Origin of the sequence: Pseudomonas gingeri (assembly GCF_013386115.1) — a bacterium.
GTDB lineage: Bacteria > Pseudomonadota > Gammaproteobacteria > Pseudomonadales > Pseudomonadaceae > Aquipseudomonas > Aquipseudomonas gingeri.
Window position 1 is genome coordinate 56,859 of record NZ_JACAOR010000011.1, and the last position, 57,671, is coordinate 114,529.

At 62.2% G+C, this 57,671-nt stretch carries 44 protein-coding genes, 1 other RNA gene and 2 pseudogenes (2 of these 47 cut by a window edge); 29 read left to right on the forward strand and 18 right to left on the reverse strand.

Features of this window, described 5'->3' with window-relative positions; genetic code table 11:
* The 3 genes from HX881_RS21400 to HX881_RS21410 form a co-directional block, all read left to right on the forward strand.
* On the forward strand, nucleotides 1-1,274 hold the 3' portion of the coding sequence (locus HX881_RS21400) for an ABC transporter ATP-binding protein (protein WP_370591027.1). 544 nt of this gene lie to the left of the window's left edge; the window shows 1,274 of its 1,818 coding nt (coding positions 545-1,818); its start codon lies beyond the left edge, outside the window; it ends in the stop codon at nucleotides 1,272-1,274.
* A gap of 211 nt (nucleotides 1,275-1,485) precedes the next feature.
* Nucleotides 1,486-3,945, forward strand: coding sequence for an EAL domain-containing protein (locus HX881_RS21405; protein WP_177086509.1), 2,460 nt, complete (start codon nucleotides 1,486-1,488; stop codon nucleotides 3,943-3,945).
* Nucleotides 3,946-4,024: 79 nt separating this feature from the next.
* Nucleotides 4,025-4,780, forward strand: coding sequence for an iron-containing redox enzyme family protein (locus HX881_RS21410; RefSeq protein WP_218169430.1), 756 nt, complete (start codon nucleotides 4,025-4,027; stop codon nucleotides 4,778-4,780).
* 18 nt (nucleotides 4,781-4,798) lie between these two features.
* Here the strand turns inward: HX881_RS21410 and HX881_RS21415 are convergent, their stop codons facing one another.
* The 5 genes from HX881_RS21415 to HX881_RS21435 form a co-directional block, all read right to left on the reverse strand.
* Nucleotides 4,799-5,725, reverse strand: coding sequence for a GGDEF domain-containing protein (locus HX881_RS21415; protein WP_017129670.1), 927 nt, complete (start codon nucleotides 5,723-5,725; stop codon nucleotides 4,799-4,801).
* Between the two features lie 366 nt (nucleotides 5,726-6,091).
* The gene (locus HX881_RS21420) at nucleotides 6,092-6,832 is read right to left on the reverse strand and encodes a YciK family oxidoreductase (protein WP_177086511.1); all 741 of its coding nucleotides are present in this window, start codon (nucleotides 6,830-6,832) and stop codon (nucleotides 6,092-6,094) included.
* 131 nt (nucleotides 6,833-6,963) lie between these two features.
* The gene (mupP, locus tag HX881_RS21425; protein WP_042937165.1) at nucleotides 6,964-7,635 is read right to left on the reverse strand and encodes an N-acetylmuramic acid 6-phosphate phosphatase MupP; all 672 of its coding nucleotides are present in this window, start codon (nucleotides 7,633-7,635) and stop codon (nucleotides 6,964-6,966) included.
* A gap of 3 nt (nucleotides 7,636-7,638) precedes the next feature.
* Entirely contained in the window at nucleotides 7,639-8,337 is a 699-nt protein-coding gene (ubiG, locus tag HX881_RS21430; protein ID WP_017129667.1) for a bifunctional 2-polyprenyl-6-hydroxyphenol methylase/3-demethylubiquinol 3-O-methyltransferase UbiG, read from the reverse strand.
* A 66-nt stretch (nucleotides 8,338-8,403) separates the two neighbouring features.
* Nucleotides 8,404-9,735: a TRZ/ATZ family hydrolase gene (locus HX881_RS21435; protein WP_177086513.1), complete on the reverse strand. Its 1,332-nt coding sequence runs from the start codon at nucleotides 9,733-9,735 to the stop codon at nucleotides 8,404-8,406.
* 109 nt (nucleotides 9,736-9,844) lie between these two features.
* On the opposite strand from HX881_RS21435, the gene mtnA reads away from it, so the two are divergent.
* The 13 genes and pseudogenes from mtnA (at nucleotide 9,845) to HX881_RS21500 (ending at nucleotide 25,862) form a co-directional block, all read left to right on the forward strand.
* Nucleotides 9,845-10,921 carry an S-methyl-5-thioribose-1-phosphate isomerase gene (gene mtnA, locus HX881_RS21440; RefSeq protein ID WP_177086516.1) on the forward strand — a complete coding sequence of 359 codons (1,077 nt, stop codon included), beginning with the start codon at nucleotides 9,845-9,847 and terminating at the stop codon, nucleotides 10,919-10,921.
* Nucleotides 10,922-11,246: 325 nt separating this feature from the next.
* Nucleotides 11,247-14,045 carry a DNA gyrase subunit A gene (gene gyrA / locus HX881_RS21445; protein WP_177086518.1) on the forward strand — a complete coding sequence of 933 codons (2,799 nt, stop codon included), beginning with the start codon at nucleotides 11,247-11,249 and terminating at the stop codon, nucleotides 14,043-14,045.
* Between the two features lie 209 nt (nucleotides 14,046-14,254).
* On the forward strand, nucleotides 14,255-15,340 hold the full coding sequence (serC, locus tag HX881_RS21450) for a 3-phosphoserine/phosphohydroxythreonine transaminase (RefSeq protein ID WP_042937231.1): 1,086 nt from the start codon (nucleotides 14,255-14,257) through the stop codon (nucleotides 15,338-15,340).
* Nucleotides 15,340-16,434, forward strand: coding sequence for a prephenate dehydratase (pheA, locus tag HX881_RS21455; protein WP_017129662.1), 1,095 nt, complete (start codon nucleotides 15,340-15,342; stop codon nucleotides 16,432-16,434). The genes serC and pheA overlap by 1 nt, the downstream gene beginning before the upstream one ends.
* Nucleotides 16,435-16,445: 11 nt before the next feature.
* On the forward strand, nucleotides 16,446-17,558 hold the full coding sequence (hisC, locus tag HX881_RS21460) for a histidinol-phosphate transaminase (RefSeq protein WP_017129661.1): 1,113 nt from the start codon (nucleotides 16,446-16,448) through the stop codon (nucleotides 17,556-17,558).
* A 28-nt stretch (nucleotides 17,559-17,586) separates the two neighbouring features.
* A pseudogene (locus HX881_RS21465) lies at nucleotides 17,587-18,486 on the forward strand (prephenate dehydrogenase/arogenate dehydrogenase family protein); the annotation flags it as partial.
* Between the two features lie 20 nt (nucleotides 18,487-18,506).
* Nucleotides 18,507-19,196, forward strand: coding sequence for a (d)CMP kinase (gene cmk / locus HX881_RS21470; protein WP_017129660.1), 690 nt, complete (start codon nucleotides 18,507-18,509; stop codon nucleotides 19,194-19,196).
* Between the two features lie 120 nt (nucleotides 19,197-19,316).
* On the forward strand, nucleotides 19,317-21,002 hold the full coding sequence (gene rpsA / locus HX881_RS21475) for a 30S ribosomal protein S1 (protein ID WP_017129659.1): 1,686 nt from the start codon (nucleotides 19,317-19,319) through the stop codon (nucleotides 21,000-21,002).
* 192 nt (nucleotides 21,003-21,194) lie between these two features.
* Nucleotides 21,195-21,476, forward strand: a complete 282-nt coding sequence (locus HX881_RS21480) for a hypothetical protein (RefSeq protein ID WP_017129658.1) — start codon at nucleotides 21,195-21,197, stop codon at nucleotides 21,474-21,476.
* A 133-nt stretch (nucleotides 21,477-21,609) separates the two neighbouring features.
* A complete protein-coding gene (gene ihfB, locus HX881_RS21485) occupies nucleotides 21,610-21,909 on the forward strand; it encodes an integration host factor subunit beta (RefSeq protein ID WP_017129657.1) in 300 nt (99 codons plus the stop codon).
* A 404-nt stretch (nucleotides 21,910-22,313) separates the two neighbouring features.
* A complete protein-coding gene (locus HX881_RS21490; RefSeq protein ID WP_017129656.1) occupies nucleotides 22,314-23,333 on the forward strand; it encodes an MraY family glycosyltransferase in 1,020 nt (339 codons plus the stop codon).
* A 90-nt stretch (nucleotides 23,334-23,423) separates the two neighbouring features.
* Entirely contained in the window at nucleotides 23,424-25,418 is a 1,995-nt protein-coding gene (locus tag HX881_RS21495) for a polysaccharide biosynthesis protein (protein WP_177086520.1), read from the forward strand.
* A gap of 111 nt (nucleotides 25,419-25,529) precedes the next feature.
* Entirely contained in the window at nucleotides 25,530-25,862 is a 333-nt protein-coding gene (locus HX881_RS21500; protein WP_017129654.1) for a ComEA family DNA-binding protein, read from the forward strand.
* A gap of 85 nt (nucleotides 25,863-25,947) precedes the next feature.
* Here HX881_RS21500 and HX881_RS21505 read toward each other — a convergent pair whose 3' ends face one another.
* The 3 genes from HX881_RS21505 to eat all read right to left on the reverse strand — a co-directional run bounded on the left by HX881_RS21505 (nucleotide 25,948) and on the right by eat (nucleotide 28,265).
* Complete coding sequence (locus tag HX881_RS21505) at nucleotides 25,948-26,508, reverse strand: TetR/AcrR family transcriptional regulator (RefSeq protein ID WP_017129653.1); 561 nt, start codon at nucleotides 26,506-26,508, stop codon at nucleotides 25,948-25,950.
* A gap of 103 nt (nucleotides 26,509-26,611) precedes the next feature.
* The gene (locus HX881_RS21510) at nucleotides 26,612-26,779 is read right to left on the reverse strand and encodes a DUF2897 family protein (protein WP_017129652.1); all 168 of its coding nucleotides are present in this window, start codon (nucleotides 26,777-26,779) and stop codon (nucleotides 26,612-26,614) included.
* A 121-nt stretch (nucleotides 26,780-26,900) separates the two neighbouring features.
* A complete protein-coding gene (eat, locus tag HX881_RS21515) occupies nucleotides 26,901-28,265 on the reverse strand; it encodes an ethanolamine permease (protein ID WP_017129651.1) in 1,365 nt (454 codons plus the stop codon).
* A 262-nt stretch (nucleotides 28,266-28,527) separates the two neighbouring features.
* Here eat and pyrF point away from each other — a divergent pair, with 262 nt between their 5' ends.
* Nucleotides 28,528-29,226: an orotidine-5'-phosphate decarboxylase gene (gene pyrF, locus HX881_RS21520; RefSeq protein ID WP_017129650.1), complete on the forward strand. Its 699-nt coding sequence runs from the start codon at nucleotides 28,528-28,530 to the stop codon at nucleotides 29,224-29,226.
* 78 nt (nucleotides 29,227-29,304) lie between these two features.
* Here the strand turns inward: pyrF and HX881_RS21525 are convergent, their stop codons facing one another.
* Nucleotides 29,305-30,309, reverse strand: a complete 1,005-nt coding sequence (locus HX881_RS21525; protein ID WP_017129649.1) for an NADP-dependent oxidoreductase — start codon at nucleotides 30,307-30,309, stop codon at nucleotides 29,305-29,307.
* Nucleotides 30,310-30,558: 249 nt separating this feature from the next.
* On the opposite strand from HX881_RS21525, the gene HX881_RS21530 reads away from it, so the two are divergent.
* The 4 genes and pseudogenes from HX881_RS21530 to HX881_RS33285 all read left to right on the forward strand — a co-directional run bounded on the left by HX881_RS21530 (nucleotide 30,559) and on the right by HX881_RS33285 (nucleotide 35,077).
* Nucleotides 30,559-31,320: an SDR family oxidoreductase gene (locus HX881_RS21530; protein ID WP_017129648.1), complete on the forward strand. Its 762-nt coding sequence runs from the start codon at nucleotides 30,559-30,561 to the stop codon at nucleotides 31,318-31,320.
* Between the two features lie 250 nt (nucleotides 31,321-31,570).
* The gene (locus HX881_RS21535) at nucleotides 31,571-32,995 is read left to right on the forward strand and encodes an aminotransferase-like domain-containing protein (RefSeq protein WP_177086522.1); all 1,425 of its coding nucleotides are present in this window, start codon (nucleotides 31,571-31,573) and stop codon (nucleotides 32,993-32,995) included.
* A 996-nt stretch (nucleotides 32,996-33,991) separates the two neighbouring features.
* A pseudogene (locus HX881_RS33280) lies at nucleotides 33,992-34,168 on the forward strand (HAMP domain-containing protein); the annotation flags it as partial.
* Between the two features lie 204 nt (nucleotides 34,169-34,372).
* A complete protein-coding gene (locus HX881_RS33285; protein ID WP_422765542.1) occupies nucleotides 34,373-35,077 on the forward strand; it encodes a methyl-accepting chemotaxis protein in 705 nt (234 codons plus the stop codon).
* A gap of 117 nt (nucleotides 35,078-35,194) precedes the next feature.
* Here HX881_RS33285 and HX881_RS21545 read toward each other — a convergent pair whose 3' ends face one another.
* Complete coding sequence (locus HX881_RS21545) at nucleotides 35,195-36,385, reverse strand: benzoate/H(+) symporter BenE family transporter (RefSeq protein WP_017129645.1); 1,191 nt, start codon at nucleotides 36,383-36,385, stop codon at nucleotides 35,195-35,197.
* A 232-nt stretch (nucleotides 36,386-36,617) separates the two neighbouring features.
* On the opposite strand from HX881_RS21545, the gene HX881_RS21550 reads away from it, so the two are divergent.
* Nucleotides 36,618-37,382: a GntR family transcriptional regulator gene (locus HX881_RS21550; RefSeq protein WP_017129644.1), complete on the forward strand. Its 765-nt coding sequence runs from the start codon at nucleotides 36,618-36,620 to the stop codon at nucleotides 37,380-37,382.
* A gap of 188 nt (nucleotides 37,383-37,570) precedes the next feature.
* On the opposite strand, the gene guaD is transcribed toward HX881_RS21550, so the two are convergent.
* The 4 genes from guaD to xdhA all read right to left on the reverse strand — a co-directional run bounded on the left by guaD (nucleotide 37,571) and on the right by xdhA (nucleotide 43,749).
* Nucleotides 37,571-38,875, reverse strand: a complete 1,305-nt coding sequence (guaD, locus tag HX881_RS21555; RefSeq protein WP_177086524.1) for a guanine deaminase — start codon at nucleotides 38,873-38,875, stop codon at nucleotides 37,571-37,573.
* A gap of 48 nt (nucleotides 38,876-38,923) precedes the next feature.
* Nucleotides 38,924-39,766, reverse strand: a complete 843-nt coding sequence (xdhC, locus tag HX881_RS21560) for a xanthine dehydrogenase accessory protein XdhC (RefSeq protein ID WP_017129642.1) — start codon at nucleotides 39,764-39,766, stop codon at nucleotides 38,924-38,926.
* Between the two features lie 136 nt (nucleotides 39,767-39,902).
* A complete protein-coding gene (xdhB, locus tag HX881_RS21565) occupies nucleotides 39,903-42,302 on the reverse strand; it encodes a xanthine dehydrogenase molybdopterin binding subunit (RefSeq protein WP_042937160.1) in 2,400 nt (799 codons plus the stop codon).
* Nucleotides 42,295-43,749 (reverse strand): xanthine dehydrogenase small subunit, encoded by a 1,455-nt coding sequence (gene xdhA, locus HX881_RS21570; protein ID WP_177086526.1) that lies wholly within the window; start codon nucleotides 43,747-43,749, stop codon nucleotides 42,295-42,297. Before xdhA ends, xdhB begins: the two co-directional genes overlap by 8 nt.
* Before the next feature lie 301 nt (nucleotides 43,750-44,050).
* Between xdhA and HX881_RS21575 the strand changes: the two genes are divergently transcribed.
* From HX881_RS21575 to ffs, 6 genes are all read left to right on the forward strand, one after another.
* Nucleotides 44,051-44,710 carry a GntR family transcriptional regulator gene (locus HX881_RS21575; protein WP_017129639.1) on the forward strand — a complete coding sequence of 220 codons (660 nt, stop codon included), beginning with the start codon at nucleotides 44,051-44,053 and terminating at the stop codon, nucleotides 44,708-44,710.
* A gap of 2 nt (nucleotides 44,711-44,712) precedes the next feature.
* Nucleotides 44,713-48,201: a chromosome segregation protein SMC gene (gene smc, locus HX881_RS21580; RefSeq protein ID WP_177086528.1), complete on the forward strand. Its 3,489-nt coding sequence runs from the start codon at nucleotides 44,713-44,715 to the stop codon at nucleotides 48,199-48,201.
* A 261-nt stretch (nucleotides 48,202-48,462) separates the two neighbouring features.
* Nucleotides 48,463-49,311 carry a cell division protein ZipA gene (gene zipA / locus HX881_RS21585; protein ID WP_017129637.1) on the forward strand — a complete coding sequence of 283 codons (849 nt, stop codon included), beginning with the start codon at nucleotides 48,463-48,465 and terminating at the stop codon, nucleotides 49,309-49,311.
* Between the two features lie 201 nt (nucleotides 49,312-49,512).
* Entirely contained in the window at nucleotides 49,513-51,870 is a 2,358-nt protein-coding gene (gene ligA, locus HX881_RS21590) for an NAD-dependent DNA ligase LigA (RefSeq protein ID WP_017129636.1), read from the forward strand.
* 186 nt (nucleotides 51,871-52,056) lie between these two features.
* A complete protein-coding gene (locus HX881_RS21595; RefSeq protein ID WP_103032907.1) occupies nucleotides 52,057-53,226 on the forward strand; it encodes a zinc-binding metallopeptidase family protein in 1,170 nt (389 codons plus the stop codon).
* Nucleotides 53,227-53,594: 368 nt separating this feature from the next.
* Nucleotides 53,595-53,691: signal recognition particle sRNA small type (gene ffs / locus HX881_RS21600), an RNA gene on the forward strand.
* A gap of 110 nt (nucleotides 53,692-53,801) precedes the next feature.
* On the opposite strand, the gene HX881_RS21605 is transcribed toward ffs, so the two are convergent.
* Nucleotides 53,802-54,719, reverse strand: a complete 918-nt coding sequence (locus HX881_RS21605; RefSeq protein ID WP_177086530.1) for an AraC family transcriptional regulator — start codon at nucleotides 54,717-54,719, stop codon at nucleotides 53,802-53,804.
* A gap of 95 nt (nucleotides 54,720-54,814) precedes the next feature.
* Here HX881_RS21605 and HX881_RS21610 point away from each other — a divergent pair, with 95 nt between their 5' ends.
* Nucleotides 54,815-55,660 (forward strand): SDR family oxidoreductase, encoded by an 846-nt coding sequence (locus HX881_RS21610; protein WP_177086532.1) that lies wholly within the window; start codon nucleotides 54,815-54,817, stop codon nucleotides 55,658-55,660.
* 15 nt (nucleotides 55,661-55,675) lie between these two features.
* Here HX881_RS21610 and HX881_RS21615 read toward each other — a convergent pair whose 3' ends face one another.
* The 3 genes from HX881_RS21615 to HX881_RS21625 all read right to left on the reverse strand — a co-directional run.
* Nucleotides 55,676-56,497 (reverse strand): helix-turn-helix transcriptional regulator, encoded by an 822-nt coding sequence (locus HX881_RS21615; RefSeq protein WP_177086534.1) that lies wholly within the window; start codon nucleotides 56,495-56,497, stop codon nucleotides 55,676-55,678.
* A 25-nt stretch (nucleotides 56,498-56,522) separates the two neighbouring features.
* Nucleotides 56,523-57,071: a kinase inhibitor gene (locus HX881_RS21620; RefSeq protein ID WP_103032906.1), complete on the reverse strand. Its 549-nt coding sequence runs from the start codon at nucleotides 57,069-57,071 to the stop codon at nucleotides 56,523-56,525.
* A gap of 201 nt (nucleotides 57,072-57,272) precedes the next feature.
* Nucleotides 57,273-57,671, reverse strand: the 3' end of a protein-coding gene (locus HX881_RS21625) for a DUF2167 domain-containing protein (RefSeq protein ID WP_177086535.1). It continues 504 nt past the right edge of the window; the window shows 399 of its 903 coding nt (coding positions 505-903); the start codon falls outside the window, past its right edge — the gene reads right to left on this strand; it ends in the stop codon at nucleotides 57,273-57,275.

The following is a 57,671-nucleotide window of genomic DNA, read 5'->3' on the forward strand; positions in this document are numbered from 1 at the left end:
GCATCCTGGTGTGGATGCACTGGAAGCTGGCGCTGCTGATCCTGCTGTTCAATCCGCTGGTGATCTACTTCACGGTGCAACTGGGCAAGCGCGTCAAGCACCTGAAGAAGCTGGAGAACGACAGCACTTCGCGGTTCACCCAGGCACTGACGGAAACCCTCGATGCCATCCAGGAAGTCCGCGCCGGCAATCGCCAGGGCTTTTTTCTCGGCCGCCTCGGGCAACGGGCCCGGGAAGTGCGCGACTATGCCGTGGCCTCGCAGTGGAAAAGCGACGCGTCGAGTCGGGCCAGTGGCCTGCTGTTCCAGTTCGGCATCGATATCTTCCGCGCGGCGGCCATGCTCACCGTGCTGTTTTCGGACCTGTCGATCGGTCAGATGCTCGCGGTGTTCAGTTACCTGTGGTTCATGATCGGTCCGGTGGAACAACTGCTCAACCTGCAATACGCCTTCTACGCGGCAGGCGGCGCGCTGACGCGGATCAACGAATTGCTGGCGCGTGCCGACGAGCCGCAGTATCCGGGTGGCGTCGACCCGTTTGTCGGGCGGGATACGGTCGGGATCGAAGTGCGCGGGCTGAGCTTTGCCTATGGCGACGAGCCGGTTCTCGATCAACTGGACCTGTCCATCGCGCCGGGTGAAAAGGTCGCGATCGTAGGTGCCAGCGGCGGTGGCAAGAGCACCCTGGTGCAATTGCTGCTCGGTCTCTATACGCCGCAGTCCGGGACCATCAGGTTTGGCGGCTCGTCCCAGGCCGAAATCGGCCTGGAGACCGTGCGCGAGCATGTCGCGGTGGTGCTGCAGCACCCGGCGCTGTTCAACGACACGGTCCGCGCCAATCTCACCATGGGCCGCGAACGCAGTGACGAAGCCTGCTGGCGCGCCCTGGAAATCGCCCAACTCGACAGCACCATCAGGGTCCTGCCCCAGGGCCTGGACAGCATTGTCGGGCGTTCCGGCGTGCGCCTGTCCGGCGGGCAGCGCCAGCGCCTGGCGATTGCCCGGATGGTACTGGCCGAACCCAAGGTGGTGATTCTCGACGAGGCGACCTCGGCACTGGACGCCGCCACCGAATACAACCTGCATCAGGCCTTGAGCCGGTTTCTCAGCGGTCGTACCACCTTGATCATTGCCCATCGCCTGTCGGCGGTAAAACAGGCCGATCGCGTGCTGGTGTTCGATGGCGGCCGGATAGCCGAAGATGGCGACCATCAACAGCTGATCGCCGAAGGTGGCCTGTACGCCAAGCTTTACGGGCACCTGCAGAAAATTTGACGCTCTTGAGTTTTTCGCGGATTTCTGTGCTTAGTGGTTGAATTGACTGGAAGAAATATTTTTCCCTTGCTGTCGGCGCATACCTGGCCAGAAGCGGTGGTTTCGAGTCGATCAACGATCCATTCGAGGTTGCTGAAATTAGCCTAGGCTGTGCTATCAGGGGTGAAATTCTCTCGGCTGTCCATCTGGCTGTGCTGATGCAAGGGAACTCATGAAGCGCAAGCAAACTCTCGGAACGCCACGGCTGTTGGGCATCGTCTGGCCCTTTATCGCGGTCGTGCTGTTTCAGGCATTGCTCGGTTGTCTCAGCCTCTATGTGCTTTCTGCCGTGCGGGGTTATGTGGCTGGCGAGAGTCTCTGGTCAAAGGGGCAGAAGGACGCGATCTATTACCTCAACCTGTATGCCGACAGCCGCGACGAGGCGATTTTCCTCAAGTACCAGCAGGCGATTGCCGTGCCCCAGGGCGGGCATGAGCTGCGCATCGCCCTGGATGCCGCGACACCCGACCTGGAAGCGGCGCGTCGGGGGATCCTGCAGGGCGGCAATCACCCGGATGACGTCTCCAGCCTGATCTGGCTGTACCTCAATTTTCGCCATTTCAGTTACCTCGAACAGGCCATCGAAAAGTGGACGGTGGGCGATGGCTACCTGGTGCAACTGGATGAGGTTGCCCAGCAGATGCACCGGGCGATTTCCGCCAATATGGCAAGCGCTGCCGACATCCAGCACTGGAAAGGCCGGATCTTCGCCATCAACGACGGGGTGACCCCGGCTGCCAGGGCCTTCAGCGATGCCCTGGGCGAAGGCTCGCGGGTGATCCTGCGACTGCTGCTGATCACCAACCTCGCCACGGCCCTCGGGCTGATCGCCCTGGCTTTGCTGCGCACGCACAAGCTGCTGGCCCAGCGCCATGCCTTTGCCGACGCCCTGCAACTGGAAAAGGAGCGGGCGCAGATCACCCTGGAGTCCATCGGCGACGGGGTGATCACCACCGATGTCGAGGGGGCCATTGCCTATATGAACCCCGCCGCGGAGCACCTGACCCATTGGAAAGCTGCCCAGGCCTACGGATTACCTCTGGCGGCACTGTTCAACCTGCTGGACGAAAATGCCCAGGAGGAAGGTTTTACCCTGATCGAACACATTCTCAGCGGGCAGTTGGGCGGCGGCAGCGAGCACTCCAAGCTGATCCAGCGGCTGGACGGCAGTACCGTGTCGGTGACCCTGGTCGGGGCGCCGATCCGCAATGCGGGGAAGGTCAGTGGTGCGGTGCTGGTATTGCACGACATGACCCAGGAGCGGCAATACATCGCCAACCTGTCCTGGCAGGCCACCCACGATGCCTTGACCGGCCTGGCGAACCGGCGCGAATTCGAATACCGCCTGGAGCAGGCGCTGCATAACCTGGGGCGCCAGCCCGGTAGACACGCCTTGATGTTCCTCGACCTGGACCAGTTCAAGCTGGTCAACGACACCTGCGGGCATGCCGCCGGTGACGAACTGCTCCGACATATCTGCGCGCTGTTGCAATCCGGCCTGCGCGAAGGCGATACCCTGGCGCGGCTGGGCGGTGATGAGTTCGGCATTTTGCTGGAGAATTGCCCTTCAGACGTCTCTGAAAAAATCGCGGAAGGATTACGCCAGACTGTGCAGAACCTGCACTTTGTCTGGAAAGGGCGGCCCTTTGTCACCACGGTCAGTATCGGTCTGGTGCATATCCAGCAGACGCCCGCGACGCTGGAATCCTCCCTGCGGGCGGCGGACATGGCGTGCTACATGGCCAAGGAAAAAGGTCGCAACCGGGTTCAGGTGTATCACGCCGACGATTCGGAGTTGTCCCTGCGCTTCGGCGAAATGGCCTGGGTCCAGCGCCTGCACATGGCCCTGGAGGAGGATCGTTTTTGCCTGTACTCGCAGGAAATTTCCTCGCTGGGTCAGACCGATCATGCAGATGGTCATGTAGAAATCCTGCTCAGGTTGCATGATGAAGCAGGGCGGATGATCCTCCCCGACAGCTTTATCCCGGCGGCCGAGCGCTACGGTCTGATGAACCAGCTGGACCGCTGGGTGGTGCAGAACGTGTTCAAGGTGGTGGCGCAGTGCATTGCCCTGGAGCGTGAAGAGCCGATGGCGATGTGTGCGATCAATCTGTCAGGCACGACCATCGGCGACGAGAACTTCCTCGGCTTCCTCCACGAGCAATTTGCCCTGCACGGGATTCCGCCGCGGCTGATCTGTTTTGAAATCACTGAAACCAGCGCTATTTCCAACCTCGGGAGTGCCATTCGTTTTATCAATGAGCTCAAAGGGTTGGGTTGTCACTTCTCTCTGGATGACTTTTGTGCCGGTATGTCTTCATTCGCATATCTTAAACATTTGCCTGTAGACTTCCTGAAGATCGATGGAAGTTTCGTAAAGGATATGCTGGACGACCCGATTAACCGCGCCATGGTCGAAGTGATCAATCACATCGGCCATGTCATGGGGAAGCGAACCATTGCCGAGTTTGTTGAAACGCCGCAGATCGAGCAGGCATTGCTGGAGATCGGTGTCGATTATGCTCAGGGCTATGTGATCGAACGCCCGCAGCTGTTCACGTGCGACAGTCTGCTGTGTCGACCCGCGCGACCTCGACCCTTGTTGTTCAGGGCGCCTGGCACGTTCCGCTGAAACCTTTGCAGGTCTGCACACATCACCACTCAAAAGGAGCTCGACAGTGATCGACACATTCAGCAGAACCGGCCCGCTTATGGAAGCCTCCAGCTACCCCGCATGGGCACAACAGCTTATTCGGGACTGTAGCGAGAGCAAGCGCCGGGTTGTCGAACACGAACTTTACCAGCGGATGCGCGACAACAAGCTGAGCGCGAAAACCATGCGCCAGTACCTGATTGGCGGCTGGCCGGTGGTAGAACAGTTTGCGTTGTACATGGCCCAGAACCTCACCAAGACCCGCTTTGCCCGCCATCCTGGCGAGGACATGGCGCGTCGCTGGCTGATGCGCAATATCCGCGTGGAGTTGAACCATGCCGACTACTGGGTGCACTGGAGTCGCGCCCATGGCGTGACGCTCGAAGACCTGCAGGCGCAACAGGTCGCCCCTGAACTGCATGCCTTGAGCCATTGGTGCTGGCATACCAGCTCGGCGGATTCGCTGGTGGTGGCGATTGCCGCGACCAACTACGCCATCGAAGGGGCTACCGGCGAATGGTCGGCGGTGGTCTGCTCCTCTGGCGTCTACGCGGCGGCATTCCCCGAGGAGGAGCGCAAGCGGGCGATGAAATGGCTGAAGATGCACGCCCAGTATGACGATGCCCATCCGTGGGAAGCGCTGGAGATCGTCTGCACCCTGGCGGGCATGAATCCGAGCAAGGCGTTGCAGGTCGAGCTGCGCCAGGCCGTCTGCAAGAGCTACGACTACATGTACCTGTTCCTGGAGCGTTGCATGCAGCTGGAAAAGGTCCCGGTCGCCCGTGAGCGCCAGGCAGAACTCGCTGCAGGCTGAGTTGACAGGTGGCGGGGGTTACCCCGCCATTGCCAGTCGGTTGCGACCTTCGCGCTTGGCCACATACAAGGCGCTGTCCGCGCGCCGCAGCAGGCTTTCCGTTGACTCCCCCGCCAGCAAGGTGGCGCAGCCCAGGCTCACCGTCAGGGCGATGGTCTGCTCGTTGGCCGGATAATCCTGGCTCTGCGCCGCCTGGCGCAGGCGTTCACCGACCATGGCCGCCGCTTCGCGACTGGTGTTGGACAGGACGATCAGGAACTCTTCCCCGCCATACCGGAACACCATGTCGATATTGCGCAGCTGGCTCTTGATCGAGGCGGCGACGGCCTTGAGTACCTGGTCGCCGGCGCTGTGGCCGTGGCTGTCGTTGATGCGCTTGAAGTGATCGATATCGAGCATCAACAACGAGAGCGGCTGGCTGTGGCGACGGGCCAATTCGATTTCCCGTTGCAGGGTCTGGTCCATGGCAATGCGGTTGCCGGTCTCGGTCAGTGGGTCGCGCAGCGCGCTCTGGGTGGCGGCGCGGTACAGCAAGGCGTTGCGTACCGGATAGAGCAGGCAGGAGAGCAGTGACTCCAGGTTGCCCAGTTCCTGTTCGGTGAAGCGCTGGTTGCGCCGGAACAGCAACTGCCCCAGGTGCTCGCCCTCGTGGCTGAGGCTGTAGCTCACCGAGTGATGACCGCGCTGGCCGAATTCGAGGCGCAGGTCGCTGCTTTGATGCACGTAGATCAGTGAGTGCAGGGGGACCAGGCGCTGAATCTCGCGGAAGAACAGGCCGAGGATGCGTTCCGGCTCAAGGCTGGTCTGCAACTGCAGGCCGAGTTGCTGGCGCAGCTGGGTGAGGGTGGTGGGGCGTTGGAAAAGACTGGGGGCCTGACCGAAACCCAGGCGCTGCAACTTGGCACTGTCGAAGTCAATGGTGTTGGTCTGGATCGGTGTCTTCATGGTGGTCAGCCCCTGGGTACAGCATGCGGTCTTACAGGCTGGTGAGAGCGGCTTGGGGGCTGCGCGTCGTACTGATCCATCAGTCCCGTAGGACAATTGGCAACAGTCTAATCGTTTCGCCCGGGCTTGGTAGCCCGAGCCGATGGAACGCCCGCGGCTTTCACACAACCTGTCTGAGGGAAGTTAGAGCGAAAGTCGTGCCAACCGGTTCAATCAAATAAAACTCGTTGCAATTCATCAGGTTGTTTTTTGCTTGAAGGGCAAAGCCGGGGACGGGCGGCAGTTGTTTGACTTGCCGTACTGGCTTTTTGAAATGCCCGACTTGCCGTGCCGGTATTCCGGCACGGGGGTGTGAGGAGGGATGGATTACTGGGCGTTGAAGGCCTGGCCGTTGATGCCGGTGCTGTCCGGGCCCATCAGGTACAGGTAGACCGGCATGATCTCTTCAGGCGTCGGATTGTTCTGCGGGTCCTCTCCTGGATACGCCTGGGCGCGCATGCTGGTGCGAGTGGCGCCGGGATTGATGCTGTTGGCGCGCACGGGGGCAACGTTGTCGAGTTCGTCGGCCAGGGTCTGCATCAGGCCCTCGGTGGCGAACTTGGAGACCCCGTAGGCGCCCCAGTAGGCACGGCCCTTGCGGCCGACGCTGCTGGAAGTGAAGATCACCGAGGCGTCCTGGGACAGCTTGAGCAATGGCAGCAGAGTGCTGGTCAGCATGAACATGGCGTTGACGTTGACCTGCATGACCCGCATGAAGTTTTCGCCCGAGAGCTGTTCGATCGGCGTGCGCGGGCCAATGATCGAAGCGTTGTGGAGCAGGCCGTCGAGGTGGCCGAACTCGGTCTCGATCATCGCCGCCAGTTCGTCGTACTGGTGCGGCAGGGCGGTTTCCAGGTTGAACGGAATCACCGCCGGTTGTGGATGGCCGGCGGCTTCGATCTCGTCATAGACCTGGGTCAGGTTGGCCTCGGTCTTGCCCAGCAACAGCACGGTGGCGCCGTGGGCGGCATAGGTCCTGGCGGCGGCCGCGCCGATGCCGCGGCCGGCGCCGGTGACCAGGATCACCCGATCCTTGAGCAATTCGGGGCGGGCGGAGTAATCAAACATGGCTGAACCTCAACAAATGTAAGAATGACGCTATCCATGGGAGCCGGCTTGCTGGCGATCCAGGCGGCGTGATCGGACAGATACCCCGCGTCGAAGCTATCGCCGGCAAGCCGGCTCCCGCAGGAATCAGCTCAACAACTGCACAGCGCGTTATCCAGGACCTTGCGCAGGTCCAGTGGATGATCCACCACGACGTCGGCGCCCCAGTGATCGGGGTTGTCGTCCGGGTGGATGTAGCCGTAGCGCACGGCGGCGGTGCGGGTCCCGGCGTCGCGGCCCGACTCGATATCGCGCAGGTCGTCGCCGACAAACAGGACACTGGCCGGGTCCAGGTCGAGCATCTTGCACGCCAGGATCAGCGGTTCCGGGTCCGGTTTGCTGTTCTTCACATGGTCCGGGCAGATCAGCAGGGCCGAGCGTTCGGCCAGGCCGAGCTGCTGCATGATCGGCTCGGCGAAGCGCAACGGTTTGTTGGTGACCACGCCCCAGAGCAGATTGGCTTTCTCGATATCCGCCAGCAACTCGCCCATGCCGTCGAACAGCTTGCTGTGGACGGCGCAGGCCTTCAGGTAGCGCTCGAGGAACTCCTGGCGCAGTTCCTCGAAGCCTGGCGACTCGGGGTCCATCATGAAGGTCACCGCGACCATCGCGCGGGCACCGCCGGAAATCTCGTCGCGGATCAGCCTGTCGGCAATCGCCGGCAGCCCGCGATCAGCCAGCATGGCCTGGCAGATGGCGATAAAGTCCGGCGCGGTATCGAGCAGGGTACCGTCCATGTCGAAGAGAACCGCTCTCAAACGCATCGGTCATTCCTCGCGCAGGGTCTGGATCATGTAGTTCACCGCCACGTCCGGAGCCAGCTTGTAGTGCTTGGTCAGCGGGTTGTAGGTCAGGCCGATGATGTCCTTGACCGACAGGCCGGCGTCGCGGCTCCAGGAGCCCAGCTCGGAAGGACGGATGAATTTCTTGAAGTCGTGGGTGCCGCGCGGCAGCAGGCCCATGATGTATTCGGCGCCGACGATGGCGAACAGATAGGCCTTCGGGTTGCGGTTGATGGTGGAGAAGAACACCTGGCCGCCGGGCTTGACCATGCGAAAGCAGGCGCGAATCACCGACGATGGATCGGGTACGTGCTCCAGCATTTCCAGGCAGGTGACCACGTCGAACTGCTCGGGCATTTCCTCGGCCAGGGCTTCGGCGGTGATCTGCCGGTACTCGACGCTGACACCCGATTCCAGTTGGTGCAGTTGGGCCACGGCCAGGGGCGCCTCGCCCATGTCGATGCCCATGACCGTGGCGCCGCGCTGGGCCATGGCTTCACTGAGGATGCCGCCGCCGCAACCGACGTCGAGGACTTTCTTGCCGGCCAGCTTGACCCGCTCGTCGATCCAGTTGACCCGCAGCGGATTGATGTCGTGCAGCGGCTTGAACTCGCTTTCACGGTCCCACCAGCGATGGGCGAGGGCTTCGAATTTGGCGATTTCGGCGTGGTCGACGTTGCTCATGGAACTATCCTCTGAAAACTTGGAAACCAGGGTGATCCAGGGCCGTTCGGGCCCGGGATGATCAAATCAGTGCGCATGACCGCCGATGCGCCGGCCCCAGGTCCGGGCCGTGGCGCTCAGTCGTTGTTCGTCCAGGCGGGTCAGGCGCCGGTCGTCGAGCAGTTGCTTGCCGCCAACCCACAGGTGTTGCACACACTCGCGGCCGCTGGCGTAGATCAGGGTGGACACCGGATCATAGACCGGTTGCTGGGCCATGCCGGAAAGGTCGAAGGCGACGATATCCGCGGCCTTGCCGACTTCCAGGGTGCCGATTTCACTCTCCAGGCCCAGGGCGCGCGCGCCGTTCAGGGTCGCCATGCGCAGGGCGCGATGGGCATCCAGGGCGCTGGCGGAACCGGCAACGGCCTTGGCCAGCAGGGCGGCGGTACGGGTTTCACCCAGCAGGTCGAGGTCATTGTTGCTCGCCGCGCCATCGGTGCCTACTGCCACATTGACGCCGGCCTGCCACAGGCGTTCCACCGGGCAGAAGCCGCTGGCCAGTTTCAGGTTCGATTCCGGGCAGTGGATCACGCTGGTGTTGCTTTCTACCAGCAAGGCCAGGTCGTCATCGCTGATCTGGGTCATGTGCACGGCCTGGAAGCGCGGTCCCAGCAGGCCGAGGCGAGCCAGGCGGGTCAGTGGCCGTTCGCCGTTCTGTTCAACCGCCTGCTGGACCTCGAAGGCGGTCTCATGCACATGCATATGGATCGCGGCGTCGAGTTCTTCGGCGATGACGCGGATTTTTTCCAGGTTTTCGTCGCCGACGGTATAGGGTGCATGGGGACCGAAGGCTATCTTGATACGGGGGTGATGCTTGAGGTCGCCGAACAGTTCGATGGCCTGGCGCAGGGATTCGTCGCTGCTGGCCGCGCCGGGGATCGGGAAGTCGAGGATGGGCACGGCGATCTGGGCGCGAATGCCGCTGTCATGGACGCACTCGCTGGCAACTTTCGGGAAAAAGTACATGTCCGAGAAACAACTGATGCCGCCCTTGAGCTGTTCGGCAATGGCCAGGTCGGTGCCGTCGCGGACGAAGGTTTCGTCGACCCACTTGCCTTCGGCGGGCCAGATATGTTGCTCCAGCCAGGTCATCAGCGGCAGGTCGTCGGCCAGGCCACGGAACAGGGTCATGGCGGCATGGCCATGGGCATTCACCAGTCCCGGGGCGAGCAGTGCCCCCGGCAGCTCGCGGACTTCGCCGGCCTTGAGTTTCAAGGCCTCGGCCCGCGGGCCGATAAAGACGATACGCCCGTCGCGGATGCCCAGGCCGTGCTCCTTGAGGACCACGCCGGCGGGTTCGACAGGCACCAGCCAGGTGGGCAGCAACAGCAAGTCGAGCGGGGCGGCGATGTTCGGCATCGAGGACGGCTTCCAGGCTTTATACAAAAGGACGGCGAAGTATACCCGAGCGTCTTGGCGGGGGGCTCGCTATAATCGGCGGCTTTTGTTTCCCAGTGCGGAGTGAATCATGCGCGATCGGTTGTTGGCAGCGGAAAAGGTCAAGGCCATCGATTGGCGCCAGGGGGCCTTGTATCTGCTCGACCAGCGCATCCTGCCGTTCGAGGACAGCTGGTTGGCCTGTAACAGCGCGGCCGGGGTGGCCGAGGCGATTCGCGAGAGGGTCGTGCGCGGCGCGCCGGTCATCGGCATCGCTGCCGCCTACGGCCTGGTGCTGGCGGCGCACGCGCGGTTTGCCGACGGGCGTGGCTGGGTGGCGGCGCTGGAAGAGGATTTTGCCTTGCTGGCCGCTTCGCGACCGACCGCGGTCAATCTTTCCTGGGCTCTCGGGCGGATGCGCGAACGCCTGGAGCGCGCCCGTGACCTCGCCGATCCGCTGGCGGCGCTGGAGGCCGAGGCCATTGCCATCCATGAAAGCGATCGTGAGGCCAACCTGACCATGGCGCAGTTGGGTGTCGACCTGATCCGCAAGCATCAGGGCAATGCCCAGGCGATCCTCACCCACGGCAATACCGGCGCCTTGGCGACCGGTGGCTTCGGTACCGCGCTGGGGGTGATTCGCGGTGCATTCCTCGAAGGCATGGTCGAGCGGGTCTACGTCGACGAAACCCGGCCCTGGCTGCAGGGATCGCGCCTGACCGCCTGGGAACTGGCCAACGCGGACATCCCGGTGACCGTGAACGCCGATTCCGCCGCCGCCCACATCCTGAAGACCAAGGGCGTGACCTGGGTCATCGTCGGGGCCGACCGGATCACCGCGAACGGCGATGTGGCGAGCAAGATCGGCACCTACCAACTGGCCGTCTGTGCCATGCACCATGGCGTGCGGTTCATGGTCGTGGCCGCGAGCTCGACCATCGACATGAGCCTGGCCAGCGGCGACGATATCGTGCTGGAAGAGCGCGATGGCGACGAATTGCTCAGCGTCGGCGGGCAGCGGCTCGGTGTGCCGGTCGAAGCGTTCAATCCGGTATTCGATGTGACGCCGGCGGACCTGATCGATGTCATCGTGACCGAAAAGGGCATAGTCGAACGACCGGACGCCGCGAAGATGACTCAATTGATGTGTCGCAAGCGCCTGCACTGAGCCGGTTTTTTTCCGGCCAGGTGATTTTTTCGGGGTCTGGATGCAGGCATTTTGCTTTTAAGCCCCTCCCGATGCGCTCTCGAAGGGTTTCGTTGGTCGCCTGTCTACATCCTTATGTATCCGGGGATAGGTGCGTGGCGGCGATTGTGATAACATTCGGCGGTTTCCAGGGCTGTCCGAACCGACTGCCCTTACTGCGCAGATCCATGGCATAACTCGTTGATTTGTCGTAAGTCGTTGCCAGGCATCAGGTCGGCAGCGGCAAGCTTCGTTCGTCCCATATGGATGCGACGAAGTTTCACCAGAAAAAGGAATCAGGCTTCTCATGGGCGAACTGGCCAAAGAAATCCTCCCGGTCAATATCGAAGACGAGCTGAAACAGTCCTACCTCGACTACGCGATGAGCGTGATTGTCGGGCGGGCATTGCCCGATGCGCGCGATGGCTTGAAGCCCGTGCACCGGCGTGTCCTGTTTGCGATGAGCGAGCTGGGTAACGACTGGAACAAGCCGTACAAGAAATCTGCCCGTGTGGTCGGTGACGTGATCGGTAAGTATCACCCTCACGGTGATACCGCGGTGTACGACACCATTGTTCGGATGGCGCAGCCATTCTCCCTGCGTTATCTCCTGGTCGATGGCCAGGGCAACTTCGGTTCGGTCGACGGTGACAATGCCGCGGCCATGCGATACACCGAAGTGCGCATGACCAAGCTGGCGCACGAGCTGCTGGCCGACCTGCACAAGGAAACCGTGGACTGGGTGCCGAACTATGACGGCACCGAGCAGATCCCGGCGGTCATGCCGACCCGTATCCCCAACCTGCTGGTCAACGGTTCCAGCGGCATCGCCGTGGGCATGGCGACCAACATCCCGCCGCACAACCTCGGTGAAGTGATCGACGGCTGCCTGGCGCTGATCGACAACCCCGAGCTGACCGTCGACGAACTGATGCAGTTCATCCCGGGGCCGGACTTCCCGACCGCCGCGATCATCAACGGCCGTGCCGGGATCATCGAGGCCTACCGCACCGGTCGCGGACGCATCTACATGCGTGCCCGCTCGACCGTCGAGGATATCGACAAGGTCGGTGGTCGCCAGCAGATCGTCATCACCGAACTGCCTTATCAATTGAACAAGGCTCGCCTGATCGAGAAGATCGCCGAGCTGGTGAAAGAGAAGAAGCTCGAAGGCATCACCGAGCTGCGCGACGAGTCCGACAAGGACGGTATGCGCGTCGTGATCGAGCTGCGTCGTGGCGAAGTGCCCGAGGTGATTCTCAACAACCTCTACGCCCAGACCCAGTTGCAGAGTGTGTTCGGCATCAACATCGTTGCGCTGATCGACGGTCGTCCGCGGATCCTCAATCTCAAGGACCTGCTGGAAGCCTTCGTCCGTCACCGTCGCGAAGTCGTCACCCGGCGTACCGTGTTCGAACTGCGCAAGGCCCGCGAGCGTGGACATATCCTCGAAGGCCAGGCCGTGGCCCTGTCGAACATCGACCCGGTGATCGCCCTGATCAAGGCTTCGCCGACGCCGTCGGAAGCCAAGGAAGCGCTGATCAGCACGCCCTGGGAATCCAGTGCGGTGATGACCATGGTCGAGCGTGCCGGGGCAGACTCCTGCCGTCCGGAAAACCTCGATCCGCAATACGGCCTGCGCGACGGCAAGTATTTCCTGTCGCCGGAACAGGCACAAGCCATCCTGGAGCTGCGCCTGCACCGCCTGACCGGCCTGGAGCACGAGAAGCTGCTGGCCGAGTACCAGGAGATCCTCAACCAGATCGGCGAGCTGATCCGCATCCTCAACAGCGCCACGCGCCTGATGGAAGTGATCCGCGAAGAGCTGGAAGTCATCCGCGCCGAGTACGGCGATGCGCGTCGCACCGAAATCCTCGATGCGCGCCTCGACCTGACCCTGGGCGACATGATCCCGGAAGAAGAGCGCGTGGTGACCATTTCCCACAGCGGCTACGCCAAGACCCAGCCGCTGTCGGCCTACCAGGCCCAGCGTCGCGGTGGTAAAGGCAAGTCGGCGACCGGCGTCAAGGATGAGGACTACATCTCCCACCTGCTGGTCGCCAACAGCCATGCCACGCTCCTGCTGTTCTCCAGCAAGGGCAAGGTGTACTGGCTCAAGACCTATGAAATTCCCGAAGCGTCCCGCGCCGCTCGCGGTCGTCCGCTGGTCAACCTGCTGCCGCTGGACGAAGGTGAGTACATCACCACCATGCTGCAGATCGACCTGGAGGCCCTGCAGCAGAGCGCCGGTGCCGATGACGACCTGGACGATGCCGATGATGCGGTGATCGAAGGCGAAGTGATCGAAGCCGATGAAGCGGCCGATGCGGCCGAAGAAGTCGATGGCGACACGGCAGAGCTGGTGGCCGAGCCGACCGGTGCCTATATCTTCATGGCCACGGCCTTTGGTACGGTCAAGAAAACCCCGCTGGCACAGTTCAGCCGTCCACGCTCCAGCGGCCTGATCGCCCTGAAGCTGAAGGAAGGCGATACCCTGATTGCCGCGGCGATCACCGATGGCGCCAAGGAAGTCATGCTGTTCTCCAACGCCGGCAAGGTGATTCGTTTCGCCGAGAGCGTGGTTCGCGAGATGGGCCGTGGCGCCCGTGGTATCCGCGGCATGCGTATCGGCAAGGGCCAGCAGTTGATCTCCATGCTGATCCCGGAATCGGGGGCGCAGATCCTGACCGCTTCCGAGCGCGGTTTCGGCAAGCGCACCCCGCTGAGCAAGTTCCCGCGGCGCGGACGCGGCGGCCAGGGCGTGATCGCCATGGTCACCAAGGACCGCAACGGCCAGCTGATTGGCGCGATCCAGGTGCAGGAAGGCGAGGAAATCATGCTGATTTCCGACCAGGGCACCCTGGTGCGTACCCGTGTCGACGAAGTTTCCAGCCTGGGCCGTAACACCCAGGGCGTGACCCTGATCAAGCTGGCCAGCGACGAGACCCTGGTCGGCCTGGAGCGTGTGCAGGAGCCGTCGGAAGTCGAAGGCGAGGACCTGGAAAGTGAAGAAAGCGTCGAGTTCGGCGGCGAGGTGATGATCGACGGCCTGGCCGACGATTCGTCGCTGGATGCTGCGACCGACGAAGTTGAACCGCAGGATTAATCAAGCGCCTGCGCCTGACGTTGTAGCTACTGTAGGGCAACCGATCGAGGTGTGATCGGTTGTGATCGAACGCGGAGCGGTCGTTGTCGGACCGCTTCGTCGTGTCAGGAGTATCGAGATTCCCCGGCCCGCTCGGCCGGCGATTCTTTCCTGCAGGGCGCCGGGCAGGACGGGCGGCGTGTATATCTCCAAGCAAAGCGAGAGTGGATGTGAGCAAACGAGCCTATAACTTCTGCGCGGGTCCCGCTGCGCTGCCTGAAGCTGTCCTGTTGCGTGCCCAGTCGGAATTGCTGGACTGGCACGGCAAAGGGCTGTCGGTCATGGAAATGAGTCATCGCAGCGATGAATTCGTCTCCATCGCCACCAAGGCCGAGCAGGATCTGCGCGACCTGCTGGATATCCCCTCGAACTACAAGGTGCTGTTCCTGCAAGGCGGCGCCAGCCAGCAGTTTTCCCAGATTCCATTGAACCTGCTGCCCGAAAACGGCAAGGCCGACTATATCGATACCGGTATCTGGTCGCAGAAAGCCATCGAAGAAGCCTCGCGTTATGGTGCTGTCAATGTGGCGGCCACGGCCAAGCCCTACGACTACTTCGCCATTCCCGGGCAGAACGAGTGGAACCTGTCCAAGGATGCCGCCTACGTTCACTACGCGCCGAACGAAACCATCGGCGGCCTGGAATTCAACTGGATTCCGGAAACCGGCGATGTGCCGCTGGTCGCCGACATGTCCTCGGACATTCTCTCGCGCCCTGTGGATATCTCCCGCTTCGGCATGATCTACGCCGGTGCGCAGAAGAACATCGGCCCGAGCGGCATCGTCGTGAACATCATTCGCGAAGACCTCCTGGGGCATGCGCGTTCGATCTGCCCGACCATGCTCAACTACAAGGTCGCGGCCGACAACGGCTCCATGTACAACACGCCGCCGACCCTGGCCTGGTACCTCTCCGGGCTGGTATTCGAGTGGCTGAAGGAGCAGGGTGGTGTAGCGGCCATCGGCAAGCTCAATGAGGTCAAGCAGCGCACTCTGTATGACTTCATCGATGCCAGCGGCCTGTACAGCAACCCGATCAACAAGACCGACCGCTCGTGGATGAACGTGCCGTTCCGTCTGGCTGACGACCGCCTGGACAAACCGTTCCTGGCCGGCGCCGACGCCCGCGGCCTGTTGAACCTCAAGGGTCACCGTTCGGTGGGCGGCATGCGTGCCTCCATCTATAACGCCGTCGACATCAATGCAGTCAATGCGCTGGTGGCGTACATGGCAGAGTTCGAGAAGGAACACGGCTAATGTCTGAGCAAGAACTCAAGGCACTGCGCCTGCGCATCGACAGTCTCGACGAGAAAGTCCTCGAGCTGATCAGCGAGCGCGCACGCTGCGCCCAGGAAGTCGCGCGGGTAAAGATGGCCTCGCTGGCCGAAGGCGAAGTGCCGGTGTTCTATCGCCCGGAGCGTGAAGCCCAGGTGCTCAAGCGAGTCATGGAGCGCAACCAGGGGCCGCTGGGCAATGAGGAGATGGCGCGGTTGTTCCGCGAGATCATGTCCTCCTGCCTGGCGCTGGAGCAGCCGCTGAAAGTGGCTTATCTGGGCCCCGAGGGTACCTTTACCCAGGCGGCGGCGATGAAGCACTTCGGTCATGCGGTGATCAGCAAGCCGATGGCGGCCATCGATGAAGTATTCCGTGAAGTCGCCGCCGGTGCGGTGAACTTCGGCGTGGTGCCGGTGGAAAACTCCACCGAGGGTGCGGTCAACCACACCCTCGACAGTTTCCTCGAGCACGACATGGTGATCTGTGGCGAAGTCGAGCTGCGTATCCACCACCATCTGCTGGTGGGCGAAAATACCAAGACCGACAGCATCAGTCGCATCTACTCCCATGCCCAGTCGCTGGCCCAGTGCCGCAAATGGCTGGACGCCCATTATCCGAATGTCGAGCGCGTGGCGGTGTCGAGCAACGCCGAGGCGGCCAAGCGGGTCAAGGGTGAGTGGAATTCGGCGGCGATTGCCGGCGATATGGCGGCAGGCCTGTATGGGTTGACCCGCCTGGCCGAGAAAATCGAGGACCGTCCGGACAACTCCACGCGGTTCCTGATGATCGGCAGCCAGGAAGTGCCGCCGACCGGCGACGACAAGACCTCGATCATTGTTTCCATGAGCAACAAGCCCGGCGCGCTCCATGAGCTGCTGGTGCCGTTCCACGACAACGGGATTGACCTGACGCGAATCGAAACCCGACCTTCGCGCAGCGGTAAATGGACGTACGTGTTCTTTATCGACTTCGTCGGCCATCACCGTGATCCGCTGGTCAAGGGTGTGCTGGAGAAGATCAGTCAGGAAGCGGTGGCCCTCAAGGTGCTGGGTTCCTACCCGAAAGCGGTTCTCTAAAGGCGTTGAACATGAGTGGCGACTTCCTCGCCCTGGCGCAGCCGGGCGTGCAACAACTTTCGCCTTACGTTCCGGGCAAGCCCGTGGACGAATTGGCGCGCGAGCTGGATATCGATCCGGCGCGCATCATCAAGCTGGCGAGCAATGAAAACCCGCTGGGCGCCAGTCCCAGGGCCCTGGCGGCGATTGGCGAGGCGTTGGCCGACCTGACCCGCTACCCGGACGGCAACGGCTTCGAGCTGAAGCAGCGCCTGTCCGAGTTGTGCGGCGTGCAGGCCAGCCAGGTGACCCTGGGCAACGGTTCCAACGATATCCTCGAACTGGTCGCCCGTGCCTACCTGGCGCCGGGCCTGAATGCGGTCTTCAGCGAGCATGCCTTCGCGATCTATCCGATCGTGACCCAGGCCGTGGCCGCCGACGCCCGCGTGGCTCCGGCCAGGGATTTCGGACATGACCTGCCGGCGATGCTGGCGGCGATCGACGAGAACACCCGCGTGGTGTTTATCGCCAACCCGAACAACCCGACCGGCACCTGGTTCGGCCCGCAGGCGCTGGAAGCCTTCCTGGCGAAGGTGCCCGGCAATGTGCTGGTGGTGCTGGACGAGGCGTATATCGAGTACGCCCAGGGCGAAGATCTGCCGAATGGCCTGAACTACCTGTCGACCTATCCGAACCTGCTGGTTTCCCGCACGTTCTCCAAGGCCTACGGCCTGGCGGCGCTGCGTGTCGGCTACGGGCTGTCGTCGCCGGCGGTGGCGGACATCCTCAATCGGGTGCGCCAGCCGTTCAACGTGAACAGTCTCGCCCTGGTGGCGGCCCATGCCGCGCTGGACGATGTCGAGTACGTGGCACGCAGTCGCGAGCTGAACGAAGCCGGCATGCGGCAACTGGAGGAAGGTTTCCGGCAGATGGGCCTGGGCTGGATTCCCTCGCGCGCCAATTTCCTCGCTGTCGATGTCGGTCGCGACGCGGGGCCGGTTTACCAGGGCCTGCTGCGCGAGGGCGTGATCGTGCGTCCGATCGCCGGTTATGGTTTGCCGCGGCACCTGCGCATCAGTATTGGCCTGGCCAGTGAAAACAGTCGTTTGCTCGAGGCCCTGGCCAAGGTCCTGGCTCGTGGTTGATGTCATGCCGATGCAATCTGTGACGCCTATGATCGGCCGCCTGGTGGTGGTCGGTCTCGGGCTGATTGGCGGTTCCTTCGCCAAGGGGCTGCGGGAAAGCGGCCTCTGCCGGGAAGTGGTCGGTGTCGATCTCGATCCGCAATCACGCCAGTTGGCGGTGGAGCTGGGGGTGGTCGATCGCTGCGAGGAAGATCTGGCGACCGCTTGTCGGGGAGCCGATGTGATTCAACTGGCGGTGCCGATCCTGGCCATGGAGAAGATGCTCGGCCTGTTGGCGGGCATGGACCTGGGGCAAGCGATCCTGACGGATGTCGGCAGTGCCAAGGGCAATGTGGTGCGTGCCGCCTGCTCGGCGTTTGGCGCCATGCCGCCGCGGTTCGTGCCCGGGCACCCGATTGCCGGATCCGAACAGAGCGGGGTGCAGGCTTCCAACGGCAAGCTGTTCCGCCGGCACAAGGTGATCCTGACCCCGCTGGATGAAACCGATCCGGCGGCGGTGGCCACGGTCGACCGGCTGTGGCGTGCCCTGGGCGCGGATGTCGAGCATATGCAGGTCCAGCGCCACGACGAAGTCCTGGCGGCCACCAGTCATTTGCCGCACCTGCTGGCTTTCGGCCTGGTGGATTCCCTGGCCAAGCGCAACGAGAACCTGGAGATTTTCCGTTACGCCGCCGGTGGATTCCGTGATTTCACGCGAATTGCCGGCAGCGATCCGGTCATGTGGCACGACATCTTCCTGGCCAATCGCGAGGCGGTGTTGCGTGCACTGGACACCTTCCGCAGCGACCTGGATGTCTTGCGCGATGCCGTCGACGCGGGGGATGGGCATCAACTGCTGGATGTGTTCGAGCGGGCCCAGGCGGCACGCGAACATTTCGGCAGGATCTTGGCCCGACGGGCCCGCAAGGACACAATGAACGCCAACGATGATCACAAAGAGGCTCAGTCGTGAATATTCAAGCTCCAGTCATCGCCATCGACGGACCCAGCGGCTCGGGCAAGGGCACTATCGCCGGTCTGCTGGCCAAGCGTCTGGGCTGGTGCCTGCTGGACTCTGGTGCGCTGTATCGGTTGCTGGCCTTCGCCGCGCGCAATCACGGTGTCGACCTGACCAACGAAGAGTCCCTCAAGCTGCTGGCCGCCCACCTCGACGTGCAGTTCATCGGTGCGACCGACGGCCAGCCGCAGCGCATCATTCTCGAAGGGGACGATGTCACCCAGGATATCCGCAACGAGTCGATCGGTGCCGGTGCTTCCCAGGTCGCGGCCCTGCCGGCGGTGCGCGACGCCTTGCTGCAGCGCCAGCGCGCATTCCAGGAGCCGCCGGGGCTGGTGGCCGACGGTCGCGACATGGGGACCGTGGTGTTTCCCGATGCGCCGCTGAAGATTTTCCTCACCGCCAGTTCCGAGGAGCGGGCGCGTCGCCGGTACTTGCAGTTGAAGGCCAAGGGCGATGATGTTAGTCTGTCGAGTCTGCTAGATGAGATACGTGCACGCGATGAGCGTGACACCCAGCGAGCGGTAGCCCCGCTCAAGCCGGCGGCTGACGCCATACAGCTGGATTCCACGGAGTTGTCCATCGAGCAGGTGCTGGAACGCATCATGAGCGAGATCGCCATTCGCGATATCGCCGGGTGACCAAGAAGCGTGCAGGGGACCAGTCATAGTCCTGCATGGCTTCTTTCATATGAACGTAACCCACACCGTCTGGGGTGTGGCAGATGGGCGTATTCTTCGCCCTTATCAACAGGAATTAAAATGAGCGAAAGCTTTGCGGAACTCTTTGAAGAGAGCTTGAAGACCCTTAATCTTCAGGCTGGTTCGATCATCACCGGTGTTATCGTTGATATCGATTACCAAGCTCGTTGGGTCACTGTCCACGCTGGTCTGAAGTCTGAAGCTCTGATCCCGCTGGAACAGTTCTACAACGATGCTGGCGAGCTGAACATCAACGTCGGTGACGAAGTTCACGTGGCGCTGGATTCGGTTGAAGACGGCTTTGGTGAAACCAAGCTGTCCCGTGAAAAAGCCAAGCGCGCTGAATGCTGGATCGTTCTGGAAGCAGCCTTCGCAGCCGAGGAAGTGGTCAAGGGCGTTATCAACGGTAAGGTTAAAGGCGGCTTCACTGTCGACGTTAACGGCATCCGTGCGTTCCTGCCAGGTTCCCTGGTTGACGTCCGTCCAGTGCGCGACACCACGCACCTGGAAGGCAAAGAGCTCGAGTTCAAGGTCATCAAGCTCGACCAGAAACGCAACAACGTTGTCGTTTCCCGCCGCAGCGTCCTGGAAGCCGAGAACTCCGCCGAGCGTGAAGCTCTGCTGGAATCCCTGCAGGAAGGTCAGCAAGTCAAGGGTATCGTCAAGAACCTCACCGACTACGGCGCATTCGTCGATCTGGGTGGCGTCGATGGCCTGCTGCACATCACCGACATGGCCTGGAAGCGCATCAAGCATCCATCGGAAATCGTCAACGTTGGCGACGAGATCGATGTCAAGGTTCTGAAGTACGATCGCGAGCGCAATCGTGTTTCCCTGGGCCTGAAGCAGCTGGGCGAAGATCCATGGGTTGCTATCAAAGCCCGTTACCCAGAAAGCACCCGCGTTACCGCGCGTGTAACCAACCTGACCGACTACGGCTGCTTCGCTGAGCTGGAAGAAGGCGTTGAAGGTCTGGTGCACGTTTCGGAAATGGACTGGACCAACAAGAACATCCACCCTTCGAAAGTCGTACAAGTCGGCGACGAAGTGGAAGTCATGGTTCTGGACATCGACGAAGAGCGTCGTCGTATCTCCCTGGGCATCAAGCAGTGCAAGTCGAACCCATGGGAAGACTTCTCTGGCCAGTTCAACAAGGGCGACAAGATCTCCGGCACCATCAAGTCGATCACCGATTTCGGTATCTTCATTGGTCTGGACGGCGGCATCGACGGTCTGGTTCACCTGTCCGACATCTCCTGGAACGAAGTGGGCGAAGAAGCCGTACGTCGTTTCAAGAAGGGCGACGAGCTGGACACCGTCATCCTGTCGGTTGACCCAGAGCGTGAGCGCATCTCCCTGGGCATCAAGCAACTGGAAAGCGACCCGTTCTCCGAGTACGTCTCGGTTAACGACAAAGGCGCCATCGTTAAAGGCACTGTGAAAGAAGTTGACGCCAAAGGCGCCATCATCGTTCTGGCCGACGATATCGAAGCGACTCTGAAAGCCTCCGAAATCAGCCGTGACCGCGTTGAAGACGCGCGTAACGTCCTGAAGGAAGGCGAAGAAGTAGAAGCCAAGATCATCAGCGTTGACCGCAAGAGCCGCGTGATCCAGCTGTCGATCAAGTCGAAAGACGTTGAAGACGAGAAAGAAGCCATCCAGAGCCTGAAAGCAGCTCCGGAAGGCGAAGCAGCTGACACCACCATGGCTGCTCTGCTGCGTCAAGCAATGGCCAAACAGAACTGAGTTCTGTCTGACTGTTGAAAAAAGGGCGACTTCGGTCGCCCTTTTTTATGGCCGGGATTTGAGTGTTTCACGGGTGAAACCAAATCGGACGTGCTACGGTCACATTTATAAGTGTAAAGATCTGTGTGTCTGGATCAGCCATTGTCAGCTGTCGAAGGCTTTTCTCAGGGTGTCACCTTGATAAGGATGTGAATGAGCAAGCTCATAGCAGTATTTGCCCTGGCGTTGCTTGCCGGATGTACCACCAACGCCAAGACCCACGTCAGGCACGGTGTGAGCGGTATCGAGATCGACTGCTCGGGATTGGGTTCCGGCTGGGAAAAGTGCTACAAACGGGCGGCTCGCGAGTGCAAGGCTCAGGGCTACAAGGTCGTCACCAAGTCCAGTGATGCCAAGGATGATGAAGGTGACTATCTCTTTGGCTGGAATCCGGCAGGCTATGCCACCCGGACGATGCTGGTGATCTGCAACTAGTCGATATACACACCTCCAGGCCCGGACGTATCTGGTATGCAGATAAGTCAATAGATGGGCTGTTCAAAATCCTCAGGTCATGCTAAAACCTTCGAAGCGCTTTTCCTAGCTGCTTGAAAAAGAAGGGAAAAATATGACGAAGTCGGAGTTGATCGAACGAATTGTCACCCATCAGGGGCTGCTCTCATCCAAGGATGTCGAGTTGGCCATCAAGACCATGCTTGAGCAAATGTCCCAGTGCCTGGCGACTGGGGACCGGATCGAAATTCGTGGATTCGGTAGCTTTTCCCTGCACTATCGCGCACCGCGCGTGGGGCGCAATCCCAAGACCGGGCAGTCGGTCAGCCTGGATGGGAAGTTTGTACCGCACTTCAAACCGGGGAAGGAGCTTCGGGATCGGGTGAATGAAGATGAAGAGCATGATGATGCCTGATCATCTTCGCCAGGTGCGTATGCGTCTGGCCTGGTGATCTGTCCCGTTGTTCATCACCCAGCGGGCGATTGTATCTATCCCGATAAATCGGCATTCCGTTTATTGGATGGCATCCGGGATTGACCCGTTCGGTTCACTGTCTCCCTTTGTGCTCCGGGATCATGTCCGGTCGTAGCGGCTATTTCCCCGTTATCTCTTCCCCTCTGTATTTCGCTGGTTTTCTTGTCCATGGTGGCAAGTGTCGAGTTATTGCGTAGAGTCGTCTATATTCGCGGGCCCAACTGCCAGGTCGAGTATTTTCTGGCTTGGCCTCCTGTTTTTTACGACGCGTAAAGTTTCCGGGTCTGGCGAGTAAAAGCTGCTCGTGAATATCGTTATTTAAGTGTGGCAAGGATCTTGGCTTGATGATGATTTTGTTGTGCTGTTTGGTCGTGTTGATGGCGTCGTTATTGTTGACGGGCGCTCTTCGTCATTACGCGTTGGCGCGCAGCCTGATGGATATTCCCAACGAGCGCAGCTCTCATTCCGTCGCCACTCCCCGTGGTGGTGGCGTGGCCATCGTCGTCAGTTTCCTGGCTGTCTTGCCTGTCCTGGCGTTTACCGGCATCGTGCTTTGGCCCATCGTCTGGGCGCTGCTGGGTGCCGGCGCCTGTATCGCGCTGGTGGGGTTTCTCGACGATCATGGCCATGTAGCTGCTCGCTGGCGCTTGTTGGCTCATTTTTCGGCGGCGGCCTGGTTGCTTTTCTGGATGGGTGGCCTGCCGACTCTTGATATCATGGGCGCACGTATCAACCTGGGGTTGGTCGGTGATGTCTTGGCCGCCTTCTATCTGGTGTGGATGCTCAATCTTTATAATTTCATGGATGGAATCGACGGGATTGCCAGCGTAGAAGCGCTGACGGCGTGCCTCGGCGCGTGTCTTGTCTATACACTCACAGACAATGCAGGCCTGATCTGGCCGCCGTTGCTGCTGGCGATGGCGGTCGGTGGTTTTCTATACTGGAATTTTCCACCTGCCAGGATTTTCATGGGTGATGCCGGCAGCGGTTTTCTCGGCGTGATGCTCGGCGGGCTTTCCCTCCATGCGGCCTGGGCTGAACCCCGGTTGCTGTGGGTGTGGTTGATTTTGCTGGGCGTGTTCGTCGTCGACGCGACGTTTACGTTGATACGACGTTTACTGCGTGGTGACAAGGTGTACGAGGCGCATCGCAGTCATGCCTATCAATTTGCCTCGCGGCAGGTGGGCAGCCATCTGCCGGTGACTCTGGCGGTAACCGGGATCAATCTTGGCTGGTTGTTGCCGATTGCCCTATGTGTCGGATTGTCGATAGTGGACGGCGCCATCGGGCTGATTGTCGCGTATGTGCCGTTGGTTTTCCTGGCCTTCAGGTTTCACGCGGGCGAGCTGGAAAAAGCGGGCTGAGCGTTATCGTTTTTCCAGTTGGCTTGGACATGCCTGTATCGGATACAGCATGTGTATTGCCGTTTTTTGGATACTGGCCTTAGAGGGGTTATGGATAAGATACGAGCCTTTTTGTTAGGCCTCCCGCGTCGGCAAAAACGCGTTCTTCAGGTCATCGCCGACATTGTGCTGGTGTGGTTGGCGCTGTGGATGTCGTTTGTCGTCAGGCTGGGGCTGGACGACGTGATCAACCCGTTTACCCAGCACCGCTGGTTGTTTCTCTCCGCGCCTGTGGTGGCTATTCCGCTGTTTGTAAAATTCGGGTTGTACCGGGCGGTGATGCGTTATTTCGGCAATGATGCCCTGATCGCCATCGTCAAGGCGGTGAGCCTGTCCGCGCTGATCCTCGGTGTGGTGGTCTATCTCTATAGCAACCACCAGACAGTGGTGCCGCGATCCATCATGTTCAACTACTGGTGGTTGAGCCTGATCATGATCGGTGGTCTGCGTCTGGTGATGCGCCAGTACTTCCTGGGGGATTGGTTTGGTGCCTCCCAGCACATGCCTTTTGCCAATCGTGATAGCGGGCTGACGAAGGTGGCGGTGTACGGAGCCGGTTCGGCGGGTAACCAACTGGTTGCTGCGCTGCGCATGGGCCGCGCCATGCAGCCCGTTGCCTTTATTGACGATGACAGCAGTATTGCCGATCGCAGTATTTCCGGGTTGCAGGTCTACAAACCCAAGCATATCCAGCAGATGATCGATACCACGGGAGCCCAGGAAATCCTGCTGGCGATTCCTTCCTCTTCCCGCGGGCGCCGCCGTGAGATTCTTGGTTTCCTGGAAGGTTACCCCTTGCATGTACGCAGTGTGCCCGGGTTCATGGATCTGGCCAGCGGGCGGGTCAAGGTCGACGATATCCAGGAAGTCGATATCGCCGATCTGCTCGGGCGTGACGCCGTGCCTGCCCAGGCTGAACTGCTTGAGCATTGCATCAAGGGCCGTGCGGTGCTTGTCACCGGAGCCGGCGGCTCCATTGGTTCGGAGCTTTGCCGGCAGATTCTTGCCTTGCGCCCAACGACGCTTCTGCTTTTCGAGCACAGTGAGTTCAATCTCTACAGCATCTTGTCGGAGCTTGAGCGGCGCGTGGCCCGTGAGTCCCTGTCCGTGCGCCTGCTGCCGATCCTCGGCTCCGTGCGTAATCCGGACAAGTTGCTGTCTGTCATGAAAACCTGGCGTGTGGAAACGGTCTACCATGCGGCGGCGTACAAGCACGTGCCCATGGTCGAGCACAACATCGCCGAAGGCGTGCTGAACAATGTGATCGGCACCCTGAACACCGCTCAGGCGGCATTGCAGGCCGGCGTGGCGAACTTCGTGCTCATTTCCACCGACAAGGCGGTGCGGCCGACCAATGTCATGGGCAGCACCAAGCGTCTGGCCGAGATGACCCTGCAGGCCCTCAGTCGTGAGCTGGCACCGGTGCTCTTTGGTGATTCTAGCAATGTGTCCCGGGTCAACAAGACCCGTTTCACCATGGTTCGGTTTGGCAACGTGCTGGGTTCGTCGGGGTCGGTTATTCCGTTGTTCCACAAGCAGATCAAGGCGGGTGGGCCGCTGACGGTGACCCATCCGAAGATCACGCGTTACTTCATGACTATCCCTGAAGCCGCCCAACTGGTCATCCAGGCCGGCTCGATGGGGCAGGGGGGCGATGTGTTTGTCCTGGACATGGGCGAACCGGTCAGGATTGTCGAGCTGGCGGAAAAGATGATTCACCTTTCCGGCCTGAGTATCCGTTCCGACAAGAACCCTCATGGTGATATCGCGATCGAGTTCTCGGGGTTGCGACCTGGAGAAAAGCTTTACGAAGAGTTGCTGATCGGCGACAACGTGGCGGCGACCCAGCATCCGATGATCATGACCGCCAATGAAGACCTGCTGCCCTGGGAGGCGCTCAAGTTGCGCCTGTCCGAATTGCTTGCGGCCGTGGAGAACGATGACTACGCGCGTGTGCGTCAGTTGTTGCGGGACACTGTCAGCGGCTATGCCCCGGACGGTGAGATAGTGGACTGGATCTATCAGCAGCGGCGCATGGATCCCTGAAGCTACACACCCGGTAACGGCCTCGTTTTTGACAAGGCTCCAGCATCACCTAGGTTTGGAAAGCAGCTTCGGAAAAGCTGCTTTCCCCTACGATGTCATGGAGTGTCACCTATGCGTACAGGCTTTTTCCCCTCCCTGTTGTTAACCGTTCTGCTCGGCGCCACCGCGGCGGTCAATGCGGCGCCAGCCGCCCAGACCGGCCAGCAAGCCGCACCCGCGAGTCAGGCGGAGTCCGCTCCAAAAGCCGGCAAGGTCAACCTGAACACCGCCGATGCCGAAACCATCCAGCGTGAACTGTCGGGCATCGGCGAGGCCAAGGCCCAGGCCATCGTCGCCTATCGGGAAGCGAACGGACCTTTCTCTTCGGTGGATGAGTTGCTTGAGGTCAAGGGGATCGGCAAGGCGATTCTCGACAAGAATCGCGACCAACTGGCGATCAACTGACGGCGTCGATCCGGCGCTCGAGACCGGTCCGGGGATCGGTCTCTTTTTCGTCAGGGGCTCTGGTTGTCGCAGCCCCTGGCGAGCCTTACTCCACCTGATCCTTCAAATGCGCCCTGGTCACATCCAGGATCTTCTGCGCCAGTTCGGCGTCTTCCGCACTGCGCGAGAGCACCAGCGCCCCGACCAGCGTCGCCAGCATCACGATACTCTGGTCCTGTGCATCCGGTCCGCCACCCAGCGCCTCCTCGACCTGCTTGAGCCGGGACTCGATCACCGTGTCGGTGGTCGGGCTCGGTGCGCCACGTTGTCCCAGCTCCGAGCACATGGTCGGCAATGGGCATCCGTGTTCCGGCGTGGTCAGGTGCCACTCGGACAGGTAGCTGTCGATGAACGCCTGTACCGGCTTGTCCTGGCTGAACAGCGTGTCGCAATGCACGTCCAGTTCCGCCGCGGCTTCCTGCAGGGCTTTCTCGACCAGTTCGTCCTTGGATTTGAAGTGCGCGTAGAAGCCGCCGTGGGTCAGGCCCAGGGCTTTCATCAAGGGCTGCAGGCCGGTCGCGCCAATACCGTCACGGCGAAAGCGGGCCGCTGCTTCCTTGATGATGCGCTCGTGGGTCTGGGCTTTATGATCGTGTGAATAGCGCATGGCTCAACCTCCAAATCTCCGGCCAATGATAACTGTGAGTTGTCGGCAGAGGGTTGGATTTTTTGAAGGTTGGTTCAAATCCGTTCAAATGCAGGAGGGGGTGTCAGCGGTCCTGCGCGTCCTTGGCATCCATCTCGGCGTTGCGCTCCTGGACGCGCTTGCGCTGTTCGTCGGTGAGCTCCACTTTGGTGGCGGTGTCGCGCAACATCATCAGGCCGCCGACGATGGAGCCGATGGCAACCACGATGATCAACCAGGCATACCAGGGCATGGGATTCTCCTTGATGGACCGATCCCGCGCGAGAAGTTCGTGCGGGATGCCGGCCCTTACCACTTTGAGTCACGGGATTTCTCAGTGGTTCAATTGTAAGCCCGTTCTGCTCCGATAGCTCTTACTGCCCGGTCAGCATCGCATCCGCCGGGGCGTCGGCGCGCAACTGCGCGGTCAGCAGGAAGTACAGGAAGCCGGCGGCCATGAAGCCGACGAAGATCAGGCCGATCAGCGCGTTGAACCAGGCCATGGCGACCAGGCAGACCACGGCCAGGAACAGCGCGATGGCCGGGACGAGCGGATAGCCCGGCGCGCGGAAGGTGCGCTCCAGGTCCGGCTCGGTTTTGCGCAGTTTGAACAGGCTGAGCATGCTCATGATGTACATGACGATCGCGCCGAATACCGCCATGGTGATCATGGCCGCGGTGAGGGTCATGCCGCTGAGGTTGATCAGGCCGTCGCTGTAGATGGCGGCGATGCCGATCAGGCCGCCGACGATAATGGCGCGATGCGGGGTCTGGAAGCGCGAGAGCTTGGCCAGGGACGCGGGCAGGTAGCCGGCGCGGGCCAGGGCGAAGAACTGGCGCGAATAACCGAGGATGATCCCGTGGAAACTCGCCACCAGGCCGAACAGGCCGATCCACACCAGCATGTGCAGCCAGCCGGAGCTGTCGCCGACCACGGCTTTCATCGCCTGTGGCAGGGGATCGTTGATGTTCGACAAGGTACGCCAGTCACCGACGCCACCGGCGAAGAACATCACGCCCATCGCCAGCAGCACCAGGGTCAGGATGCCGCTGATATAGGCCTTGGGAATGGTGCGTTTCGGATCCTTGGCTTCTTCGGCGGCCATGGCGGCGCCTTCGATCGCGAGGAAAAACCAGATGGCAAACGGAATGGCTGCGAACATCCCGGCAATCGCCGGCGCGCCGAAGCTGTCGGCTCCGGCCCAGCCGTTCAGGGCGAAATGGCTGAAGCTGAAGGCCGGTGCGACCACGCCCATGAATACCAGCAACTCGGCCACCGCCAGGACGCAGACCACCAGTTCGAAGGTGGCGGCCAGTTTCACCCCGAGGATGTTCAGGCCCATGAACACAATGTAGGCGCCCACGGCGGCATGCTTGGGATCAAGCGCGGGGAACTGCACATTCAGGTAGGCACCGATGGCCAGGGCAATGGCCGGTGGCGCGAAGACAAACTCGATCAGTGTCGCCAGGCCGGCGATCAGCCCGCCTTTCTCGCCAAAGGCCCGGCGGCTGTAGGCAAAGGGGCCGCCCGCGTGGGGAATGGCGGTGGTCAGTTCGGTAAAGCTGAAGATGAAGCAGGTGTACATCGCCGCGACCATCAACGATGTCACCAGGAATCCGAGCGTACCGGCGACGCCCCAGCCGTAGCTCCAGCCGAAATACTCGCCGGAAATCACCAGGCCGACGGCGATGCCCCACAGATGCAACGTGCCCAGCGTGGGCTTGAGTCGAGTGTTCATATGTTTCTCCCTGAACCGTTTGGATACCGCTCGGAACAGGCGGGTGCAGCGGACGTGCCAGCGCCGGGGAATGCGTCGCAAAGGGTGAAAAAGCTGTCGTATCGAGGATATTTCGCCGATGTTGCCCGGGATTTCGACTTTAATTGGTGCGAGTGGGGACCTTTATGGCGCGCCGTGGGCACATTTGCCGATCACCGGGTCCCGATCAGCCCCGGCTTGCGCTACAATCCGCGCCGATTTCGACTTGCCTGAGAGCCCATCCATGTCCGCCTGCCAGACTCCTATCATCGTCGCCCTGGATTACCCCACCCGTGACGCCGCCCTGAAGCTGGCCGATCAACTGGACCCGAAACTGTGCCGGGTCAAAGTCGGCAAGGAACTGTTCACCAGCTGCGCCTCGGAAATTGTCGGGACCCTGCGCGACAAGGGCTTCGAAGTGTTCCTGGATCTCAAGTTCCACGACATTCCCAACACCACCGCGATGGCGGTCAAGGCAGCCGCGGAAATGGGGGTCTGGATGGTCAATGTCCATTGCTCCGGTGGCCTGCGCATGATGGCGGCCTGTCGTGAAGTGCTCGACCAGCGCAGCGGTCCGAAGCCGTTGTTGATCGGCGTGACCGTGCTGACCAGCATGGAGCGTGAAGACCTGGCGGGTATCGGCCTGGATGTCGAGCCGCAGGTGCAGGTGCTGCGTCTGGCGGCCCTGGCCGAGAAGGCCGGGCTCGATGGCCTGGTGTGTTCGGCGCTGGAAGCCACGGCGCTGAAGAGTGCCCATCCGGGCCTGCAACTGGTGACCCCGGGGATTCGTCCGGCGGGCAGCGCCCAGGACGACCAACGACGGATCCTGACGCCACGCCAGGCACTGCAGGCCGGTTCCGACTACCTGGTGATCGGTCGCCCGATCAGCCAGGCGGCAGACCCGGCCCAGGCCCTGGCGGCGGTCGTGGCCGAGCTGGCCTGATCCGGCCTGCCGGTGGGGGAGTGGTGCTTGTGCGGGAGCGGGCAAGCCCGCTCCTGCCGGTCGTTGTGAGCAGTCCTTTCAGACCTTCAGCACCAGCTTGCCGAAATTCTCGCCACTGAACAGCTTGCCCAGGGTTTCGGGGAAAGTCTGCAGGCCCTCGACGATATCCTCCTTGCTCTTGAGCTGCCCCTTGGCCATCCAGCCGGCCATTTCCTGCCCGGCGGCGGCGAAGCGCGCGGCGTAGTCCATGACCACGAAACCTTCCATGCGTGCGCGATTGACCAGCAGCGCCAGGTAGTTGGCCGGACCCTTGACGGCTTCCTTGTTGTTGTACTGGCTGATGGCCCCGCAGATCACCACGCGAGCCTTGAGGTTCAGGCGGGTCAGCACGGCGTCGAGGATATCGCCGCCGACATTGTCGAAATACACGTCGACACCCTTCGGACACTCGCGTTTCAGACCGGCCTGAACGTCTTCGTTCTTGTAGTCGATGGTGCCGTCGAAGCCCAGTTCGTCGACCAGGAACCGGCACTTCTGCGCGCCGCCGGCAATCCCCACCACACGGCAGCCCTTGAGCTTGGCGATCTGCCCGGCAATGCTGCCCACGGCTCCGGCGGCGCCGGAGATCACCACGGTTTCACCGGCTTTCGGCGCACCGACATCGAGCAGGGCGAAGTAGGCGGTCATCCCGGTCATGCCCAGCGCCGACAGGTAGACCGGCAGCGGCGCCAGCTTCGGATCGACCTTGTAGAAGCCCCGTGGCTCACCGAGGAAATAATCCTGCACGCCCAGCGCCCCGTTGACGTAGTCGCCGACGGCAAACCCCGGGTTGTTGGAGGCAATCACCTTGCCGACTCCCAGCGCACGCATGACCTCACCCAGGCCCACCGGCGGGATATAGGACTTGCCTTCGTTCATCCAGCCGCGCATCGCGGGGTCCAGGGACAGGTACTCGTTGCGGACCAGGATCTGGTTCGCCCCCGGCTCGCCCACCGGGACTTCCTGATAGGTGAAGGTGTCACGGTTCGCAGCCCCGACCGGGCGTTTGGCCAGGAGGAATTGGCGATTGTTCTGGGTGGTCATGGCAGGCACTCGAAGCGATCAATGAAGCCTTGTAGATAGACCCTGATCGGCATCACGGCAAGTTTTGCCCGTCGGGCGAATAGGCTGCGATCCACTGCAATGATGGTGGTCATCGCGCTGTTATCACCACAACTTATCACTGCGGTGCATAAGGCGATAACCGGCCTTCTGATAGTGCTGCCCCGCGGGGCCGGCCACTGGCTAGACTCGGTTCACGCGACCTTTCACCCACTCAGCGAGGACAGAACCATGAGCATGACGTTTTCCGGCCAGGTGGCCCTGGTGACCGGCGCTGCCGCCGGGATTGGCCGGGCAACCGCCCAGGCTTTTGCCGCCGAAGGCCTGAAGGTGGTGGTGGCCGACCTGGATGTGGCGGGGGGCGAGGGCACCGTCGAACTGATCCGTGCCGACGGTGGCGAGGCGATCTTCGTCCGCTGCAATGTCACCCAGGAAGCCGACGTGCAGAAACTCATGGAGCAGGCCGTCGCTGCCTACGGTCGGGTCGACTACGCCTTCAACAATGCCGGGATCGAGATCGAGAAGGGCAAGTTGGCCGATGGCACCCTGGATGAGTTCGACGCGATCATGGGCGTCAATGTCAAAGGCGTCTGGCTGTGCATGAAGTACCAGTTGCCGTTGATGCTCGCCCAGGGCGGCGGCGCGATCGTCAACACGGCGTCGGTCGCCGGCCTCGGGGCCGCGCCGAAGATGAGCATCTATGCGGCTTCCAAGCACGCGGTGATCGGCCTGACCAAATCGGCGGCGATCGAATACGCGAAGAAGAAAATTCGCGTCAACGCCGTATGCCCGGCGGTGATCGACACCGACATGTTCCGGCGCGCCTATGAGGCCGATCCGAAGAAGGGCGAATTCGCCGCGGCGATGCACCCGGTCGGCCGTATCGGCAAGGTCGAGGAGATTGCCAGCGCGGTGCTCTACCTGTGCAGCGACGGCGCGGCGTTCACCACCGGTCACGCCCTGGCAGTGGATGGCGGAGCCACGGCCATTTGATCTGTCGTGCTGTTCGCCGCTGCCTGTAGCCCCCCGGTAAAGGAACCCGCCCAGTGCGGGTTTTTTTATGTCCGCCAGTGTGGCGCGTCCCGTCGGTATATTCTCTCGCGGCTGTCGGTCAGGCGCTGCAGGCCGCGGTATACGGGGCTTGCAGGGGAGTACCGGGAAGCTTTTTGTGCAAGCTGAGGTGCCGGGCTTTTGTGTTTAACTGTTTAACGAGAAATAACCGTGCTTTGGAGCGTCACACACAATGGATCTGGAAATTGATCGGCAGGCACTGGTGCCCGTCGTGCAGCAAATCGTCAGTGCGATCGTCGAATGGACCCGCCTGACCCGGGCCTGTCCGGGGACGCGCCTGCCGTCGGTGCGACAGTTGGCCAAGGAAAACTCTCTCAGTCAGGCCAATGTGACCGAGGCTTATGAGCGCCTGGTCATGCAGGGGGTATTGGCGTCACGCAATGGCTCGGTGTTCATTGTCGCCGACAGCGGCACGGCGTCCTCCCCCGGTACCGAGCCGGAGTGGTACGAGGGGTTGGAAACCCAGTGGGGAGCGTTCAGCGAGCATCCATTGGGGGAGTTGAAACTGGGCTGTGGCTGGATTCCCCAGGGCTGGCGGGAAAGTGACGATATCGGTTATGCGGTGCGTGAAGTCAGCCGGACCCAGATGCAGGGCCTGTTCCACTACAGCACCCCCTTGGGCTTGCCCGCCTTGCGCCAGCAATTGCACAAGCGCCTGACCCAGAAAGGCATTCAGTCCGGCGACGGCGAAGTCCTGACGACCCTGGGCATCACCCAGGGCCTCGACCTGCTGGTGCGCACGCTGCTCAAGCCGGGGGATTGCGTGCTGGTCGAGACTCCGGGTTATGGCAATCTCTACAAGCTCCTGGCCTTGCAGGGCATCGAATTGCTGGAAGTCCCCAGGACGCGCACGGGCCCTGACATCGAGGTGTTGCGCGGACACCTGCGCAGGCACCGGCCGAAGTGCCTGTTCATCAACAGCCTCTACCATAATCCGACGGGCAGCAGCCTGACCCTCCCGGTCGCCACGCAGTTGTTGCAACTGGCGCAGTCGGAGGATTTCCTGATTGTCGAGGACGGCGCCTTCAGCGATCTGCAGGGCGGCCCCGGAGTGCAACTGGCGGCACTGGACTCGCAGCAGCGGGTCATCTACCTGGGTGGTTTCTCCAAGACCCTGAGCAGTTCCCTGAAGGTCGGCTTTATCCGCGCTCACGCCGGGCTGATCCAGCGCCTGGCCGAGGTGAAGATGATTACCAGCCTGGGGGCTTCGCGCTTTGCCGAATGCGTGGTTGCCACGCTGCTGGCCAACGGCGCCTATCGCAAGCTGGTACAGCGCCTGCGCCAGCGGCTGGGGGCGGAGATGACCACGACCCTGGACCTGCTCGAAGAGACGGGCTGGGAAGTTTTCAGCGAGCCGTCCGGCGGCATGTTCGTCTGGGCGCGCAGCCGACGTTACAGTCCTACCCAGGTCCAGGCCGGTGCCCATAAACTCGGGGTATTGCTTGCACAGGATGTGGTCTTTACCCCGAGGGCAACTTCCGCGGGCTGGCTGCGGATCAACGTGGCCTATGCGGCGGATCAGCGGGCGCAGAAATTCTTCCGTTTGCTGGGCGATACCGAATCGACCTCGACCATTCTGAAAACGACGCGGGTGTAGCTTTTGGCCATTATTCCGGCGCCAAAGGCTTGTGCTTCACCGGTCGTGGTTGCGAATCTGCACGAATCTTGAATGGCTTGTGCGCCTTCAGCATTCGAACGGGGATTAAGCACCATGATTTCTGCCGTGCAAGGACGTTTTGCCAACCTGGGTATGGCGAAGAAGATGGGCATCGGTTTTGCCCTGGTATTGCTGCTGACCGGATTGGTGGCGGCAATCGGCGTCTGGTCCTTGCAGACCATCAGTCTGCGTTTCGAAGGGCTGAAGCAGATGTCCTCGCTCAACAGCAGCCTGCTCAAGGTGCGCCTGCTGGAGCAGGACTATGCCCTGCATTCGGACGCCAAGACGGTCGATGCGCTGCATGAGGGCGTGGATGCCCTGGCGGCGCAGGCAGAGGCACTCAAGGCGCAATCACCGGCCAACGTGCCGGTGATGACCGATGTCGAGCAGGCCCTGGTGGCCTATCGCAAGGCGTTCGACGAATTTGTCGAGCTGACCCAGGCCAAGGACCTGGCGCTGGAGATGGCCAGTTGGTCGGTCTCCAGTGTGGCCAACAACCTCGATGTCCTGCAGGCCGGCCTGGCCGATGATGGCGCCTATGGACTCAAGCAGTCCGAGGGCAAGGAAGGCAGCGAGTTCATCGAGCAGGCCGGCCAGGTCAGCCACGTCTCGCAGTTGATGCTGCAGGCGATGAACGAGGCGCGGGTGCGTCTCGATCAAAGCCGCAAGGGCGACGAGGAAAACCAGGCCCAGGGCAAGATCGAACAGGCGGACCAGGCCCTGGCCGGCGTCGAACAGCTCAAGACCGCGGTCAAGGACCCCGGCTACCAGACGGTACTCAATGAGGTCGGCGGCCATATCGCCAGTTTCGGTGAAAAGCTCACCGAGTACACCGGCCTGCTGGAGCAGGAAAAGAAGGTCTACCAGCAACTGCACGAGCGTGCCGCGCAGGTGGTCGAGCGGGTCAACCAGGCCTACGCGGCTGAAGATCAGTCGATGCAGGCCGAACTGAAGAAGAACTCGATACTGATCATCGGTTCGTCCGCCCTGGCCTTGTTGGTCGGCCTGGTGGCGGCGCTGGTGATCACCCGCCTGATTGTCGCGCCGCTGCGCAGCGTGATCCGGGTGGCCCAGCAGATCGCCGCCGGCGACCTGACCGGCACGGTGGAGGTCCAGCGTCGTGACGAGATCGGCCAGTTGATGCAGGCGATGCAGCAGATGGGCGCCGGCCTGAGCGGCATCGTCAGTGGCTTGCAAGCCGGGATCGAGCAGTTGGCGACCTCGGCGCATTCCCTGTCGGCGGTGACCGAGCAGACCAACCTGGAAGTCAGCACGCAGAAGGAAGAAACCGAGCAGGTGGCGACGGCGATGAACCAGATGACCGCCACGGTCCATGATGTCGCGCGCAATGCCGAAGAGGCCGCGCAGGCGGCACAGACCGCCGACGACAAGGTCGACAGCGGCCAGCAGGTGGTGCGCCAGAGCATGCAACGTATCGAGCAACTGGCGGACTCGGCCAACTCGGCCAGCCTGAGCATCGAAAGCCTGAGTGCGGAAATCCAGAATATCGGCACCGTGCTGAGTGTGATCAAGAGCGTGGCCGAGCAGACCAACCTGCTGGCGCTCAATGCCGCGATCGAGGCGGCCCGTGCCGGTGAGCAGGGACGCGGTTTCGCGGTGGTGGCGGACGAGGTGCGGGCCCTGGCCAAGCGCACCCAGCAGTCCACGGAAGAAATCGAACGGCTGGTCAGCGCCCTGCGTTCAGCCGCGCAATCGTCGGTGCAGCAGATCCGCAGCAGCGGTGAACTGGTCAAGCTGGCGGTCAGCGATGCCCTGCAGACCGAAAGCGCCCTGGGCAGCATCGCCGCGGCGGTGTCGCTGATCCAGCAGATGAACCAGCAGATTGCCGCGGCCGCCGAGGAGCAAAGCTCGGTGGCGGAAGAGATCAATCGCAGTGTGACCAGCATCCGGGCCAGTGCCGATCAATCGGCGGTGGCGATGCAGGGCAACGCGGCCTCCAGTATCGAACTGGCGCAGTTGGGGATGGAACTGAAGGGCATGGTCGGGCATTTCCGCCTCTGAGCTGCCCGGGTTCTTTGTGGGAGCCGGCTTGCCGGCGATGGCGTCCATGGGCGCGCGGCGCAAGACTCGCTGGCCTCGTCGCCAGCAAGCCGGCTCCTACACGTTGAATCGATGAATTCAGGCCTTGCGCCAGTTGAGGATCATCAGTGTCAGCACGCCCGCGACAATCCCCCAGAACGCCGAGCCTACCGAAAACAGGGTGAAGCCCGATGCGGTGACCATGAAGGTGATCAGCGCGGCTTCCCGTTCCCGGGGTTCGTTCATGGCGATACTCAGGCCGTTGATGATCGAGCCGAACAGCGCCAGCGCGGCAATCGACAGCACCAGCTCTTTTGGCAGCGCGGCGAACAGCGCGGCCAGCGTGGCGCCGAACGTCCCGGCGATCCCGTAGAAGATCCCGCACCACACCGCCGCGGTGTAGCGCTTGCTCTTGTCCTCATGGGCATGGGGCCCGGTGCAGATCGCGGCGCTGATGGCCGCCAGGTTGATCCCGTGGGAGCCGAACGGCGCCAGCAGCAACGAAGCGATGCCGGTCACGCTGATCAGGGGCGAGGCGGGCACGTCGTAACCGTCGGCCCGCAGCACGGCGATGCCCGGCATGTTCTGCGAAGTCATGGCCACCACAAACAGCGGAATGCCGATACTGATGGTCGCCGCCAGCGAGAACGACGGCGTGGTCCAGACCGGTGTCGCCACCTCCAGGTGAAAGCCACTGAAGTCCAGCAGGCCCAGCAACCCGGAAAGGGCGGTGCCGACCAGCAGCGCTGCGAGCACCGCGTAGCGTGGCGACAGGCGCTTGACCACCAGGTAGGTGAAGAACATCCCCAGCACCAGGCCCGTGCGGTGCTGGGCGGCGACAAAGATCTCACTGCCGATCTTGAACAGGATGCCGGCCAGCAGCGCCGCTGCCAGGGACGAAGGCAGGCGCTTGACCAGTTTTTCGAAGCTGCCGGTCAGGCCACAGATCGTCACCAGCACCGCGCAGGTGATATAGGCACCGATCGCTTCGCCGTAGGTGACGCCGGACAGGCTGGTGATCAGCAGTGCGGCACCCGGGGTCGACCAGGCAACCGTCACGGGCGTGCGGTAGCGCAGGGACAGGCCGATGCTGCAGATCGCCATGCCGATGGACAGCGCCCAGATCCACGAGGAAATCTGTCCGCCGCTCAGGCCGGCGGCTTGTCCAGCCTGGAACATCAACACCAGGGAGCTGGTGTAGCCGGTCATCATCGCAATGAAACCGGCGACCACCGCGGAAGGCGAGGTGTCGGCCAGGGGGCGCAGGCGCGCTTGAGTGATGTCGGTCATGGCGGGATTCCTTGCTCTGGAAAACGCTGCTGGAAAACAGGCGTGAATGCTTCTTGCAGCCTAAACGCAAAAGTAACCGTCTATTGCAATACAGCCAATGCCGCAAATAGCCGTACAGTCGTGTTGGCTACACAGGTTGTGTACAATGTGCCATGATTTTACGCGATACTTGTCAGCGACCCACTGTGCTGTATTACAGTCCATTCGCCGCCGTTTTCCGACTCGAGTGCCCATGAACGAACAGTTGCAGCCCCTCAAGAAACAACCGCGAGCAGGCAAGGCCGGCCGCAGCGGAACCCAGGACGATATTGTCTATGCGCATATCTTCGAGGCGATCCTCGAACAGCGCCTGGCGCCCGGTACCAAATTGAGCGAAGAGGCACTGGGAGAGATTTTCGGGGTCAGCCGGACCATCATTCGCCGTGCCTTGTCGCGCCTGGCCCACGAGGGCGTGGTCTTGCTGCGGCCCAACCGCGGCGCGGTGGTGGCCAGTCCGAGCGTCGAGGAAGCCCGCCAGGTGTTCTTTGCCCGGCGCATGGTGGAGAAGGCGATCACCGAGCTGGCGGTGCAGTACGCGACGGCCGAGCAACTGGCCGAGTTGCGGCAGATGGTCCACGACGAGCGCGAGAGCTTTTCCCGTGGTGATCGCGGGGCGGGGATCCGCCTGTCCGGCGAGTTCCACCTGAAGCTGGCGGAGGCGGCGAAGAATGCGCCGCTGATCAGCTTCCAGCGCAGCCTGGTGTCCCAGACCTCGCTGATCATTGCCCAGTATGAAAGCGGCAACCGCTCGCACTGCTCCTACGACGAGCACACCCAGCTGATCGATGCCATCGAGGCGCGGGACGCGGTCCTGGCCGTGGACCTGATGATGCACCACATGGACCATATCGACAGCAAGCTCAACCTCGACGAGGAGAGCGCTTCGGACGACCTGCACGCGGTGTTCTCGCACCTGCTGCTGGCGAAGAAGCCGGGTCGGCCCGCGGCGAAGCTGTAGAGGCCGTCCTGACCGGCAGTCGACGCGGTCATTGTGGGAGCCGGCTTGCTGGCGATTGATCGTTCCCACGCTCCGCGTGGGAATGCAGTCCGTGACGCTCCGCGTCACAACAGCGGACGCAGAGCGTCCAGAGAGACATTCCCACGCGGAGCGTGGGAACGATCAGTTCAGTGGCTGGGTTTGTGCACTTATCGCTGGTGCACCAGGTTCCCCGCCGCGTAGGTCTGCTGCACCGTGCGGTCATCCCCCAGGGTCATCAACACGAACAGCGTTTCGTCGATGCTCCTGGCCTGCTTCAGGCGATAGCTGAGCAATGGCGTGGCGTGGTAGTCGAGTACCAGGAAGTCGGCGTCGCTGCCGGCCCGCAGGTTGCCGATCCGCTCTTCCAGGCGCAAGGCCCGGGCGCCGCCGAGGGTCGCCAGGTACAGCGACTTGAACGGGCTCAACCGCGCCCCTTGCAACTGCATGACCTTGTACGCCTCGTTCAGTGTCTGCAGGATCGAGAAGCTGGTGCCGCCGCCGACATCCGTACCGATCCCGACATTCAGCTTGTGCTTCTCGGCCATCGGCAGGTTGAACAGGCCGCTGCCGAGGAAGAAGTTCGAGGTCGGACAGAACGCCACCGCCGATCCGGTCTGTGCCAGCCGCGCGCATTCGTCGTCGCACAGGTGCACGCCGTGGGCGAACACCGAGCGCTCTCCCAGCAACTGGTAATGGTCATAGACATCCAGGTAGCCCTTGCGCTCCGGGAACAGTTCCTTGACCCATTGCACTTCCTGCAGGTTTTCGCTGATATGGGTCTGCATGTACAGATCCGGGTATTCGCCCAGCAACTGGCCGGCCAGGGTCAATTGTTCCGGGGTCGAGGTCGGGGCAAAGCGTGGGGTCACCGCATAGTGCAGGCGACCCTTGCCATGCCAGCGCTCGATCAGCGCCTTGCTTTCCAGGTAGCCCGACTCGGCGGTATCGGTCAGGTAGTCGGGGGCATTGCGATCCATCATCACCTTGCCGGCGATCATCTGCAGGTCGAGTTTCCCGGCGGCCTCGAAGAAGGCATTGACCGACTGCGGATGCACGCTGCCGAACACCAGCGCGGTAGTGGTGCCGTTGCGCAGCAGTTCCTTGATGAAGATATCCGCGACTTCCTCGGCGTGGGCCGGGTCGGCGAACTGGCTTTCACAAGGGAAGGTGTAGGTGTTCAGCCAGTCGAGCAATTGTTCGCCATAGGCACCGACCATGCCGGTCTGCGGCAGGTGGATATGGGTGTCGATAAAGCCCGGGGTGATCAGCGCGTCGGTGTAGTGGCTGACGGCGATATCGGCCGGCAGCGTCGGCAGCAGCTCGCTGGCATGGCCGATGGCGCTGATCTTGCCGTTCTCGACCACCAGCAGGCCGTCCTCGAAATACTCGTAGGAGGCGTCGATGCCGACTTCGGCCGGGTCGGCGATGCTGTGCAGGAGGGCGGCGCGGTAGGCTTTGCGTGTCTGGGGCATGGTCTGTCTCAATTCGTGGTTTTCACTTCCAGGCTTCATGCGAAGTTTTCATTTGGAAGCATGGCTGCGGCGCGAGGCCGGCAGCAGTTTGGCAATGGGTTCGGCGCTCGCGGTGTGCTGGCCGAAATTCGCGTTATAGGTGGCGATGACCTCGCCGGCGATGGAGATGGCGATTTCCACGGGCAACTTGCCCTTGACCTCGGCCAGGCCCATCGGGCAGCGCATGCGTTGCAGCAGCGCATTGTCGTAGCCGCGTTCGCGCAGGCGGTGTTCGAACTTCACCCGCTTGGTCTTCGAACCGATCAGGCCGAAGTAGGCGAAGTCATTGCGCTTGAGGATCGCGGCGCTGAGTTCCAGGTCGAGCGGGTGGTTGTGGGTCATGACGATGCAATAGCTGCCGGCGGGCAGGCGGTCGATTTCCTCCACCGGTTCGTCACTGATGATCTTGCGCACGCCGCTGGGGATCTGCGGCGGAAACTCCTGCTCCCGGGAATCGATCCAGCGCACCCGGCAGGGCAGGCTGGCGAGCAGCGGCACCAGGGCGCGGCCGACGTGGCCCGCGCCGAACACGGCGATCTCGGCCTGGACCTGGCCCATTGGCTCGAACAGCAGCACCGTGACCCCGCCGCAACACTGGCCGAGGCTGGCGCCCAGGCTGAAGCGCTCCAGGTGGGTGTTCTGCTGGCCGCTGGCGAGCATGTCCCGGGCGATCTGGGTGGCCTTGTATTCCAGATGGCCGCCGCCAATGGTATCGAAGGTGCTACTGGCGCTGACGACCATTTTCGAACCGGCATTGCGCGGCGTCGAGCCGAGTTCCTCGATAATGGTCACCAGCACGCAGGGGTCACCCTGGTTCTGCAAGTCGGCCAGGGCACTGATCCAATCGTTCATGGACACCTCCGTGTCGTCTGTTCGAAGGCTATCGCCAGCAAGCCGGCTCCTACAGGTTTTGCCTCGCCCACGGCCCGCCGGTGGCCCACATAATGTGGGAGCCGGCTTGCTGGCGATCCGGGTACGTAGGGCCTGGTCATGATGACACCGTTTCCTGGTCATCCGGCACGGTCTGTCCTGCCTTGACCTGACGCATCTGTTCGCAGCCCCACAACACTCGCTCCGGCGTCGCCGGGGCGTCGATCTTCGGCTGTACCCGGTAATCCGCCAGGCTCGCCACCGCATCCTTGAGCGCGCACCATACCGCGATCCCCAGCATGAACGGCGGTTCGCCGACGGCCTTGGAGTGGAACACCGTGTCTTCCGGGTTCTTGCGGTTTTCCACCAGCTTCACCCGCAGGTCCAGCGGCATGTCCGCCACCGCCGGGATCTTGTAGCTGGCCGGGCCGTTGGTCATCAGCTTGCCCTTGGCGTTCCACACCAGTTCCTCCATGGTCAGCCAACCCATGCCCTGGACGAACCCGCCTTCGACCTGGCCGACATCGATGGCCGGGTTCAGCGAGGCACCGACGTCATGCAGGATATCGGTGCGCAGCATCTTGTACTCGCCGGTCAGGGTATCGACGATCACCTCGGCGCAGGCCGCGCCATAGGCGAAATAGTAGAACGGACGGCCACGGGCCTGGCTGCGGTCGTAGTAGATCTTCGGCGTCTTGTAGAAGCCGGTGCTCGACAGCGACACCTGGGCGAAATATGCCTGCTGGATCAGCGCCTCGAACGTCAGGATCTGCTCGCGCACCCGCACATGGCCGTTGCGGAACTCGACATCTTCCTCGCTGACCTTGTACTGCCGCGCAGCGAACTCCACCAGCCGCCGCTTGATGATTTCGGCGGCATTCTGCGCCGCCTTGCCGTTCAGGTCGGCACCGCTGGAGGCGGCGGTGGGCGAAGTGTTCGGCACCTTGTCGGTGTTGGTGGCGGTGATCTGCACCCGGTCGATTTCCACCTGGAACACTTCGGCCACCACCTGGGCCACCTTGGTGTTCAAGCCCTGGCCCATTTCCGTGCCGCCGTGGTTCAGGTGGATGCTGCCGTCGGTATAGACGTGCACCAGCGCGCCGGCCTGGTTGAGAAAGCTGGCGGTGAAGGAGATGCCGAACTTCACCGGGGTCAGCGCCAGGCCTTTTTTCAGGATCGGGCTGTGGGCGTTGTAGCGGCGAATGGTTTCCCGGCGCTCGGCGTACTGGCTGCTGGCCTCCAGCTCGGCGGTCATCTCTTCGAGCATGTTGTGCTCGACGGTCTGGTAGTAATGGGTGACGTTGCGTTCGGTCTTGCCGTAGTAGTTGGCCTTGCGCACCGCCAGCGGGTCGAGGCCCAGGTGGCGGGCGATGCTGTCCATCACTTCCTCGATGGCGACCATCCCCTGCGGGCCACCGAAGCCGCGGTAGGCGGTGTTCGAGGCGGTGTGGGTCTTGCAGCGATGGCCGTTGACCGTCGCGTCGCCCAGGTAATAGGCATTGTCGGAGTGGAACATCGCCCGATCGACGATCGACGCCGAGAGGTCCGGCGAGCAGCCGCAGTTGCCGGCCAGTTCCAGGTTGATCCCGTGCAGGCGCCCGCTGCCGTCGAAACCGACGTCGTACTCGATATAGAACGGATGGCGCTTGCCGGTCATCAGCATGTCTTCGACCCGTGGCAGGCGCATCTTGGTCGGTTGTCCGGTCAGCCGCGCCACCACCGCGCACAGGCATGCCGGGCTGGCCGCCTGGGTTTCCTTGCCACCGAAGCCGCCGCCCATGCGACGCATGTCGACGACGATCTTGTTCATCGACACATCCAGCACCTCGGCCACCAGTTTCTGCACTTCGGTGGGGTTCTGGGTCGAGCAATAGACGATCATGCCGCCGTCTTCGGTGGGCATCACCGAGGATATCTGGGTCTCCAGGTAGAAGTGTTCCTGGCCGCCGATATGCAGGTTGCCCTGGATTCGGTGTTCGGCGCTGGCCAGCGCGGCAGCCGAGTCGCCGCGCTTGTGGGTATGGCTGTCGAGGACGAAATGCCGCTTGCGCAGGGCCTCGACCACATCCAGCACCGGCTCCAGGTCTTCGTATTCGATGACCGCCGCCATGGCCGCCTTGCGCGCGGTTTCCATGTCCTTCGCGGCGACGGCGAGCACCGGCTGGCCGACGAACTCGACCTTGTCGATCGCCAGCAGGGGATCGCCGGGCAGCAGCGGGCCGATATCCTTGAGGCCGGGGATGTCTTCGTGGGTGATGACGATACGCACGCCGGCAAAGGCATGGCAGGGCGCGGTGTCGATGCTGATGATCCGTGCATGGGCGCGGTCTGACAGGCGCGCATAGACGTGCAACTGGTTGGGGAACTCCAGGCGGTCATCGATATACACCGCTTCGCCGGCCACATGCTTGTCGGCGCTGTCGTGCTTGACGCTGCGGCCGACACCGGTGGTCAGGTCCCGGGCGAACAGCTCGGCGAGCTCGGCCTGGGTTTTTTCCACAACAGGATGGTTAGACATAAGCGGTCACCCGTGTCTCGATATGCGGCGTTTGCAGTTCGATGAAGTATTTGCGCAACAGGTTCTGGGCGCTGAGCAGGCGGTATTCCTTGCTGGCGCGGAAGTCCGACAGCGGTGTGAAGTCCTCGGCCAGCGCCCGGCAGGCGCGCTCGATGCCGGCAAGGTTCCAGGCCGCACCGACCAGCGCGGCTTCGCAGGCCCTGGCGCGTTTCGGAATCGCCGCCATGCCGCCGAAGGCGATCCGCGCATCGGCGACCACGCCGTTCTCGATCTGCAGGTTGAACGCGGCGCAGACCGCGGAAATATCGTCATCCAGGCGCTTGGACACCTTGTAGGCACGGAAGCGCTGTTCGGCGCTGGCCCGTGGCACGATGATCTTCTCGATGAATTCGCTTTCCTGGCGGGCGGTCACCCGGTAATCGATGAAATAGTCTTCCAGTGCCAGGGTGCGGCTGCCGCTGCCTTTGCGCAGGACCAGTTGTGCATTCAGCGCGATCAGCAGGGGTGGTGAATCACCGATGGGCGAGGCGTTGCCGATATTGCCGCCGAGAGTGCCCTGGTTGCGAATCTGCAGCGAGGCGAAGCGCTGCAACAACTCGCCGAAATCCGGGTACTCGGCCTTCAGGGCGGCATAACAATCCGACAGCGGGGTGGCGGCACCGATTTCCAGGCGATCGTCGAAGGTCTCGACACGCTTGAGCTCGGCGACGTTACCGACGTAGATCATCACCGGCAGGGGACGATGGAACTGGGTGACTTCCAGGGCCAGGTCGGTACCGCCGGCCAGCAGTCGGGCTTCCGGGTGCGAGCCGTAGAGTTCGGCCAGGTCGGCGACCGTCAGCGGCACCAGGCAGCGCTTGTCGCCGCTGTTCAGTTCGCCGGTTTCGGTGGGGGCGATGGCCTTCAGGCGGGCGATGGTCTGGGCTTCGCGGGCATCGAACTGATCGGCGGGCTTGTTGCAGCAGGCCTGCTCGGCGGCGGCGAGGATCGGCCGATAGCCGGTGCAACGGCAGAGGTTGCCGGCCAGGGCTTCGTGGGCCTTGTGGCTGTCCGGGGCCTCGCTGTTCTTCTGCAGGGCGAACAGCGACATGACAAAGCCCGGCGTGCAGAAGCCGCACTGTGAACCGTGGCATTCGACCATGGCCTTCTGCACGCTGTGCAACTGGCCCTGGTGCTTGAGATCCTCGACGCTGATCAGTTGCTTGCCGTGCAGCGAGGAGACGAAGGTCAGGCACGAGTTGAGGCTGCGATAGCGAATCCGCTCGGTGCCCGAATCGTCCGTGTGCAGTTCGCCGACCACCACGGTGCAGGCACCGCAGTCGCCACTGGCGCAGCCTTCCTTGGTGCCGGGCTTGCCCAGGTGCTCGCGCAGATAGTTGAGCACCGTCAGGTTCGGGTCCAGGGCGTGCTCGCTACGGAGTTCCTGGTTGAGTAAAAACTGGATCACGGAAGGCCTCGCAGACTCATTATTGTTGTTGACCGTTGAGGCAGAATCTAGTGATGTCTGACTTTCAGGTCAATAAAAATCTGACCGAAAGGTCAGGAAATTCCGCCATCCGGGAAAACCCCTTTGAATTCAAAGGCGGCTTTCGCCAACCGGAGTGATGAACGGCAGGCTCTGCTTTAAGTCTAGCTGTGGATCAAATGCGTATTCCGTGCCAAATTCCGCCCACTGGGCCCTGCGCCATCACGTACCAATTGCGCTACACTGCGCCGCTTGCACTGATCAAAGATTTTGAAGGAAAACCATGACGTTCAAGGCGCCGGACAGCCTCGCCGAGCAAATTGCTCACCACCTCGCCGAACGCATCATTCGCGGCGAACTCAAACCCGGAGAGCGCATCCAGGAACAGAAAGTCACGCTGGCGCTCAATGTCAGTCGTGGCTCCGTACGCGAAGCCTTGTTGATTCTCGAACGCCGCCATCTGATCGCCATCCTGCCGCGCCGGGGCGCCCACGTGACCGAGCTCACCGCTCACAAAGTGCAGAGCCTGTGCACCCTGATGAGCGAGCTGTATATCCTGCTGGGCAATGCCGTGGCCCAGCGCTGGAAAGTGCAGACCGACCTGGCGCCGTTCCTGCAATTGCAGCAGCGCCTGAGCGCCAGCTATGAACGCCAGGACATCCGTACCTTTGTCGAAGACAGCTTCAACGTGATGCGCGCCGCGTATCCGTTTGCCGACAACCCGTACCTGCAGGAAACCGTCGAGAACCTGCAGCCGGCCATGAGTCGTGCCTATTACCTGGCGCTGGAGCAGCGCAAGGCGGAAATGACCGAATACCTGGAACTGTTCGCGCAACTGCTGGCGGCGGTGATCGCCCGTGACCTGCCGCTGATCCGCGAAGTCCTGGCCAGCTACGCCCAGCGCAGCTGTGACATCGTGCTGTCTGCCCTGGCGGTCGATTAAGCGTGCGGCTCAAGTGCATCAAGTTGGCGGGGTTCAAATCCTTCGTCGATCCGACCACGGTGAACTTCCCCAGTAACATGGCGGCGGTGGTCGGGCCCAATGGCTGCGGCAAGTCGAACATCATCGACGCCGTGCGCTGGGTGATGGGCGAGAGCTCGGCAAAGAACCTGCGCGGCGAGTCGATGACCGACGTCATCTTCAACGGCTCCACCAGCCGCAAGCCGGTCAGCCAGGCGAGCATCGAACTGGTGTTCGACAACTCCGATGGCACCCTGATCGGCGAATACGCGGCCTACGCGGAAATTTCCATCCGCCGCAAAGTGACCCGCGACAGCCAGAACAGCTATTTCCTCAATGGCACCAAATGCCGGCGCCGGGACATTACCGATATCTTCCTCGGTACCGGCCTGGGGCCGCGCAGCTACTCGATCATCGAGCAGGGGATGATCTCCAAGCTGATCGAGGCCAAGCCGGAAGACCTGCGCAACTTCATCGAAGAAGCGGCGGGGATCTCCAAGTACAAGGAACGCCGCCGGGAAACCGAAAACCGTATCCGTCGGACCCACGAAAACCTGGCGCGCCTGACTGACCTGCGCGAAGAGCTCGAGCGCCAGCTCGAACGCCTGCACCGCCAGGCGCAGGCCGCCGAGAAGTATCAGGAATACAAGGGCGAGGAGCGCCAGCTCAAGGCCCAACTGTCGGCCCTGCGCTGGCAGGCACTGAATGAACAGGTCGGCCAGCGCGAGTCGATCATCGGTAACCAGGAAATCAGCTTCGAAGCCCTGGTGGCCGAACAGCGCAACGCCGATGCCAGTATCGAGCGCCTGCGCGACGGGCACCATGAACTGTCCGAACGCTTCAATCTGGTGCAGGGGCGCTTCTATTCGGTCGGCGGCGACATCGCCCGGGTCGAGCAGAGCATCCAGCACGGCCAGCAACGCCTGCGCCAGTTGCAGGACGATCTGCGCGAGGCCGAGCGCGCGCGCCTGGAAACCGAATCGCACCTGGGCCATGACCGCACCTTGCTGGCGACCCTCGGTGAAGAGCTGGCGATGCTCGAGCCCGAGCAGGAACTGACCAGCGCCGCCGCCGAAGAGGCCGCCGCCGCGCTGGAAGAGTCCGAGGCCACCATGCACGGCTGGCAGGAGCAGTGGGACGCCTTCAACCTGCGCTCGGCCGAGCCCCGGCGGCAGTCGGAAGTCCAGCAGTCGCGGATCCAGCAACTGGAAGCCAACATGGAGCGCCTGGCCGAGCGCCAGCGGCGTCTGACCGAAGAGCGCGCCTTGCTCGCGGCGGATCCGGAAGACGCGGCGATCCTCGAACTCAATGAGCAACTGGCCGAAAGCGAGCAGACGCTGGAAGATTTGCAGGCCAGTGAAGATGCGCAGGTCGAACGCCTCGAACAACTGCGCCAGGATTTGCACAAGGCCACCCAGGACCAGCAACAGGCCCAGGGCGACCTGCAACGGCTCAACGGCCGTCTCGCTTCCCTGGAAGCCTTGCAGCAGGCGGCGCTCGATCCGGGTACCGGCACCGCCGAATGGCTGCGCGAACAGCATCTGGCCGAGCGTCCGCGACTGGCCCAGGGCCTGAAGGTTGAAGCTGGTTGGGAACTGGCGGTGGAAACCGTGCTCGGTGCCGACTTGCAGGCGGTGCTGGTGGATAATTTTGCCGGCCTCGACTTGAGCGGTTTCCAGCAGGGCGACCTGCGCCTGCTCAGTCCGGCGGCCGACGGCACGCGAGTGCCCGGCAGCCTGCTGGAGAAAGTCGAGGCGGATATCGATCTGTCGCCTTGGCTGGGTCAGGTCCGGCCCGTCGAGAGCCTGGAGCAGGCCCTGGCCTTGCGCGGTCAACTGGCGGTCGGGGAAAGCCTGATCAGCCGCGACGGCTTCTGGGTCGGCCGACATTTCCTGCGGGTGCGCCGCGCCAGCGAAGCGGAAAGCGGCATGCTTGCCCGCGGCCAGGAAATCCAGCAGTTGGGCCTGGAGCGCGAAGAGCGCGAAGAAACCCTGGCGGCTTTGGAAACCCAGTTGCAAACCCTGCGGGCCACCCAGCGCCAGCAGGAAACCGGTCGCGAACACCTGCGCCGCTTGTTGCAGGATGAAGCCCGCCAGCAAGGCGAATTGAAGGCCAGGTTGTCCGCCGGCAAGGCCAAGGCCGAGCAATTGCAACTGCGTCGTACCCGTCTCGACGAAGAGCTGGGCGAGTTGGGCGAGCAGCGGGCCCAGGAACACGAGGAAGTCGGTGAAGCGCGCCTGCAACTGCAGGAAGCCCTCGACGCCATGGCGGTGGATACCGAGCAGCGCGAGCTGCTGCTGGCCCAGCGCGACAGCCTGCGCGAACGCCTTGACCGGGTGCGCCAGGAAGCCCGCCAGCACAAGGACCATACCCATCAGTTGGCGGTCCGTCTCGGTTCGCTGAAGGCCCAGCACGACTCCACCCGTCAGGCCCTTGAGCGTCTGGAGCTGCAGTCCGAACGCCTGACCGAAAAACGCGAACAGTTGAGCCTGAACCTGGAGGAGGGCGAGGCCCCGCTGGAAGAGCTGCGCCTCAAGCTCGAAGAATTGCTCGACAAGCGCATGAGCGTCGATGTCGAACTCAAGACCGCGCAGATCGCCCTCGAAGATGCCGACCGCGAACTGCGCGATGCCGAAAAGCGCCGCAGCCAGGCCGAGCAGCAATCCCAGCTGATCCGCGGCCAGCTCGAACAGCAGCGCATGGAATGGCAAGCCCTGACCGTGCGCCGCAAAACCTTGCAGGACCAGTTGCTCGAAGACGGCTACGACCTCCACGGCGTGCTCGCCACCCTGACCGCCGAGGCCAGCGAGAAGGCCGCCGAGGAAGAACTGGAACGGATTGCCGCGCGCATCCAGCGCCTGGGCGCGATCAACCTCGCGGCCATCGACGAATACCAGCAACAATCGGAGCGTAAACGTTATCTGGATGCGCAGGACGCCGATCTGGTCGAGGCCCTCGAAACCCTGGAAAACGTCATTCGCAAGATCGACAAGGAAACCCGCAATCGCTTCAAGGACACCTTCGACCAGATCAACGCCGGCCTACAAGCTTTGTTTCCAAAAGTGTTTGGCGGTGGCAGCGCCTACCTGGATCTTACCGGCGATGATCTGCTCGATACCGGGGTCACGATCATGGCGCGGCCCCCGGGGAAAAAGAACAGCACCATCCATTTGCTCTCCGGTGGTGAAAAAGCCCTGACCGCCCTGGCCCTGGTTTTCTCCATCTTCAAGTTGAATCCGGCACCGTTTTGTATGCTCGACGAAGTTGACGCCCCGCTGGATGACGCTAACGTTGGACGTTATGCCCGATTGGTCAAGGAAATGTCGGAATCGGTGCAGTTCATCTATATCACCCACAACAAGATCGCCATGGAAATGGCCGATCAACTGATGGGCGTGACGATGCACGAGCCCGGTTGCTCCCGGCTGGTGGCGGTGGATGTCGAGGAGGCCATGGCGATGGTCGACGCCTGAGACGGCGGCTGGCGAAGCCAACAGATTCGAGACGCAAGGGGTTTTCCTGGGACCTTGCGGGAACTAGCACTGATCCTTGGGGACTTATTAATGCATACCCTGTACGACAGACGGTGTAAAGTTGCCTTTGGTCGTGTTAATTTAATGTCCAATTTTCTTGTGCGTGGGAAAAAACGCCTGTCAGAACATAGAGTTGGCGCCACGCTTTAAAGGGTTTTCCGCCCTTTCTTCATAGAACCATTATTAGAGGCACGGGATTACATGGAAATCGGTCTGCGCGAGTGGCTGATCGTCATCGGCATAATTGTCATTGCCGGTATTCTTTTTGATGGCTGGCGCCGGATGCGCGGCGGCAAGGGCAAGCTCAAGTTTCGTCTGGATCGCAGCTTCTCTAATCTGCCGGACGATGACTCCAGCGCCGAATTGCTGGGCCCGCCCCGTGTACTGGAAACCCACAAGGAACCTGAGCTCGATGAGCATGACTTGCCATCTGTGAGCATGCCGGCGCGCGAGCCTCGGGAAAAACCGTCCAAGCGCGGCAAACGCAACAGCGAGCCGAGCCAGGGCGACCTGAATCTGAACCTGGACCTGGAAGAAGGCCCGAGCTTCAGCAGCCGCGACGACGATTTCCCGGATGAACACAAGCCGGCCGCACGCCAGGACAAGGAACAGCCCGCGGCGGAAGAAGTCCTGGTGATCAGCGTGATCAGCCGCGATGCCAACGGCTTCAAGGGCCCGGCATTGCTGCAGAACATCCTTGAAAGCGGTCTGCGTTTCGGTGAGATGGATATCTTCCACCGCCACGAAAGCATGGCCGGCAATGGCGAAGTCCTGTTCTCCATGGCCAACGCGGTCAAGCCGGGCGTGTTCGATCTCGACGATATCGACCACTTCAGCACCCCGGCGGTGAGCTTCTTCCTCGGCTTGCCGGGCCCGCGTTATCCGAAGCAGGCCTTCGACGTGATGGTGGCCGCCGCCCGCAAACTGTCCCAGGAACTCAATGGCGAGTTGAAGGATGACCAGCGCAGCGTGCTGACCGCCCAGACCATCGAGCATTACCGTCAGCGGATCGTCGAGTTCGAACGTCGCGCCCTGACCCAGAAGCGTTAAGCGTCGAATTTTTGGGCGTTCTCGAGGGCCCTTTCGCGGGCAAGCCCGCTCCCACACATTCTGTGTTCGACTCACTGCTACTGTGGGAGCGCGCTTGTCGGGACGCCGCATCGCGGCGAAGTGGCCCCGGCGCCTCACCACAAAAAACGCACTAACATAGGGAGCAGCCTCGGCTGCTCCCTTGCTTTATGAGAGACCCCCATGACTGCTGCCCATACCCGCATTCTAGAGCTGCGCGCTGAGCTGGATCAGCATAACTACCGTTACCACGTGCTCGACGAGCCGAGCATTCCGGACGCCGAGTACGACCGCCTGTTCCACGAACTCAAGGCGCTGGAAGCCGAACATCCGGAACTGGTCAGCGCCGACTCGCCGACCCAGCGCGTCGGCAGCGCGGCCCTGTCGGCCTTCACCCAGGTCCGGCATGAAATCCCGATGCTGAGCCTGGGCAACGCCTTCGAAGAAACCGACATGCGCGAGTTCGATCGCCGTGTCAGCGAAGGCCTCGACCTGCCGGCCGGCGACCTGTTCGGTGGCGGCGCGGCAGTCGAATACAGCTGCGAGCCGAAACTCGACGGCCTGGCGGTCAGCCTGTTGTACCAGGACGGCGCGCTCGTGCGCGGCGCCACCCGTGGCGACGGCACCACCGGCGAAGACATCAGCATCAACGTGCGCACCGTGCGCAATATCCCGCTCAAGCTGCACGGCAGCGGCTGGCCGGCCACCCTCGAGGTGCGCGGCGAAGTGTTCATGTCCAAGGCCGGTTTCGAGCGTCTCAACGCCACCCAACTGGAAGCCGGTGGCAAGACCTTCGCCAACCCGCGCAACGCCGCGGCGGGCAGCCTGCGCCAACTGGATTCGAAGATCACCGCCAGCCGCCCGCTTGAATTCTGCTGCTACGGCCTGGGCCAGGTCTCGGCGGACATCGCCGACACCCATATCGGCAACCTGCAGCAACTCAAGGCCTGGGGCATGCCGGTCAGTCGTGAACTGAAGTTGGCCAAGGGCATCGATGAGTGCCTGGACTACTACCGCGATATCGGCGAGCGCCGCAACGCGCTGCCCTATGAAATCGATGGTGTGGTGTTCAAGGTCAACAGCCTGGCGTCCCAGCGTGAACTGGGCTTCCGTGCCCGCGAGCCGCGCTGGGCGATTGCCCACAAATTCCCGGCCATGGAAGAACTCACCGAGTTGCTGGATGTGGAGTTCCAGGTCGGTCGTACCGGCGCGGTCACCCCGGTGGCGCGTTTGAAGCCGGTCAAGGTAGCCGGGGTCACGGTATCCAACGCTACCTTGCACAACATGGATGAAGTGGCGCGCCTGGGCCTGATGATCGGCGACACGGTGATCATCCGCCGTGCCGGCGACGTGATCCCGCAAGTGGTGCAGGTCGTCACCGAGCGCCGCCCGGAAAGCGCCCGGGCCGTCGAGATACCGCAGAGCTGCCCGGTCTGCGGCTCCCATGTCGAGCGCACGCAACTGATCAAGCGCAGCAAGGGCCGCGAAACGGTCAGCGAGGGCGCGGTGTATCGTTGTGTCGGCCGCCTGGCCTGCGGTGCGCAACTCAAGCAGGCGATCATCCACTTCGTCTCGCGACGGGCGATGGATATCGAAGGCCTCGGCGACAAGACCATCGAGCAACTGGTAGATGAAAAACTGATCGCCTCGCCGGCCGATCTCTACACCCTGAAACACGAAGACATCGTCGACCTCGAAGGCTTTGCCGAACTGTCGACCCGTAACCTGCTGGAAGCCATCGCCGACAGCAAGCAGCCGAGCCTGGCGCGTTTCATCTACGCGTTGGGCATTCCGGATGTGGGCGAGGAGACCGCCAAGGTCCTGGCCCGCTCCCTGGGCTCGCTGGAGCGGGTCATGCAGGCCTTGCCGTCGGTACTGACCTACCTGCCGGACGTCGGCATGGAAGTGGCCCATGAGATCCACAGTTTCTTTGAAGACGAACACAACCGTACGGTGATCGCCCAGCTGCTGGAACGTGGGCTGACCCTGCAGGACCAGGGTGAACTGGGCGCCGAGTTCGCCGCCAGCACCACCCTGGCCGGACTGGTCGCCAAGCTGGACATCAGCTCGGTGGGGCCGACGGCGGCGGAAAAACTGGCGGCCAAGTTCGGTTCGGTCGAAGGCATCATCAACGCCGACTGGCTGGACCTGCGCCAGGCCTTGAACGAAAAGCCGGCCAATGCCGTGCGCGAATTCTTCGAGCAACCGGGGAATGCCGAGCGAGCCCTGGCGATCGAGGCGCAACTGCGTGATTTCGGCATGCACTGGCAGAGCGAGAAAAAGGCTGTCGCCGGCTTGCCGCTGACGGGCCAGACCTGGGTACTGACCGGCTCGCTGGAACTGATGAGCCGCGATATCGCCAAGGACAAGCTGGAAAGCCTGGGGGCGAAGGTCGCCGGTTCCGTCTCGGCCAAGACCCACTGCGTGGTCGCAGGCCCGGGCGCCGGCTCGAAGCTGGCCAAGGCCAACGAACTGGGACTCAAGGTGCTGGACGAAGAAGCGTTCGTGGCGTTCCTGAAAGGACACGGTATCGAAATCTGAGGTCCTGCATCTGCCCCCTCTGTAGGAGCCGGCTTGCCGGCGATGGCGTCCCCAAGATCGCCAAGAGCTTCGCTGGCAAGCCCGGCTCCTACGGATTGATCGTTCCCAAGCCCCCGGTTCAGATCTAAAGGGAACCTGCCGCCGCTCCAATGATCTAGTCTTGGCAGGTCCCAGGGAGAGATCGCCATGTACCGCTTCTTCGAACGTCTCAGTTCCCGTATCGCCGCGCCCTTTGCCTCAGAGCCCTCGCGCAACAGCAAGGTCTGGCATTGCCGCTGCGGTCAATCGGTGTTCTTCCGCAACAGCCAGTGTCTGGCCTGTTCTGCGGCCCTGGGTTACGAACCCCAGGGCAGCCACCTGTCCTCCCTGCAACCGGGTCCGTACCCGGACAGCTGGCAACTCGATGCCAACCCCGAAGCCGGCCTGTTCCGCCGTTGCGGCAACCTCGACACCGCGGCGGCCTGCAACTGGCTGATCCCCTATGCCCACAGCAGCCCCCTGTGCACCGCGTGCAGCCTCAACCGCACCATCCCCGACCTGTCCGTCCCGGAAAACCCCGAACGCTGGCGCAAGGTCGAAACCGCCAAGCGCCGCCTGGTGGCGCAACTGATCACCCTGGGCCTGCAAGTCATCCCGAAAACCTGGGACGAGGAAAACGGCCTGGCCTTCGACTTCGTCGGCGTCGACCTGGAAGGCAAATCGCCGATGACCGGCCACGCCAATGGCCTGATCACCCTCGATATCAAGGAGGCCGACGACGCCCACCGGGAAAAGGTCCGGGTACAGATGCGCGAACCGTACCGCACCTTGCTCGGCCATTTCCGCCATGAAGTCGGGCATTACTACTGGGACCGGCTGATTGCCAACGACCAGTGGCTGGAACCGTTTCGCGGCCTGTTCGGCGACGAGCGCGCGAGCTACGCCGACGCACTGGAGCGCCACTACCAGAACGGCGCACCGGCGGACTGGCAGCAGCGCTACGTCAGCGCCTACGCCACCATGCACCCCTGGGAAGACTGGGCGGAAACCTGGGCGCACTACCTGCACATGATGGACGCGGTGGACACGGCGCTGGGCTTCGGCATGAGCGCCCGCGAATCGGACTTCGACTACCAGCCGTTTCCCACCAGCGTGCTCTATGACCCGCAGCATCCGGAAGGCCCGGCGTTCCTGTCATTCGTCAACGCCTGGATCGAACTGGCGGGCATGCTCAACGAACTCTCCCGCAGCATGGGCCAACCGGATTTCTACCCCTTTGTCCTGCCGCCGGCGACCATCGCCAAACTGCATTTTATCCACCTGGTGATCCAGGAGGAGGGTGGTCGGGCGGATGAGGTATTGCAGCTTGCGACCTGAGGGACGGCTGTCCCTGTTTGATCGTTCCCACGCTCCGCGTGGTAACGCCTCCCTGGACGCTCCGCGTCCGCTAGCGATAACGGCCTGATCCACAACTCCAATATAAGCGGCCCGCCCATAATGGCCCCCTGGCACCCCCGGCCCTTGTGGGAGCGGGCTTGCCCGCGAAGGCGTCCGTCAGCCAGACACCGTCGTGAGCAACACCACCGCCGGTCGCTGCCACACGCAGTGATCGACAATAGGGCTGGGCAATGTCGACAAGTGCTTGAGCTCCATCGAATTTTTATCGGCGCCTGGCGGTTGTAACTTCTCGTTATCTAGGTACAATGGCGCGGCTCGCTGCCAGGCGAGCGTCGTTATGGTGACCCCATCGGTCCCCCCGCAACGATTACCCGTTAACCTGGTCAGGCCCGGAAGGGAGCAGCCACAGCGGGAACATTGTGTGCCGGGGTGTGGCTGGTGGGGTTGCCTCCATAACGCCTCCTGCTAAACCCTATCTCCTGCATATCGAATAAAGTGCCGAATCAAGATCAGCGCTTCATTTTGCCATGCCCGGTTTTTCTCTCGACTGAAACTCAGCGTCGTTCCAACGCATCACGAAAGGCCCTCGGCGCCTGCCCGACCACTCGCTTGAAAGCATTGCTGAACGAACTTTCCGAGGCATAGCCGAGCCGGTCAGCCAGTTCGCCCAGCGACTGGCGCGTGTCCCGCAGCATCTGCATGGCCAGGAGCATCCGCCATTGCGTCAGGTAGGCGATAGGGGCGACGCCGGCAACGGCACGGAAGTACGCGGCAAAGCCGGCCCGTGACATGGCCGAGGCCTTTGCCAGTTCTGCGAGCCCCCAGGCACGTCCGGGCTCGCCGTGCATCAGGCGCAGCGCCGGGGCCAGGCGCTGGTCGCTGGCGGCACGCAACCAGCTCGCCGATACGGTTTCGTGGGTCGCGAAATAGGCCCGCAGGATATGGATGAACATCAGGTGGGCCATTTGCGTCGACGCGGTTTCACTGCCGGGCAAATCGTTTTCACGCTCCCTGAGCAGCTCCTTCAGCAGCCATTTGAGCGTCGGCGCTTCAGCCGACGAGCCGGAGACGTGAATCAGCGGCGGTAGCGTATCCAGCAACAGCCGCCCGTGGTCGGCGTCCAGCTCGACTTTGCCGCCGATCATGAAGAACTCGTCGCCTTCGCCGTGCCGGGCCATGCCTCCCGTACGCCCTGTCAGCACCTCGTCCAGAGGGACGGGTAGAGCCGTTACATCGCTCGCCAGTACATGGGAGCGCGGGGCGCAGAGCAGGAAAACATCCCCTTCTTCGACGCGAACCGCCGCCTCCGCAGGGCCCTTGAGCAGCCAGCAACCGCCACGCTGAATACCCCAGAACTTGATCTGGGACGAGGCTGGAAACTCGATCGCCCAGCGACCACCGGCAATCAGCCCGCCCGAAACAATGGAGCGTGCGCTCAAGAGTTCCAGGTAATCGGAAAAGGAATCGGCCATTCTGGATTCTCGCGAATGAAAAACAGATTTCTGCGTATTCTACGTCCAGGTCTTGGTTTCTATGCTGGCATCTTCAACTATTTGAGGATGTGAACATGACCCAACGTAATTGGCTGATCACCGGTATCAACTCCGGCTTCGGCAGGGAGATGGCCGAACAGCTCCTGGACAGGGGAGATCGCGTTGTCGGAACGACGCGGGACCTGTCCGCGCTGGATGATCTCAGGGCTGCTCATGGCGACCGGTTGTGGCTGGCTCATCTGGATCTCACCGATACCCCAACGGCGATTCGCCTGGTGGTCAGAGAGGCGTTTACTGCATTCGGTCGTATCGATGTGGTGGTGAGCAATGCCGGCTATGGCCTGTTCGGCGCAGCCGAGGAAGCGACAGACGACCAGGTCGCCCATCAGTTGAAGACCAACCTCGCCGGCTCGATTCATCTGGTAAGGGCCGTGCTGCCGTTCCTGCGGGAGCAGGGTGGTGGTCGGATCCTCCAGCTATCCAGCGTGGGGGGCCAGGCCGTGTTTCCCGGCGGATCCCTGTATCACGCGACGAAATGGGGTATCGAAGGTTTTATCGACGCGGTCAACCTGGAGGTGGGGGTCTTTGGCATCGGCTGCACGCTGGTCGAGCCGGGTGGCGCCCGTACCCGGTTCCGCTATGGCAGTGCCAGGCTCGGACCGAAGAATGACGTCTACGATGTTTCGCCCGCCAGCCATGCCCGGAGGATGATCGAGGATGGCACCGTCATGCCGATCGGCGACCCGGCAAAAATGGTCCGGCTGATGATCGAAAGCGTCGATCAACACCCCGCGCCGAAGCGACTGGCGCTGGGCAGCGATTCGTTCATGGTGATGCACAAGCAGCTCAGTGAGCGCCTGGCGGAACTGGAGGCACAGCGAGACCTGGCCTTTTCGACCGATTGGGTTGGGCAGCCCTGAGGCTATCCGGACTGACTACAAGACTGCCCGCAACTCCCTCGGCGACAACCCGTAATGCTTGCGAAAGCGCACGGCAAAGCGTGACGCCGAGGCATAGCCGCTGGCTGCGGCTATTTCTCCTATCGGCCGTGGTGTGGTCTGCAGCCATTGCAAGGCCATGCCCAGCCGGACATTTTCGAGGATGTTGCTGAAGCTGTCGTCCTCGTTCGCCAGTTGGCGGCGCAAGGTCGAGGCGCCCAGGTTCAGCCGTTCGGCCACGTCCGCGACGGTCCAGTCCCGCGCCGGGTCGCTCATGACGATCTGCTGCACGCGCTCGCACAACGGGTCGTTGCGATCCAGTAACAACGGCCCGGCCCAGCCACCCAGGGCCAATGCCAGCAGCACGGCTTCGGCGTAATGGCTGCACAAGGCGTCCGGCGAATCGGCATTGATGGCTTCCAGCAGGTTTTCCCAGGCTGAAGTGGTATGCCGGTCCAGCGGCACACAGAGTTCCTGGGTGCTCCCGCGTCCGGGAAGTGGCGCGAGTTGCTGGCTATGGCGGGCAATAAAGGTTCGCAGCAGTTCCGTGGGAAAGCTCACGGTATCGGCGATGTAGAACCCCTGGGCTCCGGGGTAGTTGCCAACCCCGACTTCACGCCCCGCCGGCATCAGGATCAGGTGTCGCGATCCCACGCGCATCTGCCGGTCGTCCCAACTCATCACTTTTTCACCCTGGCGCACGCGACACAGGGTGGTGACGAAAATCGGCACCCGTTGCAGCGCATGGGGCTGGCGGGCCTGGATGACGCTGGCGCCGATACGGCGCTGGCGGTGCTGGATGCCGGCGGGGGCGTTCATGATTCTCAGGCTCCGTACAAAAAAACTAGCGTCCGTAGGTGGCGGTCAGTGTGGCCTTGCCCAGGGCGTTGGCATTGAGCATGTAGCCCACCATGGCGCCGCTGGCCTGTTCATTGACCGGGAGTTTATCCGTCTTCAGGGCCCAGACGGTGAACTGATAGCGATGGGGTTTATCGCCCACAGGCGGGCAGGCACCGCCGAAGCCCGGTTGGCCGTAGTCGGTGCGACCTTGCACGGCGCCCGCGGGTAGCTGGCCGCCCTGGCTGCCGGCGCCGGAAGGCAGTTCGTGGGTGGAGGTCGGCAGGTTGACCACGGTCCAGTGCCACCAGCCGCTGCCGGTCGGGGCGTCGGGGTCGTAGGCGGTGATCGCGAAGCTTTTGGTGCCCGCCGGGGCGTTCTGCCAGGACAGTTGCGGGGAGGTGTTGCCGCCTTCGCAACCGAAGCCCTGGAACACTTCGCGGCTGCTCATGGGCTTGCCGTTGCTGATATCGCGGCTGGTCACGGTGAAGTCGGCGGCGTGGGCGGTGATGCTCAGGCCGAGGCTGAGGGCGGTGAGCAGGAAGCGGTTTTTCATGATGACCTCGTCTTTGGGGGGATTCAGGACGAGTCTAGGGAGATGGGGGGCTGGGCATTGTGCCGCGGCGCTCGACCATTGTGCCGAAACGCTCGGGTTGTTCGATGGGGGGCGATAGGGGCTGTGAGAGCGGACGCGGAGCGTCCCATGCGGCATTCCCACGCGGAGCGTGGGAACGATCAAGCACAGGACGCGTGGGGCTTATGTGCGCTTGAACAACTTGCGCAAGAAGCCGGCAATCACCACCAGGCCGATCACGATGAATTTCTTGAAGGCCAGCAGGGCTACGCCGATCTTGGCGAACAGGCCGGCCTTGGCCGCGATGCCGCCGGCCACCAGGGCTGCCAGGCCGTAGGGCGCCAGTTTGTCGGTGCTGGAGTCGAAGTCGGCGTAGCGGTTGCCATCGGTGAAGTTGGTGAACGCGAGGATCTTCGGCACTTCCTGCTTGATGGTCGGCAGGTCGGCCATCGCCGCTACGGCATTCAGTTCCAGCACGCCCTGGCGCCCCAGCACGCGAATGCTGTAATTCAGGGTGTTCTGTTGGGCGTCATCGGCTTTCAGTTCACGGGCCCAGTACATCTTGTGGCTGCCCTGGTCATA

Excerpts from the sequence above, each read along its gene's own strand:
- HX881_RS21575 (WP_017129639.1), top strand. The coding sequence starts at position 44,051 with ATGACGTTCAAGGCGCCGGACAGCCTCGCCGAGCAAATTGCTCACCAC.
- ligA (WP_017129636.1), top strand. The coding sequence starts at position 49,513 with ATGACTGCTGCCCATACCCGCATTCTAGAGCTGCGCGCTGAGCTGGAT.
- mtnA (WP_177086516.1), top strand. The coding sequence starts at position 9,845 with ATGCGCGATCGGTTGTTGGCAGCGGAAAAGGTCAAGGCCATCGATTGG.
- HX881_RS21610 (WP_177086532.1), top strand. The coding sequence starts at position 54,815 with ATGACCCAACGTAATTGGCTGATCACCGGTATCAACTCCGGCTTCGGC.
- HX881_RS21615 (WP_177086534.1), bottom strand. The coding sequence starts at position 56,497 with ATGAACGCCCCCGCCGGCATCCAGCACCGCCAGCGCCGTATCGGCGCC.
- HX881_RS21495 (WP_177086520.1), top strand. The coding sequence starts at position 23,424 with ATGGATAAGATACGAGCCTTTTTGTTAGGCCTCCCGCGTCGGCAAAAA.
- HX881_RS21415 (WP_017129670.1), bottom strand. The coding sequence starts at position 5,725 with ATGAAGACACCGATCCAGACCAACACCATTGACTTCGACAGTGCCAAG.
- HX881_RS21605 (WP_177086530.1), bottom strand. The coding sequence starts at position 54,719 with ATGGCCGATTCCTTTTCCGATTACCTGGAACTCTTGAGCGCACGCTCC.
- zipA (WP_017129637.1), top strand. The coding sequence starts at position 48,463 with ATGGAAATCGGTCTGCGCGAGTGGCTGATCGTCATCGGCATAATTGTC.
- rpsA (WP_017129659.1), top strand. The coding sequence starts at position 19,317 with ATGAGCGAAAGCTTTGCGGAACTCTTTGAAGAGAGCTTGAAGACCCTT.
- hisC (WP_017129661.1), top strand. The coding sequence starts at position 16,446 with ATGAGTGGCGACTTCCTCGCCCTGGCGCAGCCGGGCGTGCAACAACTT.
- HX881_RS21545 (WP_017129645.1), bottom strand. The coding sequence starts at position 36,385 with ATGACCGACATCACTCAAGCGCGCCTGCGCCCCCTGGCCGACACCTCG.
- xdhC (WP_017129642.1), bottom strand. The coding sequence starts at position 39,766 with ATGAACGATTGGATCAGTGCCCTGGCCGACTTGCAGAACCAGGGTGAC.
- HX881_RS21535 (WP_177086522.1), top strand. The coding sequence starts at position 31,571 with ATGGATCTGGAAATTGATCGGCAGGCACTGGTGCCCGTCGTGCAGCAA.
- HX881_RS21420 (WP_177086511.1), bottom strand. The coding sequence starts at position 6,832 with ATGTTTGATTACTCCGCCCGCCCCGAATTGCTCAAGGATCGGGTGATC.
- xdhB (WP_042937160.1), bottom strand. The coding sequence starts at position 42,302 with ATGTCTAACCATCCTGTTGTGGAAAAAACCCAGGCCGAGCTCGCCGAG.
- HX881_RS21480 (WP_017129658.1), top strand. The coding sequence starts at position 21,195 with ATGAGCAAGCTCATAGCAGTATTTGCCCTGGCGTTGCTTGCCGGATGT.
- pyrF (WP_017129650.1), top strand. The coding sequence starts at position 28,528 with ATGTCCGCCTGCCAGACTCCTATCATCGTCGCCCTGGATTACCCCACC.
- HX881_RS21530 (WP_017129648.1), top strand. The coding sequence starts at position 30,559 with ATGAGCATGACGTTTTCCGGCCAGGTGGCCCTGGTGACCGGCGCTGCC.
- HX881_RS21500 (WP_017129654.1), top strand. The coding sequence starts at position 25,530 with ATGCGTACAGGCTTTTTCCCCTCCCTGTTGTTAACCGTTCTGCTCGGC.
- HX881_RS21410 (WP_218169430.1), top strand. The coding sequence starts at position 4,025 with ATGGAAGCCTCCAGCTACCCCGCATGGGCACAACAGCTTATTCGGGAC.
- HX881_RS21525 (WP_017129649.1), bottom strand. The coding sequence starts at position 30,309 with ATGACCACCCAGAACAATCGCCAATTCCTCCTGGCCAAACGCCCGGTC.
- eat (WP_017129651.1), bottom strand. The coding sequence starts at position 28,265 with ATGAACACTCGACTCAAGCCCACGCTGGGCACGTTGCATCTGTGGGGC.
- mupP (WP_042937165.1), bottom strand. The coding sequence starts at position 7,635 with ATGCGTTTGAGAGCGGTTCTCTTCGACATGGACGGTACCCTGCTCGAT.
- ihfB (WP_017129657.1), top strand. The coding sequence starts at position 21,610 with ATGACGAAGTCGGAGTTGATCGAACGAATTGTCACCCATCAGGGGCTG.
- HX881_RS21620 (WP_103032906.1), bottom strand. The coding sequence starts at position 57,071 with ATGAAAAACCGCTTCCTGCTCACCGCCCTCAGCCTCGGCCTGAGCATC.
- ubiG (WP_017129667.1), bottom strand. The coding sequence starts at position 8,337 with ATGAGCAACGTCGACCACGCCGAAATCGCCAAATTCGAAGCCCTCGCC.
- HX881_RS21550 (WP_017129644.1), top strand. The coding sequence starts at position 36,618 with ATGAACGAACAGTTGCAGCCCCTCAAGAAACAACCGCGAGCAGGCAAG.
- HX881_RS21405 (WP_177086509.1), top strand. The coding sequence starts at position 1,486 with ATGAAGCGCAAGCAAACTCTCGGAACGCCACGGCTGTTGGGCATCGTC.
- HX881_RS21595 (WP_103032907.1), top strand. The coding sequence starts at position 52,057 with ATGTACCGCTTCTTCGAACGTCTCAGTTCCCGTATCGCCGCGCCCTTT.
- guaD (WP_177086524.1), bottom strand. The coding sequence starts at position 38,875 with ATGCCCCAGACACGCAAAGCCTACCGCGCCGCCCTCCTGCACAGCATC.
- gyrA (WP_177086518.1), top strand. The coding sequence starts at position 11,247 with ATGGGCGAACTGGCCAAAGAAATCCTCCCGGTCAATATCGAAGACGAG.
- HX881_RS21435 (WP_177086513.1), bottom strand. The coding sequence starts at position 9,735 with ATGCCGAACATCGCCGCCCCGCTCGACTTGCTGTTGCTGCCCACCTGG.
- HX881_RS21510 (WP_017129652.1), bottom strand. The coding sequence starts at position 26,779 with ATGCCCTGGTATGCCTGGTTGATCATCGTGGTTGCCATCGGCTCCATC.
- HX881_RS21490 (WP_017129656.1), top strand. The coding sequence starts at position 22,314 with ATGATGATTTTGTTGTGCTGTTTGGTCGTGTTGATGGCGTCGTTATTG.
- HX881_RS21505 (WP_017129653.1), bottom strand. The coding sequence starts at position 26,508 with ATGCGCTATTCACACGATCATAAAGCCCAGACCCACGAGCGCATCATC.
- HX881_RS33285 (WP_422765542.1), top strand. The coding sequence starts at position 34,373 with ATGACCGCCACGGTCCATGATGTCGCGCGCAATGCCGAAGAGGCCGCG.
- pheA (WP_017129662.1), top strand. The coding sequence starts at position 15,340 with ATGTCTGAGCAAGAACTCAAGGCACTGCGCCTGCGCATCGACAGTCTC.